The sequence below is a fragment of the Sphingomonas palmae genome (genome assembly GCF_900109565.1).
GTDB classification, from domain to species: Bacteria; Pseudomonadota; Alphaproteobacteria; order Sphingomonadales; family Sphingomonadaceae; genus Sphingomonas; species Sphingomonas palmae.
Genome location: NZ_FNZZ01000001.1, coordinates 170,342 through 226,224, shown reverse-complemented (window position 1 = coordinate 226,224; position 55,883 = coordinate 170,342). Strand labels below are relative to the sequence as shown.

Sequence of the window (55,883 nt, the reverse complement as noted above, 5' to 3'; positions counted from 1 at the left end):
GGCGGGGCGCAAGCGCGTGATGGACACGTTCGTGACGATCACCTGACCGCGCCGGGTGCTGCCGATCCGGCCTTTATTTTGCGGTCGAGCAGCCCTTCCCGGCTTATCGGCGTTGTCGCATGTGGAGGTGCCGCATGTCCGAGACTGCCGAGAAAACCGACCCGAAATTGTGGGAAAAGGTGAAGGACGAGATCACCGCCGGCGCGAAGGGCGGCAAGAAGGGGCAATGGTCCGCGCGCAAGGCGCAGATGGCGGTACAGGAATACAAGAAGCGCGGTGGCGGTTACGTCGGCGAGCAGGACGAGCACAACTCGCTGCACGAGTGGACCGAGGAAGACTGGGGCACCAAGTCAGGCAAGGAAAGCGGCGAGACGGGCGAGCGCTACCTGCCCAAGAAAGCGCGCGAGAAGCTGAGCGACGAGGAATATAAGCGCACAACCGCGAAGAAGCGCGCGGACACGAAGAAGGGCAAGCAATTTTCCGCCCAGCCCAAGGACGTCGCCGACAAGACCCGCTCGGCGCGCGACCACCGCACCAAGGACGACCTCTACGCCGAGGCGAAGACGCGCGACATTCCCGGGCGATCGAAGATGAACAAGGACGAGCTGCTCAAGGCGCTCGCCTGAGGCGAACCGCGCCGCTCGCCCACAATGCCCACCAGATGATGAGCGGCTGCAGCGCCAATCGTGGCGCGTGGTACCAGATCGGTAGGCCGGTGCCGTGTGACAAGTCGTTGACCGCGTGCTGGACGTTGGCGGGCCAGACGCACAGCGCATAGGCGGCGAGTGCCCAGCCGGCCGGCCTGCGCCATTGTGGAAAGATCAGCGCAAGCGCCCCCACTAATTCGCAGATGCCGGTCGCCAGCACGACGAGGCGCGGCTGCGGCACCCAGGCGGGAACGATCCGCACCATCGCCTGCGTGAAATAGAGATGCCCGATGCCCGCCAGCGCGTAGAAGGCGATGAGCAGCCAGCGCCCGACCCGCTGCGCGCACGTGTCGATCACTGCTCGATCGCGAGCAGGGTCACTCCGTCGTATTTGGCATCCTTTGGCTCGAACAGGTCGCTGGCGGTGAAGCGTCGCGGCGTCACGCGCAAGCCGGTCAGGCCGCTCAGCTTGAACGCACCGATCTTCGGCTCGCGCGGCGGCTGTCCGTCGCGGTCGAGCGTCAGCGCGTCGAGGTAGATCTCACCGTGCTTGGTGTACACGATGTGCGGGGCGAGCGTCACCGTACCCCGATTGTAGCTTGCCGCGATCGCCTGCTGCTTCACAATGGCTTCGAACACGAGCGGCATCGTGTCCGGAACGGCCGCGGCGGGGCGATCCTCACTGATGGTCAACGTCATTCACCTATCTTAGCCGCACTCGCTGCGGTGCAGCAAGAACGTGCGACGAAACGACCGGTTTCCTGTCGCTCGCCGCACGCTTCACTCACTTGGCGCCGGGCGCGCCCATCAGCTTCTGCGCGAAATAGGTCATCTGCAACGCGTTTAGCCGCGCCCCCTGTTCGATGTCGGCGTCACCAGAGTGACCGCCCGCGGTATCCTCGTAGAACAGGTACGGCAGGCCGTATTCCTTGAGCCGAGCGGCGAACTTGCGCGCGTGCTGCGGCCCGACACGGTCGTCCTTGGTCGTCGTCCAGATATACGGCTCGGGATAGTTCACCCCGCGCTTGATGTTCTGATACGGCGAGATCGTCTCGAGGAAGGCGCGCTCCTCGGGCACGCTGACCGAGCCATATTCGTCGACCCACGATGCGCCAGCGGCGATCTGCTCGTACCGGATCATGTCGAGCAACGGGACTTGGATCGTCACCGCCTTCCACATATCGGGATGCTGGTTGAACTCGACTCCCATCAGTAATCCGCCGTTCGAACCGCCGTAGATGCCGAGCTTCGCCGGGCTGGTCAGCTTTCGTGTGAAAAGGTCGCGGGCGACGGCAGCGAAATCGTCGTAGATGATCTGCCGCTTGGTCTTGCGTCCGGCATCGTGCCACGCGGGACCGAACTCGCCGCCGCCGCGGATGTTGGCGAGCACGTAGGCGCCGCCGCGTTCCAGCCACAGCTTGCCGGTCAGCGCGGCGTAGCTGGGCGTCATCGACGACTGGAACCCGCCGTACGCGGTCATCAGCGTTGGCGTGCTGCCGTCGAGAGGGGCGTTTCTGGCGTGCACGACGAAGTACGGGATTTTCGTCCCGTCGCTCGATACCGCCTCGAACTGCTCCGACACCAGCCCCGCGGCATCGAAGCGCGCGGGGAGTGCCTTCACCTGCTGCGGCGCAGCCGTGCCGCCGGCCGAGACCGACCACAAGGTCGTCGGCGCGAGGAAGCTCGTCACGGTCAGATAGGCGTCGTCGCTGTGATCGGTCGCGCTCGCCACGCCGATCGAGGCGTTATCGGGCAGCGAGAGCTGGCGCTGCGTCCACCCGCCCGCGCCGTGCGTGAAGACGACCGCGCGGCCACGCACATTGTCGTACACGCTGGCGATCACGTGATTGCGCGTCGTCGTCACGCGGTCGACCGACTGGCGCGCGGTCGGAGCGAAGACCAGCGTTGGCGTGAAGCGGCCTTTCACCACCTCCGACAGCGGTGCGGAGGCGATCGCGCCGGCCGGGATGGCGCCCCAGGGATCGCTCGTCTCGAAAATGACCTGCCCGTCGACCATCCCGCTGGGGAAGGTGCGCGCGGGCACGTCGAGCTTCACCAGCTTGCCGTCGTGCTCGACCAGCGTTTCGCCACCGAAGAAGGTCGGGCGCCGCTGCACCATCACGACGCGGTTGCCCGCGCCATCCTCCATCACCATGCCATAGGTGCCGAGCTGGTCCTCCGGCTTGCCGCGGTACACTTCTTCGGCCTGCGACAGCGGCTGGCCGCGGCGCACCCGCTTGACGACGAAGGGATAGCCCGAGCCGGTCATCGTGCCCGCGCCCGAGTCGCGCGATACGAGCAATGTGTCAGCGTCGATCCAGTCGGCACCCTGCTTCGAGGTCGGCAGGTTGAAGCCATTCGCGACAAACGCACCGCTGTCGAGGTCGAACTCGCGATACGTCACCGCGTCCTCGCCACCTTCGGACAAAGCGACGAGGCAGCGCCGCTCGTCGGGTTCGAGGCAAGTCAGCCCCTTCCACACCCATTTCTTGTTCTCGGCACGGCTGAGCGCGTCGAGGTCGAGCGCCACCGTCCACGCGGGGGCCTCGGCGGCATAGCCCTGCTTGCTGGTCCAGCGCAGCACGCCCTGCGGGTGCTCGGCATCACGCCAGAAATTGTAGATGCGACCGTGCAGTTGCATCGGCATCGCGATACGATCCTTCGCCGACGCGATCGCCAGCGCCTCGGCGTAGAATTGCTTGTAGCGGGGATCGTTCTGCAGCCGCGGCAGCGTGCGGGCGTTCTCCGCCGCGACCCAGGCGAGCGGCTTCGCGCCGTCCTTGTCCTCGAGCCACAGATAGGGGTCCGCAGCACTGGCGGAGGTCGCGGTCTTGTTATTCATCGGCTTGTTGTGGGTGCCCGCTTGGGCGCCTGCAACCAGGGCGAGCGCAATCAGGATCATCAGTTGCTCCGTACAGCTTGGCACCCTTGTGACGCTGCGGCATGGGCAACACAATGGATAGTGAACGCGACGCTTCGCCGAACGCCGATGGATTGCCGACGCCGCGGCGGTTCGCCGCCATCGCCGCGCTGTGTTTCGGGACCGCGCTGGTCATCATCGACGGCGGTGTCGCCAACGTCGCGCTGCCGACGATCGCGCGCGATCTGCGGGTGAGTTCGAGTTCGGTGGTGTCGATCGTCACCGTGTATCAGCTGATGCTGGTCATGCTGATGCTGCCGTTCGCCGGTCTGGGAGAGCGGATCGGCTTGAAGCGGATGTACCAGGTCGGGCAGCTGATTTTCACCGTCGCGACGCTGCTGTGCTTCTTTGCCGAGAGCCTGCCGTTCCTGCTCGTCGTGCGCGCCGCGCAGGCGATCGGTGCGGCAGGCGCGCTGGCGGTCGCGAGCGCGCTGATCCGGCAGACCTATCCTGCGAAGCAGCTCGGGCGCGGGCTCGGCATCAATTCGGTGATCGTCTCCAGCTCGGCGGCGGCGGCGCCGACTATCGGCGGCCTCGTCCTGGCGGTCGCGCCGTGGCCGTGGGTGTTCGCGAGCGCCATTCCGTTCGCGATCGGCTCGCTGGTGCTCGGGCGTGCGCTGCCTAACCCGCCGGCGCGGGACAGTCGTTTCGACCTCGCCGGCGCGGTGATGTGCGCGGCAATGTTCGGGCTGGTGATCGGCGGGCTCGAAAGCGCGGTGCACGGCGACAGTCCGGTGGTGTCGAGCGCGATCGTGCTGCTGGGGGTCGCGGTCGGCGTCTATTTCGTGCGCCGCGAGCGCGGTACCGACAATCCGATCCTGCCGATCGACCTGCTCGGCCGGCCGGTGATCGCGCTGTCGGCAGTGGGCGCGTTCACCGCGTTTACTGCGTCGATGACATTGCTTTTGTCGACACCGTTCCGCTTGACGCACGGCTACGGCTTCTCGGCCGCGGAGGTGGGCGCCGCGATCGCGCCGTGGCCGCTCACCAACATGATCGTCGCGCCGCTGGCGGGATGGCTGTCGGACCGGGTGCCGGCAGGGCTGCTGGGCGGGATCGGCATGGCGATCTCGATCACCGCGCTGGCGCTGATTGCTTATATGCCCGCCGATCCGAGCTATTTCGACATTGCGTGGCGGATGGCGCTGTGCGGGTCGGGGTTCGGTACCTTTCTGCCACCCAATGCGCGGTTGATCATCGGCTCCGCCCCGCGCGAGCGCGCGGCCGCGGCGGGCGGGCTGGTCAGCACGGTGCGGCTGGTCGGACAGACGACGGGTGCGACGCTGGTGGCGGCGCTGCTCGCCTTCGGTGTCGGTGCGAGCAGCACGCCCCCGCTGGTCGCAGCCGGACTGGCGCTGGTCGCGGGGCTATGCAGCCTGGCGAGGCTGCGGCCGTCGATCCGCAACCCGCAGCGTGCCGAGACGCAGGACGTGCAGCCCGCCTCTCCGGTACGCTGAGGTCAGCCGCCGCGGCTGGCGGCGAAGGCGAGCCAGAGCCAGCCCGCGATCAGCAGCGCGCCGCCGAGCGGCGTGATCGCTCCCAGCCAGCGCGGTGCTCCCAGCGCCATCAGGTACAAGGTACCGGCGAAGATCGCGGCACCGCTTACGAACAGCCAGGCGGACCCGCGCGCATCGAACCGCAGCGCCACCAGCGCGGCGAGCGCGTGGATCAGCTGATACTGCCCGCCGGTCTTCAGCCATTCCGCGGCGGCACCGCTCGCGCCGTGCGCGCCGAACGCCCCGGCACCGACGGCAAGCGCCCCCGACAGCGCGGCAAGCAACATCAGCAGGTTCACGTCGTCACCCCCGTCCCCGGATTGATCGGCGGCGCGTCACGCGAGGCTTCGGTGATGATCACGTCGCGCGCCGCGCGGATGTCGCCCGCCTCGATCTGCAACCGCAATCGCTCGCGATCGCGCGAGCGATACAGGTCCTCGGCCCGGTCGATCTCCTCGTTCGAGATGTGCAGCCCCTGCATCGCGAGGCGCGCCATCTTGACCGCGGATTCGAGCACCTCGCGCACCACGTAGCGCGTCCGGCCCTTCTTGAGCTTAATGAGTGCGCGGCGATCGAAGGCGCGGACGTAGACGCCGGCGTTCGGGAACGCCTCGTGCACGCTGTCCAGCCAGTCGGGGTCGATCTGATCGCCGTCGATGCAGAACATGATCAGCTCGGCTTCCGCCGCCCCGGCCTGTCGCAGCAGGTCGAGCCTGGTGCCGTCGCCGAAATAGACTTTGGCGCCGAACTCCGCCGCGACGTCGATCATCTCGATGTCGCTGTCGATCAACGTGACGGGGACACCGCTCGCCATCAGCATCTGCGCGACCGTCTGTCCGAAGCGGCCATAGCCGACCACCAAAGCGTTGGCGCCATCGGCGGTCGGTCCGTCGCGCTCTCCTGCGGGATCGAGCGGCGCCTCGCGGAACGCGCGCGTCGCCATCATCAGGAAGGGCGTGGTCGCCATCGACAGCGTGATGACCGCGCCGAACAGGCTCGCTGCCTCCGGCGCGATCAGCAGGCCATTCCTCGCCTGTCCGAGCAGCACGAACCCGAACTCGCCGCCCTGGCTGAGCAGCAGGCCGAGACCCAGCGCCGGTCGCCACGGCATGCGAAACGCGCGACCGATCAGGAAGATGACGGCCGCCTTGGTCACGATCAGCGCCGCCGCCATGCCCGCGACGAACAACGGGCGCTCCGCGATGGCCGACAGATCGAGCATCATGCCGACCGCGAGGAAGAACAGACCCAGCAGGATCGAGCGGAACGGCTCGACATCCGCCTCCAACTCGTGACGGTAGGGGCTGTCGGCCAGCATCACGCCCGCGACGAACGCGCCGAGCGCGGTCGACAGCCCGAGCAGCTCCATCAGTGCGGCCGAGGCGATGACGGTGAACAGCGCGGCGAAGATGAACATCTCGCGCTCACCCAGATTGCCGATCCAGCGGAACAACGGCCCGAGTACGAAGCGCCCCGCCGCAATCAGCCCCGCGATCGCGAGCACGGTGTAGAGCGCGAGCAGCCAGCCGGACGGTCCCCCGGCCTGCGCCGGATTGCGGCTCATCGCGGCGATGATCGTGATCATCGGAATGATCGACAGGTCCTGGAACAACAGGATCGAGAAGGCGCGCTCCCCGAACGGCGTCCGCAGCCGGCCCGCCGATTGCAGCATTGGCAGCACCTGCGCGGTCGACGACAAGGCGAGCGGCATGCCGAGCGCGAGCGCGGCGGGGACGGAGAAATGCGCGACGAGCGCGAGGATGGCGGTGATCGCCGCACCGCAGGCGAGCACCTGCAGCGTGCCGAGCGCGAAGATGTCCTCTTTCAACCGCCACAATTTGGCCGGGCTGAGTTCCAGCCCCACGATGAACAGCAGCATGGTGATGCCGAGTTCCGCGAACCCGAGCTTCCCCTCCGCATCGCCGACCAGCCCCAGGACGTGCGGCCCGACGACGGCGCCCGCGACGAGGTAGCCCAGCGTCGCACCGAGCCCCAGCCGCCGAAACAGCAGCACGAAGCCGAGCGCGAAACCGAGCAAGATGAACCCGTCGCGCAGCAGCGAGCCGTCAGCGGCATGCTCCATCAGCGCGGCGCCCTGGCCGCGGCGACGTCCGCTGCCTCCGCAGCGGCCTCGAAGGCGAGGCGGATCGAGGGGTGGCGGGCAGTCAGCTTCAGGCCCGGCGTGAAGATGTCGATCCCCGGCCAACCGGGCATCTCGCCCGTCCCCGCCAGCCACGCGGTCAATTCGTCGCGCGCTATGGCGAGCTCGGCCGGAGTCCGCCCGATCGCGTGCTGCGCCAGCAGCGTCGACGATGCCTGACCGAGCAGACACGCGCGCACCAGCGTGCCGAGCTTCGTGACGCGCCCCGCTTCGTCGAGTTCGACGTCGACGGTCACACGGCTGCCGCAAATCGGCGAACGCTTCTCCGCCGAGGGTGCACCTTCGGGCAAGCGATCGGGATAGGGATTGCCGAGCGCGAGCGCGGAGATCTCGGGCGTGTAGAGGTCGAGGCTCATGGGCGAACGATCACGAGGCGGCGGTTCCGTTGTCTTGCGGGATTGGATACCAGCGCGGCGAGAACAGCGGCTTGCCGCGCCGGCGCCGGTCGACCACGTCGGCGATCGAGGCGCTGGTCGCGCTGAGCAACGGGTAGGTCCGCGCCTGCACGATCCAGCCGGGCCGCCGCGCTGGCCCGCCACCCATCAGGTCGAGCACCAGGACGATCAACAGGAACGCTAGGCTGGCGAAGATCAGCCCCTTGAGCGCGCCGAACCCGAACCCGAGCGCGCGGTCGATCGGCCCCAGCACCGAGGTCCGCGTCCGCGCACTCACCGCGTTCACGACGATGCGGCTGAGCAGATAGGTGCCGCCGGTTAGGATCGCGAAGGCGAGCACGGTCGCGCCCGACGGCGTACCAATCGTCGGTGCCAGCGCGCGCGACAGCGGCAGGTGGAAGATCTTGAGCGCGAACACCATCGCGACCCAGGCAAACAGCGCGAGCACTTCCGCGACGAAGCCGCGCTTCGCCCCCAGCATCGCGGTCGACGCGACGAGCAACAGTACGACGATGTCGAGGGCGTGCAGGTTCATCCCGCGCTAGATACGGGCTACACCTTCGGGCGACTAGCCCCGGCCGAGCATGTGATCGACGAAGCGACCGAGATTGCGAAAGCTGGCGAGCTGGATCGACGCGGCCTCCGCGACGCCCGAGGGCACCATCGCGCGAGTGAAGCCGAGCTTGCCCGCCTCCTTCAACCGCAGCGGCGCGTGCGCGACGGGGCGTATCTCACCCGAGAGTGCAATCTCGCCGAAGGCGATGCCGTCGGATGCGACCGGCCGTTCGCTGAGCGCCGAGATCAGCGCAGCGGCGACCGCCAGATCGGCGGCGGGGTCCTGCACCCGGTAGCCGCCGGCGACGTTCAGATAAACCTCGCAGGTCGAGAAGCTGAGGCCACAGCGCGCCTCCAGCACCGCGAGGATCATCGCGAGCCGGCCTGAGTCCCAACCGACCACCGCACGCCGGGGCGTCGCGCCGCTCGCCAGTCGCACCACCAGCGCCTGTATCTCGACCAGCACGGGGCGCGTCCCTTCCAGCGCGGGAAAGACGATTGAGCCGGTGACGCTCTCATCGCGCTGCGTGAGGAACAGGCTTGACGGATTGGCGACCTCGACCAACCCCTCGCCCGCCATCGCGAAGACGCCGATCTCGTCCGTACCGCCGAAGCGGTTCTTGATCGCGCGCAGGATGCGGTACTGGTGGCTGCGCTCGCCCTCGAAGCTGAGCACGGTGTCGACCATGTGCTCGAGCACGCGCGGCCCCGCGATCGATCCGTCCTTGGTCACGTGCCCGACCAGCACCACCGCCGTTCCACGCTCCTTCGCGAAGCGGATCAGCTCCTGCGCAGTCGCGCGCACCTGGCTGACGGTGCCCGGCGCCCCCTCGATCAGGTCGGAGTGCATCGTCTGGATCGAGTCGATCACCAAGAGCGCGGGCGGATCGCCCTGCAACGTCGTCAGAATGTCGCGCGTCGAGGTCGCGGCGGCGAGTTGCACCGGCGCGTCGCCTAGCCCCAGTCGCTGCGCGCGCAACCGCACCTGATCCGCCGCCTCCTCGCCCGAGACATAAGCGACGCTTCTGCCGCTGCGCGCGAGCCGCGCCGCCGCCTGCAGCAGGAGCGTCGACTTGCCGACGCCGGGATCGCCGCCGATCAGTGTCGCCGACCCCGCAACCAACCCGCCGCCAAGCGCGCGGTCGAGTTCGGCGATGCCGAAGGTCATCCGTTCGGGCAGTGCAATCTCGGCATCGAGCTTGACGAGCGTCAGAGAACGACCGCCCGATTGCAGATTGTGCTTGGCCTGGAACGGCGTGACGACCGCTGCGGCTTCCTCGACCAGCGTGTTCCACTCGCTGCAATCGGCACACTGCCCCTGCCAGCGGTGCGACACCGAACCGCAGGACTGACACACGTAGCGACGTTGAGCTTTGGCCATGTCCCGCCCTAGCACAGGCGGAACGGGAGGGGAACAAAGACCCGTTTAGCTCCCGACGGTCAGTCCTTCGACGGGATCGCAAGGCCGCGCTGCACCGCAGGGCGTGCCAGCCCGCGTTCGAGCCATGCCGCGACGTTGCTGAACTCAGCGAAGCCGACCAGATCGCCGGCCTTGTAGAAGTCACGGAGCGCGCGCACCCATCCGAGCATCGCGATGTCGGCGATCGAATAGTCGCCGACGAACCACTCCTTGCCCGCGAGCGCGTGGTCCATCACGCCGAGCAAGCGTCGGCTCTCATCGACGTAACGGTCGCGCGGACGCTTGTCTTCCCAGTCCTTGCCCGCGAACTTGTGGAAGAAGCCGAGTTGCCCGAGCATCGGGCCGACACCGCCCATCTGGAACATGACCCAGGAGATCGCCTGCCAGCGCTGCGCCGGATCGCTCGGCAGGAATTTGCCCGTCTTTTCGGCGAGGTAGAGCAGGATCGCGCCGCTCTCGAACAGGCCGATCGCGTCGTTGCCGGGGCCGGCGGGGTCGATCAGCGCGGGGATCTTGCCGTTCGGGTTGAGCGAGACGAACGCATCCGATTTCTGGTCGTTCTGGGCGAAGTCGATCAGATGCGCCTCGTACGGCAATCCGGTCTCTTCCAGCATGATCGACGCCTTCACGCCGTTGGGTGTGTTGAGCGAGTAGAGCTGGATGCGATCGGGATGCGATGCGGGCCAGCGCCGCGTGATCGGGAAGTCTGCGAGGGTCGTCATGCCATGCAAACGGCGGGATCGGGCGAGCCGTTCCGTTCATTTCGCGTTCGGAACCCGATCGTTACGGTCACGTTTCCCAATCAACATCAACCGCGAAAGAGCACATATGAAGCGCTACGAGATTCTCGCCGCCGTCGCGGCGGCCGCCCTGACCCCGACCATTGCCGCGGCGCAGACCGCGCCGGCAACGGCGCCGGCCACCGGTGCGCAGGCGACCGCAACCGTCACCACTGGGGCCACCGTGTACGACACGAGCGGCGGCGTGGTCGGTACGGTCGCCAGCACGGACGGCACCAACGCAGTGATCGACACCGGCACCAACAAGGCGGCGATCCCGCTCACCTCGCTCGGCAAGGGCGCGAAGGGTCCGGTGCTGGCGATGACCAAGGCGCAGCTCGACGCCGCGGCGGGTGCGCAGCAGCAGCAGGCGAGCGCCGCGTTCCGGGCGCAGCTCGTCACGGGCGCAAGCGTCTATGGCACCGGCGGCACCAAGCTCGGCACGATCAAGGCGGTGGACGCCACGAACGTGACGCTCACCACCGACAAGGGCGATGCCAAGCTGCCGATCACGGGCTTCGGTCCTGGACCGCAGGGCGTGACGATCGGCATGACCGCGGCGCAGCTGTCGGCCGCGATGGGGGCTGCTGCACCGGCGGCAGATGCGACGCCGTCGACCACGACCGACGCCGCGACCGGGACTGACGCCGCTACTGCGGATACTGCGGCGGAAGCCAACGCCGCTACGGCGACGCCTTCTGCCACCGCCAAGATGACGACCAAGTCGGCCAAGTCGAACAAGCCGCGCAGGTAAGCGCGTTTGACCCCACCCGCATCAGCGCGGGTGGGGTTACCTTTGCAACGTCACGCGCCTGCCAGCGCGCTCCGGACCGCCGCGATCGCCTCGTTCGCCTTGCCGGCCTCCGGCCCCCCACCCTGCGCCATGTCGGGGCGCCCGCCGCCGCCCTGGCCGCCGAGCGCCTGAACGCCGAGCTTCACCAGATCGACCGCGCTGAACCGAGCGATGAGATCGGGTGTCACCCCGACCGCGATCGTCGCCTTGCCATCGTTCACCGCGACGATCGCGACCACGCCCGAGCCGAGCTGTTGTCGTGCGTCGTCGACCGCGCCGCGGAGCCCCTTGGCCTCGAAGCCCTCGAGCACCTGCGCCATGAACGAAACGTCCCCTACCATCTCGGGACCGGCGGCGTCCTTCGCGCCCCCGCCGAGCGCCAGCGCCTTCTTCGCCTCGGCGAGTTCACGCTCCAGCCGCCGCCGCTCGTCGAGCAGCGCCGCGACGCGCGCGGGTACCTCGTCGGGCGTGGTGCGCAGCGTTGCCGCCGCCTCGCGCAGCTTCTCGTCGCGCGCACTCAGATACTGGCGCGCGGCCTCGCCCGTCAGTGCCTCGACCCGGCGGACGCCCGACGACACCGCACTCTCTCCGATCACCTTGAACACGCCGATGTCGCCGAGCGCCGCGGCGTGCGTGCCACCGCAGAGTTCGATCGAGTAGGTTTGGCCGTCGTCGCCGGTGCCCATCGACACGACGCGGACCTCGTCGCCGTACTTTTCGCCAAACAGCGCCATCGCCCCCATCGAGATCGCCTCGTCGGGGGTCATCAGCCGGGTCTCGACCGTGCCGTTGCGGCGGATCTGCGCGTTCACCGCCGCCTCGACATCGGCGAGCTCGGCGGGTGCCATCGCACTTGAGTGCGACACGTCGAACCGAAGCCGGTCGGGTGCGACGAGGCTGCCCTTCTGCGCGACATGGGTGCCGAGCCGCTCGCGCAACGCCTCATGCAACAGGTGCGTCGCCGAGTGATTGGCGCGGATTGCACCGCGGCGCGCGACGTCGATCGCGAGCCGCACGGTATCGCCGACCTTTAACTCGCCGGCGTCGACCCACGCGTGATGCACGAACAGCTTGCCCAGCTGCTTCGACGTGTCGGTGACCGTCGCGGCCAGCCCGCTCTCGCTCGACAGCGTGCCGGCGTCACCGACCTGCCCGCCGCTCTCGCCGTAGAAGGGCGTCTGGTTGACGATCATGTCGACCTGCTCACCGGGCGCGGCGCGGTCGACGCGCTGCCCGTCCTTCACGAGCGCGAGGACGACACCCTCGCCGCTTTCGCTGGTGTAGCCGGTGAACTCGGTTGCGCCGACCTCCTCGACTAGGTCGAACCAGAGTTCGTCCGATGCCTTCGCTCCCGAACCCTTCCACGCGGCACGCGCGGCGCGCTTCTGCTCCGCCATCGCGCTATCGAAGCCGGCACGATCGACCTGCAGCCCCTGCGCGCGCAGCGCGTCTTCGGTCAGGTCGTATGGGAAGCCGAAGGTGTCGTAGAGCTTGAACGCGGTCTCGCCCGCCAGCGTGTCGCCCTCGCCCATGCCGGCGGTCGCCTCGTCGAGCAACCGGAGCCCCTTGTCGAGTGTCTGGCGGAAGCGCGTCTCCTCCTGTCGCAACGTGGCCTCGATCAGCGGTTGCGCACGGACGAGCTCGGGGTAAGCCGCACCCATCTCGGCGACGAGCGCGGGGACCAAACGATGCATCAGCGGCTCCTTCGAACCCAGCAGGTGCGCGTGGCGCATCGCACGGCGCATGATCCGGCGCAGCACGTAGCCACGGCCTTCGTTGGCGGGCAGCACGCCATCGGCGACGAGGAAGCCCGAGCAGCGCAGGTGATCGGCGATGACGCGGTGGCTCGCCTGATTGTCGCCGGTCGTCGCGGTGTGCGTCAGCGCACCCGAGGCCGCGATCAGCGCCTTGAACGTGTCGGTGTCGTAATTGTCGCTGACCCCCTGCATGACGGCGGCGATCCGCTCCAGCCCCATGCCGGTGTCGATCGACGGGCGCGGCAGGTCGCCGACGATCTGATCGGCCTCCTGCACGAATTGCATGAAGACGAGGTTCCAGATCTCGACAAAGCGGTCGCCGTCCTCGTCGGGGCTGCCCGGCGGGCCACCGGCGATATGCTCGCCGTGATCGTAGAAGATTTCGGAGCATGGCCCGCACGGACCGTCCGAGCCCATCGCCCAGAAATTGTCCTTGGTCGCGATGCGGATGATCCGGTAGTCGGGGAGCCCCGCGATCTTCTTCCACAGCTCGAACGCCTGATCGTCGGTGTGGTAGACGGTTGCGGTCAGCTTGTCCGCGGGCAGGCCCCACTCCTTGGTCAACAGCGTCCAGGCGTGGGTGATCGCCTGTTCCTTGAAATAATCGCCGAACGAGAAATTGCCCAGCATCTCAAAGAACGTGTGGTGCCGCGCGGTGTAGCCGACGTTGTCGAGGTCGTTGTGCTTGCCCCCTGCCCGCACGCATTTCTGCGGGGAGGTGGCGATCGAGTAAGGCCGCGTCTCAAGCCCGGTGAACACGTTCTTGAACGGCACCATGCCCGCGTTGACGAACATCAGCGTCGGGTCGTTCTGCGGGACCAGCGGGGCCGACGGCACGATCTGGTGGCCGTTGGCGCCGAAGTAATCGAGGAAGCTGCGGCGAAGGTCGTTGGTCGAGGTCATGGCCTGCGACTTAATGGGGAGAGAGCGCGCTGCCTAGCGCTTCGTCGCAGCCGCGACGCGATGGCCCGAGAGCCTCATCGAACCGCGTTGCTGACCGCAGTACGCCCCATTGCCGCGGCCAGCGAGGCATGCCGCTTCGCCACCGCCTCGCCGTAGAGCGCGGAAACGGAGCGATCGAGGTCGAGCCGCAGCGTGCCCGCGTCGAGCACGAGGCGGGAGCGACGCAGCGGCTCGGCCACCCCGGCGCTCAGGCGCTGACCCAGGCGGATCGCGTGACCCCAGACCGCGGCGCGGCGAAGTGCGGCCTCGGGTGCGAGCCGCAACAACGCTTCGGGCGGGGTAATAGCGCCGCCGAGCGCGGTCCAGAGTGCCTGCGCCATCATCGCGCGGCCGCGGCCATCGATACCGACCCAATTGCCGTGAAGCGCGATCTCGAGTCCGCGTTCGGCGCGAAACTCAGGGTTGGCGCGCCACCCCACGTCGGCCAGCTGGCACGCGGCGTTGCGCAGCCGCGCCTCCGCGGGCTTGTCGTCACCAAACAGCGGCGCGATCCAGCGGTCGAGCAGGTCGCCGTGCTCTGGAAAGCGGCCGGCAAGCCGCGCTTCGTCGCGTGCCGCCGCGATCAGCGGGTCCTCGGCTCGTTCGGCGGGGCCAAGTTCCTGGAACAGCAATCCTTCGCGCAGGCCGAAGGCCGATACGATCGTGCCGCTCGATTTCAGATGCTTGAGCAGCACCGACAGCAGCGCGGCAGCGTCGCCGAGCGTCGGAATGCGACCGCCCGACAGGCCCGGCACCTCCTTTAGCTGCGGCTTGCCAAGGTGCGACAAGGTGCGGCTGAGGCTGGCGATCGTATCGGCCGACATCGCATATTGATGAATGATCGGCAGCGGATAGCGCGCGCGATGCATGGCAAGCCGTGCGAGCCCACGCCACGAACCCCCGACGAGGTACAAAGGCAGGTTCTTGCCCGCGCCGATCCAGCCCGCGTCACGAAGCATCGTCTCGACCGTCCGCTCCAGCCGCCCGCGCTGCCGCAACGGCGCCAGCCGCAGCACGCCGAGCGGGAAGGATGCGCGCTCTGCCAGCTCGCCCTTGCGAACGCGGACCAGTTCCAGGCTGCCCCCGCCGAGATCGCCGACGATGCCGTTCGCGTGCGGGATGCCCGACATGACGCCGTAACCGGCGGCGGCGGCCTCTTCCTCGCCCGACAGCACCTCGACCGACAGGCCTGCGGCTTCTGCCAGCCCGATCAGGGCGGCTCCGTTCTTCGCGTCACGCACCGCCGCGGTCGCGACGGTACGGACACGCGACACCTCCATTGCCGCTGCGAGCGCGGCAAAGCGGTGGAGCGCCGTTTCCGCTGCGGCCATCGCCTCGGCATCGATCGACCCCGTGGCGGCGAGACTGCGCCCAAGCCCGGCGAGCACCTTTTCGTTGAACAATGTCGTCGGCAGTCGCGCCGGCCCCTGATAGACGACGAGCCGGATCGAGTTCGATCCGATGTCGATGATCGCGGTACGCGGCGGCTCGACACCGCGCTCGATTCTTGCAGCGATCACGAACGACGCCGCAGCTTGAGCGTCGGTACCTCGCCGCCTTCCTCCAGCGCCGCACCGCGGCCGGAGAGCGACGGGTTGGTCATGAAATAGCGGTGAAGGTTGAACGGGCGATCGCCCTGGTCGATGCGCGAGTAACTGCCGTCCGCGTTCAGCTCCCAGCTCTGCTCGTTGTCGATCAAATTGGCGACCATGACCTGATCGAGCACCTGGTCGTGCACCGTCTCATTCTCGATCGGCAGCAGATATTCGACGCGGCGGTCGAAGTTGCGCGGCATCCAGTCGGCCGAGGATATGTACACCCGCGCGCCGTCGTTGGGCAGCGCGTCGCCGTTGCCGAACGCGGCGATACGGCTGTGCTCGAGGAAACGACCGACAATCGAGTAGACACGGATATTGTCCGACATGCCCGCGACGCCTGGGCGCAGGCAGCAGATGCCGCGAATGATCAGGTCGATCTCGACGCCCGCGCCGCTCGCCTCGTACAGTTTCTCAATGATCGCAGGGTCGACCAGGCTGTTCATCTTCGCCCAGATCGCTCCGACGCGCCCCTGCCGTGCATGCTCGATCTCGCGGTCTATGTCGGCGATCAAGCGGTTGCGGAGCGAACGCGGACTGAGCACCACCGCCTCCATCCCCTCGGGCTCGACGTAGCCGGTGATGTAGTTGAACATGCGGGCGGCATCGCGGCCCAGTCGCGGGTCGGCGGTGAAGAAGCTCAGGTCGGTGTAGATGCGTGCGGTGACCGGGTGATAATTACCCGTACCGAAATGGCAGTAGGTGCGGAATTGCGCGCCCTCGCGACGCACCACCATCGCGACCTTGGCGTGGGTCTTCCAATCGATAAAGCCGTAGACGACCTGCACGCCCGCGCGTTCCAGCGCGCTGGCCCATTGCAGGTTCTGCTCCTCGTCGAAGCGCGCCTTCAACTCGACCACCGCCGTCACCGACTTGCCCGCCTCGGCCGCGGCGATCAGCGCGTTGATGACCGCCGACTGCTTGCCCGCGCGGTAAAGCGTTTGCTTGATCGCGACGACATCCGGGTCGTTCGCCGCCTGTTTCAGGAAGGCGAGGACGACGTCGAACGTTTCGTAGGGGTGGTGGACGATGATGTCCTTGGCGCGGATGGCGGCGAAACAGTCGCCCCCGAACTCACGAATGCGTTCGGGAAAGCGCGGGGTGAAGGGCGTGAACTTCAGGTCCGGCCTGTCTTCCTCGGCCAAGAGCGCCAGGTCGCCGATGCCGAGAAACGCGCCGCTCTCGGTCACCAGCGTGTCCGATCCGCCCAATTCCTCGCGCAGCACCGAGGCGAGCGTCTCGCTCATGCCGGTTTCCAGCTCCAGCCGGATCACGCGTCCGCGCCGCCGCCGCTTGATCGCGTTGGCGAAGTAGCGGACGAGATCCTCCGCCTCCTCCTCGATCTCGATGTCGCTGTCACGCAGGACGCGGAACTCGGCCGCGCCGAGCACGTCGTAGCCGGGGAACATCAGGTTGCTGAACCGCTTGAGCAGCGATTCGACGGCGATGTAGCGCGCGCCCTCGCCCGGCAGCCGCACGAAGCGCGGCATGGCGTTGGGCAGCATGACAAGCTCGCGAATCGGCTCCTTGTCTGATCGGCGGACGAGGTCGAACATGACCGCCATGCCCTTGTTCGGCAGGAACGGGAACGGATGCGCGGGGTCGAGCGCCTGCGGGGTGATAACGGGGAAGAGCTGCTCCCGGAAGTGCGTCTCAAGCCAGGCCTGCTCCTCCAGGCCCAGCGCAGTGTCGATCGCGTGGCTGCCGATCACGCGGATACCGGTCTCCGCGAGCGCGTAGCGGATGTCGCGCCAGACCGACTGCTGGCTGACCATCAGCGCGTCGGCTTCAACGGTGATCGCGGCGAGTTGCTGTCCTGGGGTCAGCCCGTCGGCCGAGCGTGCCTCGACCTCCTGCGACTGCTGCCCCTTCAAGCCGGCCACGCGCACCATGAAGAATTCGTCGAGATTGTCGCCGGAAATGGCGAGGAAGCGCAGCCGTTCGAGCAAGGGGTGCGCGGTGTTGCACGCTTCATCGAGCACGCGGCGATTGAAGGCCAGCCACGACAGTTCACGGTTAAAGTAGCGCCCGGGCGTGGCCTTCTCGAAGGGATCGTCGTCGCGCGCGTGCTGGACGTGGGCAGGCCGGGTCATGCGGTATCTGGATCCTCTGCGGCGCCGAACAGCGCGGTCATGAGATCTCGCGCCAGCGGAATGGTGACACGCCGACGCTCCGACCGCGCGGCTTGTTCCAGCCCATCGAGCATCTGCGCGACAGCTTGATGACGCCGCGGCAGTCGCGGTAGCAGCCACTCGATCAGGTCGTCGCGCGCATCCAGGCGCCGGCGCGCGAAGCCGCGTTCGAGCAGCGCGCGGGTCAGCGCCGCGTCGGGTGATTCGATCGCGGCCACCGGGCTTGCCGCCAATCGCGTGCGCAGGTCGGGCAACGTTACGGCCCACGCGGGCAGCGCGGCAGGGGCGACGAGCAGCAGCGGCGTGCGCGTCGCCTGCGCATCGTTCCAGGCGTGGAATAGCACGCGCTCGTCGACCTGCTCGGCATCGTCGATCACGCGACCGCCCGACTGCGCCGCGAATACCTGCGCGAGCAGGCTACGACCAGACCCCGCAGGGCCGGCCAGCAACGCGGTGCTGACCGGCCAGTCCTGCCAATGCTGCAGGACCTGCACCGCGTGACGGTTGGAGTCGGTCACCAGGAACTCGACGTCCTGCACCTCGTCGGGCCAGGCGAGCGGCAGCGGGTATTGCACGGCTGCCAGCCTGCCAGCGCCGCCGTTATCGCTCGCGCGCATTACCCGGCGAGTGCGTTGTCGGGCTGCAGATCGGGCGGAAGGAGCTGCGGCGCGCGGCGGATGCGCAGCGTCGTGCCGCCGCCGAAGACTTGCCAGCCGCGCGCCTCCAGCCCCGCGCGCAGGTTCGCCGGATCGCCCGCGAACGCGACCGTCATCAAGGAAACGCCGCCGAGCGCCAGGCTGCTGGTCGTCGCGCTGCGAACACCGGCGACGCCGCGCAACGAATTTTCCGTGCTGGTCACCGCTGCCGCGTCGGGCGTCTCGACCTGCACGATCACGGTTGTGACCGCCTGCGCGGCCGCCGCAGCGTCCGCGTCGAGCGATGTGTCGGTGATGACGGGCGCGTCCACGTCCGCGACGGGCGCGACGTAATTCAGGCCGGGATCGGCTCGGAGATAACCGCCGCGCGCGGCCGACTGATAGATGTCGTCCATCCGCTTGACCCCGGCATCGAGTAACGCCGGCAGCGCCGACGCATTCTCCGCCCGCAGCGCGAAGCGTGAGAGCAAGCGGTTGTCGGGGCCATGTCGCGCCTCGAACTCGCCGATCACCGGACCGCCCGGCCACTGCCGCCGGAGCCGCACGACCGGGATCAGCACGTCGCTGCCGCCGTAGAGGTCGAGCACCTTTCGCCACCAGCCGCGCGCCGGGCGCTCGGTCTGCCCGACGTTGAGCAGCAGCGGATCGGCGCCGTTCCCGGGCGGGCGGATATAGTCGATTTCGCTCGTGCCGGTGCGGAACCGCGCCCACGCCTCCTGCCAGGCGGTGCGCTGCTCGAACACGCCGCCGACCCCGGCTGACCAGACGACCGGAACGACGACCAGCGGCTGCGAGCGCGCCATGAAGCTGCTGATGCCGAGTAGACCCGCGGTGCGCGTGCGGTCGAACAGGACACCCAGTTGCGCGATATAGCGATTGGGGCCGATCTGCTCGTTACCGACCACGATCGCGGTGACGAGCGAGTCGAGCGTGCCGTCGGGCACCAGCCCCCCGCCGCCGCCCAGCCGGCGCGACAATTGCACCCACGCCTTGCGTTGCGCCTCACGCCAGCCCGCCAGCCGCGCCGCCTGCGAATTCGGTCCGGACACGTCGACGCTGACGCTGCCGACCTCGTAGTCGTTCGAGCTGTCGACCGCCGCGACGCCGCGGTCCCCACCGTCGATCTGCGCCACAACCGCGCCCGCACCCAGCAGAGCGATGCCGGCGGTCGCGGCGATGGCGATGAACGGGCGACTGCGCATCGGCGCCTTTTGGCGAAGCGGGCGTGGAAATCCAAGCGCGTTGTGGCTAGGCGACTGGCGCATGACCGACGAACCCACTGCCGACAGCACCGCCGCACCCGCCGGCGGCTACACCTACGCCGACGCTGGCGTCTCGATCTCGGCCGGAAACGCGCTCGTCCGCGCGATCGCGCCGCTTGCCCGGTCGACGCGACGCAAGGGCGCGGACGCCGACCTGGGCGGCTTTGGCGGACTGTTCGACCTGAAGGCGGCGGGGTTCACCGATCCGCTGCTGGTCGCCGCAAACGACGGGGTGGGTACCAAGCTCAAGCTCGCGATCGAGCACGACCGGCACGAAGGCGTCGGCGTCGATCTGGTCGCGATGTGCGTCAACGACCTGATCGTGCAGGGGGCGGAGCCGCTGTTCTTCCTCGATTACTACGCCAGCGGCCGGTTGGACCAAGCGGTGGCCGAACGCGTCATCGCCTCGATCGCCGAAGGGTGTCGTCAGGCGGGCTGCGCGCTGATCGGCGGGGAGACCGCGGAAATGCCGGGCATGTACGCCGACGGCGACTATGACCTCGCCGGTTTCTGCGTCGGTGCGGTCGAGCGGGACCGACTGCTCGACGGGCGAAGCATCGTGGCGGGTGACGTGATCCTAGGCCTCGCTTCCTCAGGTGTGCATTCGAATGGTTTCTCGCTCGTGCGCCGGCTCGCCACCGACCGCGGCTGGAAGCTCGATCGTCCCGCGATGTTCGATCAGGATCGCCTGCTGATCGACGCGCTGATGGCGCCGACGCGCATCTATGTCGCGAGCCTGCTGCCGCTGCTGCGTGAAGGCCGCATCAAGGGGCTGGCACACATCACCGGCGGCGGGCTGCTGGAGAACATTCCGCGCGTGCTGCCGGAAGGCACGCACGCGGTGGTCGACGCCGATGCATGGCCGCAGCCGCGGCTGATGGCGTTCCTGCAGGCGCAGGGCGCGATCGAGCCGGAGGAGATGGCGCGCACGTTCAACTGCGGGATCGGCATGGCGGTCGTCGTGCACGCGGACCAAGCGGAGGCCGTGACGCAAGCGCTGGAAGCCGCGGGCGAGACGGTGTTCCGCATCGGCCGCATCGAGACGGGCGAGCGCGGCTGCACCGTGACCGGCAGCACCGAGACGTGGAGCGCGCGCGACGACTGGCGCGCGACGCATCACGCATGAGCGCACCCGCCAAGGTCGCCGTGCTGATCTCCGGTCGCGGATCGAACATGCAGGCGCTCGTCGAGCACGCGGACGATGCGTACGAGATCGTCGTGGTCGCGTCCGACCGCCCGAGCGCGCCCGGGCTAGCGTGGGCGATCCAGCACGGGCTGCCCACCTTCGCGCTGTCGCCGAAAGGCATCGGCAAGCCGGTGTTTGAGGCCGCGCTCGACGGCGCGCTTCGCGAGGCGGGGGCGGAATGGATCGCGCTGGCGGGCTATATGCGGCTGTTGTCGGACGAGTTCGTCGCCAAGTGGCACGGGCGGATCGTCAACATCCACCCCTCGCTGCTGCCGAAGTACAAGGGGCTGGACACGCACGCGCGCGCGATCGCGGCCGGCGATACGGTCGGGGGTTGCTCGGTTCACGTCGTGACCGAGGAACTCGACGCGGGTGAGGTGCTGGGTCAGCGTGAGGTCGCCATCGAGTCCGACGATACGGCCGAAACGCTTGCCGCGCGCGTGCTGGAGGCCGAACATCAGCTCTACCCTGCCGTGTTGAAGGAGTTTGTGCGCCGATGAGCGAGACGCCCAATACTGATCCGCTCGCGCGCGTGCGCGAGATTGCGCTGCTGCTGCCGGGGGCGGAGGAGCGCGAGAGCCACGGTCAGGCGACGTTCTTCGTCGGCGGCAAGCAGTTCGCCCAGCTTCGCGACGATCATCACGACGATGGATTAAGGGTCGTCTGCGTGCGGACGAGCGGTACGGACGAGCAGGCGATGCTGATCGAGGCGGCGCCCGACACCTATCGCAAGCCCGCCTATCTCGGCGCGTCGGGCTGGGTCAGCATCGACCTGTCGGGCAACGCCGACTGGACGCTCATCGAGGACCGCGTTGCGCGCAGCTGGGAGTTGAGCGCCCCGGCCGGTCTGCTGGAGGCCGGCGGGCGCTGAACAATCAAAGGTCGCGCGCGAACACCAGATCGTCGTGCCACGTCGCGCCGACGAGGAAGCGACGTTCGCCAATCACCGACAGACCCTGCTTGGTATAAAAGCGGTGCGCGCGGACGTTGCCGCCGTAGACGCCGAGCAGCAGTCGGTGGTGACCTGCGGCCCGTGCGTCGCTTACTGCCTGCGCCATCAACGCGGGGCCGAGCCCCTGCCCGTGCGTCGGCGCGAGCGCGTAGATGCGTTTGAGCTCCACGTCGCCCGCCCGCGGCTCGACCGGCAGATCGGGCGCGGTCAGCAGCGTGTAGCCGAGCGGCGCGGCGCCCTGTTTGGCCTCGGCGAGCGTGGCGACCGCGCCCTCGCCGATGTAGCGCGCGAACGCGTCGGCGCTGCTGTTACGCGCCACGTGTGCGACGATGTCGGCGCCGTCGAGCACGCCCGCGAATGCTTCGAGAAAGGTCGCGCCCGCGACGAGCGAGAGGAGCGCGGCGTCGTCCGCGCTCGCGCGTCGCAGGCGCCAGTTCATGTCAGCCGTCCGGCAATCAGCCGACGATTTCTTCCGGCTTGAAGAAATAGGCGATCTCAATCTCGGCATTCTCGTCCGAATCCGAACCATGCACGGTGTTCGCCTCGATCGACTCGGCCAGTTCCTTGCGGATCGTGCCAGGCTCGGCGTTCGCCGGGTTGGTCGCGCCCATGATGTCGCGATTGCGCTGCATCGCGTTCTCGCCCTCGAGCACCTGCACGACGACGGGACCTGAGATCATGAACTCGACCAGATCGTTGAAGAAGGGACGCTCCTTGTGCACCGCGTAAAAGCCTTCGGCCTGATCGCGGGTCATGTGGATGCGCTTCGACGCGACGACGCGGAGGCCAGCGTCCTCCAGCATCTTGGTGACCGCGCCGGTCAGGTTGCGACGCGTCGCGTCGGGCTTGATGATCGAGAAGGTACGGTTCGCGGCCATGACGGTCACGGGCTCCTGCAAAACAGAGGTGATGGGAAGTGCGCGTCCCCTAGTCGCGGCGTCCAGCGTGCGCAAGCAGCCACGTCGGGCTGGTGCGATCACGCGAGTGCGTCGGGCGTGCTAGGCCGCCTGTTCCCAGCGGCCGGTGTCGCTCTGCTTCCAGTAGCGTCGCTCGATGTCGTCGCGCGCCGCGAGCCCCTTCCACGCCGTCCGCGCGTCGGCGATGCGATCCTCGTCGAAGAAGTGGAACGCCCGGTCGAAGCCAAGAGCACCGTTGCGCCACTCCCCATCGGCAATCGCGACGTTGCGCGCTTCGTTGGTGGCGACCATGTCCGGCGCGATCAGCACTGGCTGCTGCCTGTCGTGATCGCCGCCCGCGAGACCATGCGGCAGGAAGCTGTCGGGCGCGTAGGACCACAAGGTCTTGTCGAGCGCGGCGCGGCGTGCCGGATCGCCCTCTACCACCAGCAACCGCCCGCCTTCGGCGAGGATGCGCTCCGCGATGCGGGGCAGCACGCGCTCGAGCGGACTGGTTGTCAGGTGATAGAAGTCGACCTTCACGTCGCGCGCCGCTTCCCGCCTCAGCCCTCGAGATTGTCGGCGACGAAGCGGTCGAGCACGCGCACGCCGTAGCCGGTCGCGCCCTTAGCCCAGGTCGCGCCGTCCTTTTCAGACCAGACCATGCCGGCAATGTCTAGGTGCGCCCATTTCACGCCCTCGTCGACGAAGCGCTTGATGAACTGCGCCGCGGTGATCGAACCGCCGCCGCGCGGGCCGACGTTCTTCATGTCGGCGATGGCAGAGTCGATCAGCTTGTCGTAGCCGTCCGCCAGCGGGAAACGCCACAACAGGTCGCCGCTCGCGCGGCCTGCCGACAGGATCTGCTCGGCGAGCGCGTCGTCGTTCGAGAACAGCCCGCCCATCTCGTTGCCGAGGCTGACGATCATCGCGCCGGTCAGCGTGGCGAGATCGATGATCGTCGCCGGCTTGTGCACGCTCTGCACCCAGGTGATGGCGTCGCACAGCACCAGACGACCTTCCGCGTCGGTGTTGATGACCTCCACCGTCTGCCCCGACATGGTGGTGACCACGTCACCGGGGCGTTGCGCATTGCCGTCGGGCATGTTTTCGACGAGGCCCATCACGCCGATGATGTTTGCGTTGGCCTTGCGCGCGGCGAGGCTCAGCATCGCGCCCGCCACCGCGCCGGCGCCGCCCATATCCCACTTCATGTCTTCCATGCCGGCGGCGGGTTTGATCGAGATGCCGCCGGTGTCGAACGTCACCCCCTTGCCGACCAGCGCGGTCAGCGGCGCGTCGGCTGAGCCGCCGTTCCACTTCAGCGCCAGGATGCGCGCCTCGCGCCGCGACCCCTGACTGACGCCGAGCAACGCGCCCATGCCGAGCTCCCGCATCTGCGGCTCGTCTAGCACGGTGACCTCGAGACCGAGCCCGTCGACCGTCGCCGTTACGCGCTCAACAAAGCTCTCGGGATACAGGATGTTCGGCGGCAGCGTGGCAAGCGTGCGGGCAAGCCCCAGACCACGCGTGACCGCATCGCGCTTCGCCCATGCCGCCTCGACATCGCTCGCGTCGCTGACGATGATCAGCTCTTCGAGTGTCGGCTTCTGCTTTGCCGGCAGCTTGGTGCGATATTCGTCGAAGCGCCAGCTGCGCTGTGCGGCGCCCGCGGCGAAACGCGCCGCGCAGGCGGCATCGGCACCCGACAGGTCGGCGACAACGGTCGCGACCCCGGCGGTCAGCAGCTTGGCCGTGAGCGCACCGCCAGCGCGCTCGAACGCCGCGTCGTCACCCGATCCCACACCCAGCAGCACGACACGCTGCGCGCCTGCGGGTCCGGGCAGGAACACGTCGGCACTCATCCCAGCCTCGCCTTCGAACCGCTGCCCTGACATGGCGCCCGCCACGAGCGACTTATGGTCGGCGCCGAGGCCCGCAGGCTCTGCTCCCTTGCGCACCAGCAGTGCCAGGACGGAAGCGTTGGCCGAACGGGTGGGAGCGAACGTGATCTTGATGGACAAAGCGTTTTCCTCTTTCTCTGGCGCGTCTGATAGGCCGGCGGATACGCGCTGGCAAAGCGTTGCAGCAACGCGCGGGCGATGCGATAGGACGCAGAAGCAGCGCCGTGCTCTTCCGGCCGCTCGCAAGCGACAAGTTGACGGGAGCAAGGTGACGCGTTCTGATTTCCTCGCCGGGTGCGTGCTGCCGATGGCTGCGCTGTGCGCCGTGCCGCTATGCGCCGGGTCCGCGGCCGCGCAGTCGCTGGCGGATCGCCCCGCGACGCCCGACCCTGCGCTGAGCATCCCCGCCGACACGCCGCAGGTAGCCCCGGCGGCGGCGGGAGACGACCAGGTCCAGTTCAGCTCGTCCTCGCTCGAATACGATTACGAGGCCGACATCGTCACAGCGCTAGGCGACGTGCGCATGACCCGCAGCGGCGAGAAACTGCGCGCGGAGAAGGTGGTGTGGAATCGTAAGACGGGACGCGTCGTTGCGACCGGCAACGTGGCGGTCACCAACCCGCAGGGTGACGTTGCGTACGGCGATTCGATCGACCTGACCGACTCGCTCAAGGACGGGGTGATCGACAATCTGCTGGTCGTGCTGGAGCGTGGCGGGCGGCTCGCCGCGGTCGACGGGCGGCGCGACGAGAACGGCACCTACTTCCTCAACCGCGCGGCCTATTCGCCGTGCCCGGTCACCGACGCGAACGGTTGCCCCAAGGAGCCGACGTGGAAGATCACCGCGGTTCGCGTCACCTATCGTCCCGATAACGACCGCGTTTATTTCGAGGGCGCGCGCTTCAACCTGTTCGGGCTCGCCAGCCCCAGACTGCCGCGTTTCTCGACCAGCACCGCCGAATCGAACAGCACGGGGTTGCTGACGCCCGGCATCGGCATCGACCGGCTGAACGGCGGCGAACTGACGCTGCCGTTCAACATCGCGATCGGGCAGAACCGCTCGCTGGTGGTCACGCCGCATATCTTCACGCAGGTCTTGCCCCTGCTGGAGACGCACTACAGCGAAGTGAACACGCTGGGCGCGTTCTCGATCGCCGCCTACGCCACATCGAGCCGGCGCAGCGAGGATCTGTCGACCGGTTTCACCACCGCGACCGAGCGCGCGTTCCGCGGCTACCTCGACGGCACGATGCGTTTCCAGTTCACGCCCGAGTGGAGCCTGTCGGGGTCGCTGCGGCTGTCGACCGACCGCACCTTCACGCGCCGCTACGACATTTCGGACGACGATCGGTTGCGCTCGACCTTCGCGCTCGAACATATCGACGCGAACAGCTATTTCGCGGTCACCGGTTGGGCGACGCAGACGTTGCGCGTCGGCGACCGCCAATCGCTGCAACCCGTCGCGTTGCCCGAGATCGACTATCGCCGGCGCGTACAGGATGTCGCGGGCGGCGTGCTCTCGCTCCAGGCGAATACGCTCGCGATCGGACGCAAGGCCGGGCAGGACACGCAGCGCGCCTTTGCCAGCGCCGAGTGGGACCTGCGCCGCCTGACAAAATGGGGACAGGAAGTGACGCTGACCGCGTTCGCGCGCGGTGACGCCTATAACACCAGCGATGCCGCCGCGACGCTGGTCCCGAGCTACCGCGGGCTCGACGGATTTCAGACGCGCGCGATCGGTGCGGCGGCGATAGACGTCAAGTGGCCGTTCATCGGCGAGCTGTTCGGCGGCACGCAGCGCTGGACGCCGCGGGTGCAGGTCGTCGCCTCGCCCCATGTCGCCAATCTGCGCGTACCGAACGAGGATTCGCGCGCGGTCGACCTGGAGGACTCGAACCTCTTCGCGCTCAACCGCTTTCCCGGCTACGATCGCTGGGAAGATTCGTCGCGCATCACCTACGGCGGCGAATGGGCATTTGACCGCACCGGGCTGTCGATCGACACGACGATTGGCCAGAGCTACCGGCTCGACTCCCGCCCCACCATCCTGCCGAGCGGCACCGGATTGTCGGACAGCTTCTCCGACATCGTCGGGCGAACCAACGTCCGGCTGCGCGATTTTATCACCTTCACGCACCGCTACCGGCTCGACAAGGACAGCTTCGCGGTGCGCCGCAACGAAGTCGACGCAACGGTCGGATCATACACCACCTACGCGACGGTCGGTTACCTCAGGCTCAATCGCAACATCGACCCGGTCGTCGGCTTGCAGGACCGCGAAGAAGTCCGCTTTGCCGGTCGCGCCGCGTTCGCGCGCTTCTGGTCGGTGTTCGGCTCAGCGGTGATCGACCTGACCGATCGGGCCGAGGACGTGCTGTCATCCAGCAGCGGGTTCGATCCGATCCGCCATCGTCTCGGCGTCGCGTTTGAGGACGATTGCCTCGAGCTCGGGCTGACCTGGCGGCGCGATTACCGCACCACCGGCGACATCCGCGCAGGCAACAGCTACCTGTTGACGCTGGCGTTCAAGGGGCTCGGGCGCTAAGCCGGGGTTCAGCAAGGCCGGGGCATGGCTGCGGTAAGGCCGCACGCGGCTGTCATGGGAATTTGAGACGCTTGATGACGAAGACGAGGGGCGCAGTGCTGACGCGCCGGGCGATGGCATCGTTGCTGGGACTGGCGATTGCGGGCGGCGCGGTCGCGCAGACGGTCGATGATCAAACGCTGCCCGATAACACCGGGCTCAACATCCCGGCCAATCTGCAGATCTTCGGCAAGCTCGATCCGAACATCCGCAAGGCGACTGCCATCGTCAACGAGACGGTCATCACCGGTACCGACGTGGACCAGCGCGTCGCGCTGATCGCCGCGGCGAACAATGCCAAGCTGACCGACGAGGATCGCGAGCGCCTGCGCTTGCAGGTGCTGCGTCAGCTGATCGACGAGACGCTGCAGATCCAGCAGGCGAAGACCGCCGACATCGTGGTGTCGAAGGAAGAGATCGATCAGGCGATCGGTCGCGTCGCCAAGCAGTTCAACAAGTCGCCGGCCGATTTCGCCGCCTGGCTGCGCGAACAGGGCTCCTCCGACCGCTCGATGCGGCGCCAGATCGAGGGCGAGCTCGCCTGGAACCGCTATTTGCGCAAGCGCGTGGAACCGTTCGTCAACGTCGGCGACGAGGAAGTGAAGGCGATCATCGATCGTCTGCAGGCCGCGAAGGGTACCGAAGAATACCACCTCGCCGAAATTTATCTGCCGGCCAACAGCGATCAGCAGGCGCAGGTCGAGGGACAGGCGCGGCAGATCATCGGTGAAATCCAGAAGGCGCAGGCGCCGTTCAGCTATTTCGCGCGCAACTACTCGGCCGCGACCACGCGGTCAGTCGGCGGCGATCTCGGCTGGGTGCGCGCCGCGCAGCTGCCCGAGGCGCTGTCGGCCGCGAGCCAGCAGATGCAGGTCGGTCAGGTCGCAGGCCCGATCCCGATCCCCGGCGGCTTCTCGATCATCTACCTGGTCGACAAGCGGCAGGTGCTGACCGCCGATCCACGCGACGCGCGGCTCAGCCTGAAGCAGATGACGATCAAGTTTCCTGCGAACACGACGCAGGCGCAAGCGACCGCGCGGACCGCGCAGTTCGCGACTGAGATTCGCAAGCTGCAAGGCTGCGGCTCGGTCGAGAAGGTCGGCCAGACGCTGAACGCCGAGGTCGTGCAGAACGACACCGTGCGCATCCGTGACCTGCCCGGGCCGTTGCAGGACATCATGCTCAAGCTGCAGGTCGGACAGGCGTCGCCGCCGTTCGGCTCGCCCAGCGAGGGCGTGCGCACGCTGGTGCTGTGCGGGCGCGACGATCCGGTTTCGGGCCAGCTGCCGGGTGCCGAGCAGATCCAGAACCAGCTCGAGCAGCAGCGGGTCAACCTGCGCGCGCAGCAGGCACTCCGCGACCTGCGCCGCGACGCGGTGATCGATTATCGCTGACGCGGCCGTGACGCCGCTCGTCGTCGCAATGGGCGATCCGGCCGGTGTCGGGCCGGAGACGATCGCCAAGGCTTGGGAAGCGCGCGGCACGCACGCGTTGCCGCCGTTCGTCGTCGTGGGCGACGCGCGCGCGATCGAGGCGGTGTGGCAGGGCCCGATCGCGCGGATCGACGACCTGCGCGACGCGAGACGCACGTTTGACGAGGCGCTGCCGGTGCTAAGCCTGCACGACGCGGGCGTGGTCGTGCCGGGTCAACCGAGTGCCGACGGCGCGCGGGCGGCGTTCCACGCGCTCGAAACCGCGACGGGACTGGCGCAATCAGGCGCGGCGCGCGCGCTTGTCACCGCGCCGGTCGGCAAGGCGCAGCTGTACCATGTCGGCTTTACCCATCCTGGGCAGACCGAGTTCGTCGCCGAGCGCTGCGGCGTTGCGCGCGAGAATGCAGTGATGATGCTCGCCGGCCCGGAATTGCGCGTCGTGCCGATCACCACGCACGTTCCCTTGGCTGCCGTTCCCGGGCTGCTCAGTTTCGAGCTGATCCTGGCGAAGGTGCGCGTGACCGCACGCGGCCTTGCCAAGAACTTCGGCATCGCGCGACCGCGGCTAGCCTTCGCCGGGCTCAACCCGCATGCCGGTGAGAGTGGCGCCTTGGGGCGTGAGGAGATCGAGGTGATCGAGCCCGCGATCGCGCAATTGCGCCACGAGGGCATCGACATCGACGGACCACTCGCCGCCGATACGATGTTCCACCCGCGTGCGCGCGTGCGTTACGATGCCGCGATCTGCTGCTACCACGACCAGGCGCTGGTGCCGCTCAAGACGCTGCATTTCGACGAGGGCGTCAACATCACGCTCGGACTGCCGATCGTCCGCACGTCGCCCGATCATGGTACCGCCTTCGGGATCGCGGGACAGAACAAGGCGCACCCGGGCGCGATGATCGCCGCGATCGCGGTGGCCGATGCTGCGGCGAGCAACCGTCAACGCTACGCCGCGGCGTGCAAGTGACCACGCCTGCGGTCGATCTGCCGCCGCTGCGCGAGGTGATCGCCCGCTTCGGATTAAATGCGTCCAAGGCACTCGGTCAGAACTTCCTGTTCGATGCGCAACTGCTCGGGCGGATCGCGCGCATTCCGGGTGACCTTGACGATCAGGAGGTACTGGAGGTCGGACCCGGACCCGGCGGGCTGACGCGTGCGCTGCTCGCAACCGGCGCACGGGTGACCGCGATCGAGCGCGACCGGCGCTGCATCCCTGCGCTGGCCGAACTGGAGACGGCATTTCCCGGCAAACTGCGCCTCATCGAGGGCGACGCGACCGAGGTCGACGCGCGGTCGCTGTTCGATGGCAAGCCGCACATCGTGTCCAACTTGCCCTACAACGTCGGTACCCCCTTGCTCGTCGGGTGGCTGTCGGCCGAGTGGGCGCCGTGGTGGCAGTCGCTGACGCTGATGTTCCAGCGCGAGGTCGCCGACCGGATCGTGGCGCCGGTGGCGAGCGACGCTTACGGCCGGCTAGCGGTGCTATCGCAGTGGCGGTCGGCGGCGAAGCTGGCGATGCCGGTGCATCGCTCCGCCTTTACGCCGCCGCCCAAGGTGATGTCGGCGGTCGTCCACATTACCCCGAGCGAGGAACCGGCCGGCGTCCGCCTCGACATGCTGGAACGCGTCACCGCGGCGGCGTTCGGGCAGCGGCGCAAGATGCTGCGGCAGAGCCTTCGCGGCGTCGCCGGCGCACTTGATGCGCTGGAGGCCGAAGGTATCGATCCGACGCGGCGGGCGGAAACCGTGTCGGTGGCCGAGTTCGTCGCAATCGCGCGACGGCTGAGCTAGGCGGTCAGTCCTTCGCGGTCGTTGTGTTGACGCCGACGGGCGCGCTCACCTGAGCGGTGGTGATCGGCGGACCCTTGGCGATGCGGGCGGCGAGTGCGGTCGCCTGCGGGCACTGACCCTTGCAGAGCGTGCGGACGCGCGCGAGATTCTGCTTGGCGCGCTCGACCGCGCCCTTCGCGACCATCGCCTCACCCTGCCCGCTGAGCGCGTCGACGTCGTTGGGCTCCAACATCAGCGCCTCGCGGTAGAGGCGGATCGCCTTGCCGGGCAGGCCGCGCGCCTCGGACACCTGCGCCAGCACGACGAACGCCTGACGGTTGCGCGGATCGACCGCGAGCGCGGTTTCGAGCAGGTCGGTCGCGCCGTCGAGATTGCCCGCGGCGCGTGCGCTCTCCCCCTGCTTCATCAGCGCGGTGCTGCGCGGGTCGATCTGATCGTCGGGACGCTGGCCATAGAGCGAGGTCGAGATGGAGGCCGCTGCCAGCCCGAGCGCGACGGCGACGGAAGTAAAACGCATGATCGGCTCCAGCTTCGGCACTGTTTCAACGAATTAGCACGGTGCCCGGAGGCGCGCGACAAAAAAGCCGTCGGTGTCGTCGTGCGCGGGCGTGAGCCGGAACCCGCGACCATGCGCTCGCCCGAACGGCAATGACAATGCCTCTGCCTGCCAGCCGGGATGCGCCGAGAGGAAGGCGTCCACCTGATCGCGTCCTTCCGCGTCGAGCAGCGAACAGACGATGTAGACGAGCGCGCCGCCCGGTTTGACCAGCGGAACCCCGAGCGCGAGCACGTGGCGCTGGGTCGCGACGAAGCGATCGATGCGTGCAGGCGTGAGCCGCCAGCGCGCCTCGGGATTGCGCCGCCACGTGCCGGTGCCCGAGCAGGGTGCGTCGATCAGCACGGTGTCCGCCTGCCCTGCGATCGAAGCGAGCGCATCGACCTCGCGTCCGGCGTCGAGCAGCAGCGGCTTGATGATCGTCGCGCCAGCCGCCGCCGCGCGCGGTTCGAGCCGCCGCAGCCGTGCGCGGTCGACATCGGATGCGACGATGCGACCTTGGTTCTCCATCGCAGCGGCGAGCGCGAGGCTCTTTCCGCCTGCCCCGGCGCATAGATCGATCACGGTCTGGCCGGCGCGCGCGTCGACGGCGAGCGTTACTGACTGGCTGCCAGCATCCTGTACCTCGACTCGTCCAGCAAACGGTGCGAGATCGGTGCCCGCGGTGAGCCGAAGCGCATCGGCGAGACCGGTGATCGGGGCGGCACCGGGCAACTCGGATGCGACCTCATTGGTTGTGGCGCGCAAGCGGTTAACGCGCACGTCGAGCGGCGCGCGGCCGGTCAACGCTACCTGCTCGGCATCGTCGAGCCCGGATGCGGAGAGACGTTCGCGAAGCCAGGCCGGAGCGATCCCCGGTGCGGCGGTCGGCTCACCAGCGTCGATCGGAGTCGGCGCGTGGGTCGAGCCGTCGAACGTGGCCGCGATCACCGGGTCGGTCTTGGCGAGTGCGACCATCGCGGCACGACCGGAGGCCGGGCGTTCGCCGAGCAGGCGGACCGCGGCGTAGACGAGTTCGCGCACCGCGCGGCGGTCCTTCGACCCGGCGTAGCGGCGCTGTGCGAAGTAACGCGTGATCAGCGTGTCGGCGGCAGCGCCGCCCTCAGCCGCCGCGACGATGATGGCGTCGAGCAGGTCGATTGCGGCCTGGGTCCGGGCGGCGGGAGTCATCGGGCAGCAACGGTCATCGGAAAGTCACTAAAGTCACAGCCCTACACATGTGCGCGCGGGCGTGCGCGCGAGGGGACAGGATAATCACGCCCGCCGCGGTGACAGAGTTTAGCTGCGTAGGACAGCCGCTGCCTTACCGTGTCGGGTAATTGGGTGCCTCGCGCGTGATCGTCACGTCGTGGACGTGGCTTTCTTTCAACCCGGCACCCGTGATGCGGACGAAGTTGGCACGCTGTTGCAGGTCGGGAATCGTGGCCGAGCCGGTATAGCCCATTGCCGCCTTGATGCCGCCGACGAGCTGGTGGATCACGTCGCGCGCCGGGCCCTTGTACGGCACCTGCCCCTCGATCCCCTCGGGAACGAGCTTGAGCTGATCGCGCACCTCACCCTGGAAATAGCGATCGGCCGAGCCGCGGCCCATCGCGCCGACGCTTCCCATGCCACGATAGGATTTGTACGCACGCCCTTGATAAAGGAAGGTTTCTCCCGGCGCCTCCTCGGTGCCGGCGAGCAGCGAGCCGACCATGCAGGTCGCCGCACCCGCCGCCAGCGCCTTGGCGAGATCGCCCGAAGTTCGCAGGCCGCCGTCGGCGATGACGGGCACGCCCAGCTTCTCGCCCGCTTCCGCGCAGTCCATCACCGCGGTCAGCTGCGGCACGCCGACGCCCGCGACGACGCGCGTGGTGCAGATCGAGCCGGGACCGATGCCGACCTTGATCCCGTCCGCGCCCGCCTCGATCAGCGCGCGCGTCGCCTCTGCGGTGGCGACGTTGCCGGCGATTACCTGAACCGAGTTGGACAGCTTCTTCACCCGTTCGACCGCGCGCGCGACGTCGCGGTTGTGGCCGTGCGCGGTGTCGATGACGACGAGGTCGCACTCGGCGTCGACCAGTGCCTCGGTCCGCGCAAAGCCCTTGTCACCGACCGTCGTCGCCGCCGCCACGCGCAGGCGACCCGCGGCATCCTTGGTCGCGTCCGGGTAGGTGACCGCTTTCTCGATGTCCTTGACCGTGATGAGGCCGACGCAGCGATAGGCGTCGTCGACGACCAGCAGCTTCTCGATCCGGCGCTGGTGGAGCAGGCGGCGCGCCTCCTCCTGACCTACCCCGGCCGATACGGTGGCGAGATTGTCGCGCGTCATCAGCTCGGCGACGGGCTGCTTAGGGTTCTCGGCGAAGCGCACGTCGCGGTTGGTCAGGATGCCGACGAGCTTTCCGTCGGACTCGACGACCGGAATGCCGCTGATCCGATTAGCGGCCATCAGTGCCTGCGCGTCGGCGAGCGTCGCCTGCGGCGTGATGGTGATCGGGTTGACGACCATCCCGCTCTCGAACCTTTTGACCGCGCGCACCGCGGCGACCTGTTCCTCGACCGTCAGGTTGCGGTGGAGCACGCCCATGCCGCCCAGCTGCGCCATGACGATCGCCATGTCGGCCTCGGTCACCGTGTCCATTGCCGACGACAGCACGGGAATGTTGAGCGAGATGTCGCGCGTCACGCGCGTGCGGGTATCGGCGTCGGTCGGCAGCACCTCGGATGCGCCCGGTACGAGCAGCACGTCGTCGAAGGTAAGTCCGAGGCGAATGTCCATGTGAGCGCCGAATCCCGTCGAGTGGAGGAGTGGCGGGCCATGTAACCGCGTTCGCCCGGTTTCGCTAGGTCCGCGCTGGGCATGGCGCTATGATCGGGCGACACACGGTTGGGGGTTGGAAATGCTGACGACGATTGCCGCGCTGTTGCTCGTGCTCGTGCTGTTCTACCTGATGAGCAGCATCAAGATCGTGCGCCAGGGTTACCAGTACACGATCGAGCATTTCGGCCGCTACACCACCACCGCCTCGCCCGGGTTCAACTTCTATCCCGCCTTCTTCTACCGGGTCGGCCGCAAGGTGAACATGATGGAACAGGTGATCGACATTCCGGGTCAGGAGATCATCACCAAGGACAATGCGATCGTCTCGACCGACGGCGTCGTGTTCTTTCAGGTGCTCGACGCGCCCAAGGCGGCGTACGAGGTGTCCGACCTGTACGTCGCGCTGCTGCAGCTGACCACCACCAACCTGCGTACCGTCATGGGTTCGATGGACTTGGACGAGACGCTGTCGAAGCGCGACGAGATCAATGCGCGGCTGCTGTCCGTCGTCGATCATGCGACGGTGCCCTGGGGCGTCAAGATTACCCGCGTCGAGATCAAGGATATCCGGCCGCCCGCCGACATCGTTTCCGCGATGGGACGCCAGATGAAGGCCGAGCGTGAGAAGCGCGCCAACATCCTGGAGGCCGAAGGTAGCCGCGCGTCGGAGATCCTGCGCGCCGAGGGGCAGAAGCAGGCGCGCATTTTGGAAGCCGAGGGACGGCGCGAGTCGGCGTACCGCGATGCGGAAGCGCGCGAACGTGCGGCCGAGGCGGAGGCGCGCGCGACACAGGTCGTGTCGGAAGCGATCGAGAGCGGCGGCACGCAGTCGCTCAACTATTTCATCGCGCAGAAATACGTCGAGGCGGTCGGCAAGTTTGCGACCAGCCCCAATGCCAAGACGATCCTGTTCCCGGTCGAGGCGACGCAGCTGATCGGTACGCTGGGCGGCATCGGCGAGCTGGCGCGCGACGCCCTCTCGCCGCAGAACCCGACGGGCGCGAAGAAGGACAAGCCGGCGCGTGACGCGACCGCCAGCGTGCCCCGGATCGGTGGGGGCGCGGCTGATCAGGAATGAACATCGGTGATTTCGGTGGCGCGGGCGCGTGGCTGATCGCGGCGCTGCTGCTCGGCATCGCCGAACTGGCGATCCCCGGCGTGTTCCTCGTCTTCGTCGCGGTGGCGGCGGCGATCGTCGGAGTGGCGCTGCTGGCGCTCCCCGACCTGCCGATTGCCGCGCAGATCGGTGCCTTCGCGGCGTGGAGCGTGGTCACCGTGCTGATCGGGCGACGCTGGTACCGCGACTATCCGGTTGAGGGTGACGCCGCGCGGTTGAACGATCCGGCCGCGCGACTGGTCGGCGCCGTGGTGACGGTCGAGCGCGCGATCGAGCATGGGTCCGGTCGCGTGACGCTGGGCGACGGCACGTGGCCGGCGCGCGGGCCGGAGCTGGCGGTGGGAACTCGGGCGCGGGTGGTCGCGGTCGACGCGGGCGTGCTGGTGGTGGAGCCGCTCGACGAGTGACCGGCACTCGAATGCGGCTTGATCGCCCGTCTAGTCGGCTGCCTCGATCCGCGCGAGCAGTGCACCCTCGGTCACCTGCCCGCCTGCCTCGGCATTGAGTTCGGCGACGATACCGTCGAACGGTGCGACGAGGCTGTGTTCCATCTTCATCGCCTCTAACGTCAGCAGCTTCTGCCCCTTCGTCACGCTCGCGCCGGCATCAACCTCGACCGCGATGACGCGGCCGGGCATCGGCGACAGGATCGCGCCGTCGCCCGCACCGCCCGCCGCCGCGCCGCTCGCGCGGAAGGGGGCGAGCGCCCAGGTCTGGCCACCCTCGCTGATGAGGACGCTGGTGGTGACAGCTTCCTCGGCATCCTCCGCATCGGTGAAGTCGATGTCGATCGCCTGACCGTCGAGAAGGAAGCGCGCGGCGCGGCGCGGGGCCGCGTTCAGGCGGAAGCCGGCGAGCGGCGCGGGGCCGGCGAGCTCCGCCGCGGCGGCGGTGAGGGCCTCCTCACTCGGGTAGGCGGGCGGCATCAAGCCAGCGCCCTCGCGCGCGATCAGCCCGGTGTCGACGCGCCCGGCAGCGAAATCGGGGTGGTCGAGCGCCTCGACCAGAAAGCCCGCGTTTGAGCGGACCGGCCACACAACCGCCTCGTCGAGTGCGTCGGCGAGTTGCTCGCGCGCGTCCTCGCGCGTCTCGCCATGCGCGATCAACTTGGCGATCATCGGATCGTAGAAGGGCGAGATGACGCTGCCCTGCTCGACACCGGTATCGACGCGTACGTCTTCGCCGAGGTCGAACGCCTCCAGCGTACCGATCGAGGGCAGAAAGCCTTTCGCCGGGTCCTCGGCGTAGAGCCGCGCCTCGATCGCGTGGCCGGTAATCGTCAGGTCCGCTTGCGTGCATGGCAGCGGCTCGCCGCTCGCGACGCGGAGCTGCCACTCGACCAGATCCTGCCCGGTGATCGCCTCGGTCACCGGATGCTCGACCTGCAGCCGCGTGTTCATTTCCATGAACCAGATGCGGTCGGCGCGAAGGCCTTCGGACGCGTCGGCGATGAACTCGATCGTGCCGGCGCCGACGTAATCGACCGCCTGCGCCGCCTTGACCGCCGCGGCACAGACGGCCGCGCGGGTGGCGTCGTCCATGCCGGGGGCGGGCGCTTCCTCGATCACCTTTTGGTGGCGGCGCTGGAGCGAGCAGTCGCGCTCGAACAGGTGGACGACCTGGCCGTGGCGGTCGCCGAATACCTGCACCTCGATGTGGCGGGGGCTTTGGATGTACTTTTCGATCAGCACGCGAACGTCGCCGAACGAGGACGCGGCCTCGCGCTGGCACGATTGCAGCGCGTCGGCGAAGGCGGCGGCGTCGTCCACCTGCCGCATCCCCTTGCCGCCGCCGCCCGCGACCGCCTTGATGAGCACGGGATAGCCGATCGCGTCCGCCTCGGCGCGCAGCCGCTCGGGCGACTGGTCGGCGCCGAGGTAGCCGGGGGTGACGGGCACGCCAGCCGCGATCATCCGCTCCTTGGCGGCGTCCTTCAGTCCCATCGCGCGAATGCTGTGGGGGTTCGGGCCGACCCAGACCAGCCCGGCGTCGAGCACGCTCTGCGCGAAATCGGCATTCTCGCTTAGGAAGCCATAGCCCGGGTGGATCGCCTCGGCCCCGCTCTCATGCGCGGCGTCGATGATGCGGTCGCCGACGAGGTAGCTCTCGCGCGCGGGCGACGGGCCGATGTGCACCGCCTCGTCCGCCATCCGCACGTGGAGCGCATCGGCGTCGGCGTCGGAATAGACCGCGACCGTGCGGATGCCGAGCGCACGCGCGGTGCGGATGATGCGGCAGGCGATCTCGCCGCGATTGGCGATAAGGAGCGATTGGATCATCTGGGTCACATCCGGAACACGCCGAAGCGGGGGGCCTGCTCGACGGGCGCGTTGAGGCAGGCGGTTAGTGCGAGGCCGAGCACGTCGCGGGTCTGCGCGGGGTCGATCACGCCGTCGTCCCACAGCCGCGCGGTAGCGTAATAGGGGTTGCCCTCGTCCTCGTACTTCTGCCGGACGGGCGCCTTGAACGCCTCCGCCTGTTCGGGCGTCCAGCTGTCGGCGTCGCGGTGGACGGTCGCGAGCACGCTTGCCGCCTGCTCGCCACCCATCACGCTGATGCGGCTGTTGGGCCAGCTGAACAGGAAACGGGGCGAGTAGGCGCGACCGCACATGCCGTAGTTCCCAGCACCGAAGCTGCCGCCGATCAGGATCGTGATCTTGGGCACGCTGGCGGTCGCGACCGCGGTGACGAGCTTCGCGCCGTGCTTGGCGATGCCTTCCGCCTCGTAGCGGCCGCCGACCATGAAGCCGGAAATGTTCTGGAGGAAGAGCAGCGGCACGCGGCGCTGGCAGGCGAGCTCGATGAAGTGCGCGCCCTTCTGCGCCGACTCGCTGAACAAGACGCCGTTGTTGGCGAGGATCGCGACCGGCATTCCGTGCACGTGCGCGAAGCCGCAGACGAGGCTGGTGCCGTAGAGCGCCTTGAACTCGTGAAACTCGCTGCCGTCAACCAGCCGCGCGATCACCTCGTGCACGTCATAGGGTGCGCGCACGTCCTGCGGCACGATGCCGTACAGGTCGTCGGCGGGGAACATCGGCTCGCGCGCGTCGGCGAGGTTGATCGTCGGTGCGGGCGGTGGGGGCAGCGTCGACACGATGTCGCGCACGATCGTGAGCGCGTGATCGTCGTTCTCGGCCACGTGATCGACGACGCCCGAGCGGCGACCGTGCGTTTCCGCACCACCCAGTTCCTCTGCCGAGATCACCTCACCCGTCGCCGCCTTCACGAGCGGCGGCCCGGCGAGGAAGATCGTGCCCTGGTTTCGCACGATTACGGTTTCGTCGCTCATCGCGGGCACGTAGGCACCGCCCGCGGTGCAGCTGCCCATCACGCAGGCGATTTGCGGGATCTGCAACGCCGACATGTTCGCCTGGTTGAAGAAGATGCGGCCGAAATGCTCGCGATCGGGGAACACCTCGGCCTGATGCGGCAGGTTAGCGCCGCCCGAGTCGACCAGATAGATGCAGGGCAGCCTATTCTCCTGCGCGATCTCCTGCGCGCGAAGGTGCTTCTTGACGGTCAGCGGATAGTAAGTGCCGCCCTTCACGGTGGCGTCGTTGCACACGATCATGACCTGCCGGCCCGACACGGTGCCGATGCCGCAGATCAGCCCGGCGCCCGGCACCTGATCATCGTAGAGGCCGTTCGCGGCGAGTTGTCCGATCTCGAGGAACGCGGTGCCGGGATCGAGCAAGCGCTCGACGCGGTCGCGGGGCAGCAGCTTGCCACGCGACGTGTGGCGATCGCGCGCGCGCTGGTCTCCGCCGAGCGCCGCATCGGCGACGCGGTCGCGCAGTTCTTCGGCGAGCGCACGGTTGTGCGCCTGATTAGCCTGGAACGTCGCGTCGTCCGACGACAGCTTGGTGTCGAGCCGAGAAGCGCTCATTGCGCGACCGGCGGGTTGTGGCCGATCAGCTCGCGACCGATCAGCATGCGGCGGATCTCGTTGGTGCCAGCGCCGATGTCGAGCAGCTTGGCATCGCGCAGGAAACGCTCGACCGGCCAGTCCTTGGTATAGCCCGCACCACCCAACGCCTGCACCGCCTCTCCCGCGACCTTGAACGCGCTCTCGCTGGCGAGCAGGATCGCGCCTGCCGCGTCGAAGCGCGTCGTTTTGCCCGCATCGCACGCCTGCGCGACCGCGTACACATAGGCGCGCGCGGAATTGAGCGCGACGTACATGTCGGCGATCTTGGCCTGCATCAGCTGGAACGCGCCGATCGGCTGGCCGAACTGCTGCCGCTCGCGCACGTACGGCAGCACGACGTCAAGGCACGCCTGCATGACGCCGAGCTGGATGCCCGCGAGCACGGTGCGCTCGTAATCGAGCCCGCTCATCAGCACGCCAACGCCGCCGTTTACGGGACCCATCACGTTCTCGTCAGGCACCTCGCAGTCGGTGAATACCAGTTCGGCGGTAGGCGAGCCGCGCATTCCCATCTTGTCGATTTTCTGCCCGATCGCGAAACCGGCCATGTCCTTCTCGATCAGGAAGGTGGTGATGCCGCGCGACCCCTCACCCGTTTTGGCGTAGACGACGAGCGTGTCGGCGTAGGGCGCGTTGGTGATCCAGAATTTGGTGCCGTTCAGCACGTAGCCGCCCTGCACCTTCTCCGCGCGAAGCTTCATCGACACGACGTCGGAGCCGGCATTCGCCTCCGACATCGCGAGGCTGCCGACATGCTCGCCGCTGATCAGCTTGGGCAGGTATTTCGCCTTCTGCTCTGCGCTCGCCCAGCGACGGATCTGGTTGACGCACAAATTCGAGTGCGCACCGTAGCTCAGACCGATCGAGGCGGACGCGCGCGCGACCTCTTCCTGCGCGACGACATGCTCGAGATAGCCGAGCCCGAGTCCACCGTCCTCTTCCGCAACGGTGATGCCGTGCAGGCCGAGCTCGCCCATCGCGGGCCACAGCTCGTCGCGCGGAAACCAGTCGTCGGCGTCGATCTTCGCGGCCAGAGGCGCGATCTTGTCGGTCGCGAACCGCCGCGTGGTGTCGCGGATCATCTCGGCATTGTCGCCGAGCGCGAAGTCCATTTCTGCCACAGGCCTCTCCTTTGCGCGCGGTGTACCAGCCGACGGCGCCTCGCGCAAAATTGAAGTTTCGGGCAGCACATCATAGAGACCGTCTATGATCGACCGCTATCACCTGCGCTACTTTCTGGCGGTAATCGACCGTGGCAATTTCTCGCGCGCCGCGGAGGCCTGCAACGTATCACAGCCGACTTTGTCGGTCGGGATCGCCAAGCTGGAGAAGACGCTGGGAAAGTCGCTGTTCCGGCGCAGCAATCGCCGGGTCGAGGTGACGCAGGCGGGAACGCTGCTGGCCGAGCAGGCGCGGCGGATTGAGGCGGGGTTCCTCGCCGCCGAACGCGCGGTCGGCGACACGGCGACGGCGGAGACGATCCGGTTGGGCGTGCTCGGCTCGATTGCGCCTGGCTGGATCGAGCGGCTGCTCGGCGCGCACCGGCAGGCGGGCGGCGAGCGGCTGGAGGTGTACGAAGGTCGCGAGCGGGAGTTGGCCGACCGACTGGTGAGCGGTCGCATCGATCTCGCGCTGACGATCGTGCGCGCGGGCAGCGGCCCGCACGACGTGATCGCCGAGGAAGGCTATGCGATGGCGCTTCCCACCTTCCATCCGCTCGCCGAGCGCGCGAGCGTCGCGGCGGAGGAGCTGGCGAGCGAGGCGATGATCGTACGCCGGCATTGCGAGGCCCTCGCGGATACCAGCCGCCATTTCACCGCGCGCGGGGTGCGGCCGTTCTTCGCCGCGCGCACCGCGAACGACGAGCGCGCGCTGCGTTACGTGCGCGAAGGGTTGGGCGTGACGCTGGTGCCGGAGAGTTTCGCCCGCGATGGCGTGGCTTGTCCACGGCTCGACGGGTTCGATCTGACGCGCGCATTGGGTCTGGTCTACGCGCCGCATCGCGATGCCGCGGCGCTGCGCGGGAGCGCGCTGGTTCGCGCCGTTGAGGCGCTGGGTCAGACGCCCGGCTGAGTGCGCCCGACGGTTGCGTGGTGACGCAGCACCGCCATGAACTGCTCCTGGAGTGCGGTCGGGTACCAGTCGCGCCGCGTGATCGCGCCGATCGTGCGCATCGTGTCGGGAACGCACGACTGGATCGTCACGAGCGAACCCGACTCGATCTCGGCGCTGACCTGATCGGGGGATAGAAGCGTCAGGAAGTCGCTGCGGACCAGGACGCCGCGGATCAGCGCGACCGAGCCGCACTGGATCGGCGCGTCGGGGCGCGGCTTGTCGGCTTGGTCGAACATCTGCTGCCAGCGGTCGAGCAGCCCGGAGGCGCGGCGCGCGACGATCCAGGGGTAGGCGGCGAGATCCTCGAACCCGGCCTCTCCGGTCGCCAGCGGATGTTCGGCGCGGCCGATGATCGTCAGGCGATCGGTGAACAACGGCTCTTGGAGCAGCTCGCGCCCGGGATGATCGCGCAGCGCGCCGATCAGCATGTCGATCCGGCCCGAGCGCAGTAGCTCGACCAGTTCGAGATACGATCCCTCGACCACGTCGACCCGCGCCGCCGGGTGGTCGCGCAGCAGATCGGCGAGCGTCGCCGGTAGCAGCAGCGAGCGCGACAGCGCCATCGCGCCGATCGCGAGCCGTCCGCCCTTCCCGCTCGATTCCTCCAGCGCGGTGGTCAGTTCGGCGTGCGCAAGGTTAAACCCTTGCGCCAGCGTCGTGCCCGCGCGCGTCAGCCCGACGCCGCGCCCGCGCCGCTCGACCAAGGCAGTGCCGCTTAACTGCTCCAGGTCGCGCACCGCACGGTGGAGCGCGGGCACCGAGACGCCGGCGCTCTCCGCCGCGCGCATGAAGCTGCCCGCTTCGGCGAGATTGATGAGGCCGCGGACGTGCGCGGTGGTCAGGTAATTGTGCGGGTCGCCCTTCTGCGGCGTTGCGCTCGATCGGCGGAACGCGCGCGAGATGCGGGTGAGTGCGTGATCGACGCGGCGGACGATGCGCCGTCCCGCCGCGGTCGGCGACACGCCCGACGCGGTGCGATCGAACAGGGCGACGCCGAATGTCGCCTCGAGCTTGGCGAGCGCCTGACTGAGCGCGGGCTGCGACACGCCCGATGCCCTCGCGGCGTGGCTGAGACTACCGGCCTCGGCGATGGCGACCAGCAGGCGCAGGTGACGCAGGTTGAGGTCGTGCGCGGCTGTCATCGCTGTCCTTTAACGCAGACTTATACCATTCCGCTATTCAGATTTGAACACCGTCGCACTCCGGCTTTAACGTTGCACAATATTGCCCATGTATGGGCGGAGAGGATCAAACCATGCTGATGCAACCCGCCGTCGCGACGACGAGCACCTCCGGCACCCCGCCGACCAGCCACCGCGCGCTGATCGACTGGGTTGAGCAGGTCGCCGCGCACACGCAGCCCGACGCGATCCAATGGTGCGACGGATCGCAGGCCGAATGGGACGCGCTCTCTGAGCAGCTGGTGCAGGCCAGTACGCTGGTGCGGCTCAACCCTGAACTACGCCCCGACAGCTTCTACGCGCGCTCCGACCCACGCGATGTCGCGCGTGTCGAGAGCCGGACCTTCATCTGTTCGGACGCGGAGGCGGACGCCGGTCCGACCAACAACTGGGTCGAGCCGGGCGAAATGCGCGGCAAGCTCGACGGATTGTTTGCCGGCTCGATGCGGGGTCGCACCATGTACGTCGTGCCCTACTGCATGGGGCCGATCGGATCGGACAAGAGCGCGATCGGCGTGGAGCTGACCGACAGCGCCTATGTCGTCCTTTCAATGCGCATTATGACCCGTATGGGCACGCCCGCGCTGGAGATGCTGGGCGACGACGGCTTCTTCGTACGCTGCGTTCACACCGTGGGCATGCCGCTGGCCGAGGGGCAGGATGATGTCGCCTGGCCGTGCAACGAGGAGAAGTGGATCGTTCACTTCCCCGAGACGCGTGAAATCTGGTCCTACGGTTCGGGCTATGGCGGGAACGCGCTGCTCGGTAAGAAGTGCTTCGCGCTCCGGATCGCCAGCGTCATGGCACGCGATGAGGGTTGGCTGGCCGAGCACATGCTGATCCTCAAGCTGACCAACCCGGCGGGCAAGGCGCACTATGTCGCCGCCGCCTTCCCCAGCGCGTGCGGCAAGACCAATCTCGCGATGCTCGAGCCGACGGTGCCGGGGTGGCGCGCCGAGACGGTCGGCGACGATATCGCCTGGATGCGCTTCGGCAAGGACGGGCGGCTCTACGCGATCAACCCCGAAGCCGGTTTCTTCGGCGTCGCGCCGGGAACGGGTCCGGCGACCAACAAGAACGCGATCGACACGCTGTCGGGCACGTGCATCTTCACCAACACCGCGCTGACGGCCGACGGTGACGTGTGGTGGGAGGGGCTTTCCGAGACGCCGCCCGAGGGGCTGACCGACTGGACCGGCGAGCCGTACGATCCCGCGAGCGGCAAGCCCGCCGCGCACCCCAATGCGCGCTTCACCGCTCCCGCCGCGCAATGCCCGTCGATTGCGGACGAGTGGCAGTCGCCCGAAGGCGTCCCGATCAGCGCGTTCCTGTTCGGCGGTCGCCGCGCTAGCGCGGTGCCCCTGGCGGTCGAGGCCTTCGACTGGGAGCACGGCGTCTATATGGCCGCGAACATCGCGTCGGAGGGCACTGCTGCGGCCGAGGGCAAGGTCGGGGCGCTGCGCCGCGATCCCTTCGCGATGCTGCCGTTCTGCGGCTACAACATGGGAGACTATTTCAGCCACTGGGTGAAGATCGGCGCCAAGGCCCAGTCGGACGCAGCGGTGCTGCCGCGCATCTTCATGGTCAACTGGTTCCGCAAGGACGAGAACGGCAAGTTCGTCTGGCCGGGCTTCGGTGAGAATTCGCGCGTGCTGAAGTGGATCGTCGACCGGATCGAGGGCGAGGCGGACGCAGTCGAGACCCCGATCGGCTATCTGCCGACCGCCGAGGCGCTCGATGTCGACGCGCTCGGCTTGTCCACTGGCGCGGTCGGGACGTTGCTGTCGGTCGACGCGGCCACGTGGACCGAGGAAGCGGCGCGCAATCGCACCTTCCTGGAAGAGTTCGGCGCGCCGATCCCGCCCGCGCTGATGCGGCAGCAGCAGGCGCTCGAGAAGCGGTTGGCGAGCGCCTGACGCTCTGCGAGGCCGCCTTCTCGTTCGACTGATGTGGCGTTTGTGCGGAACTTCCCTGCACAGACGCCACACGCTCTATATCGAACGGCCGGTGCGTGCCGGCTGTCTGCCCGCCGGGCGCGTCAGACCGGCCGATCGATCGACACCGGCGGCTCGCTGAACCACTTCGGCCCCGTCGCCGTCATGTGGAAACAATCCTCCAGCCGCACGCCGAACTTGCCCGGCAGGTAGAGGCCAGGCTCGTCCGAGAAGCACATGCCCCGAGCGAGCGGTGTCGCCTCCCCGCGGACGAGGTTGACCGGCTCGTGCCCCTCCGTGCCGATACCGTGCCCGGTGCGGTGCGACAATCCGGGCAAACGGTAGCCGGGACCGTAGCCGATCGACTCGTAGTAGCGTCGCACGGCATTGTCGACGCTGCCCGCGGGCGCGCCGAGCTTTGCCGCGGCGAAGGCCACTCGCTGCCCGCGTGCGACCTGATCCCAGACGCGGCGAACCTCGGCGCTCGGGCTTCCGATGACGAAGGTGCGCGACACGTCGGATTGGTAGCCTTGCACCGTACAGCCGCAGTCCATCAGCACCACGTCACCCGCCGCGATGCGGCGGGGTGCGGTGCCGCCGTGCGGAAGCGCCGCATCGGGGCCGACCAAGGCCATCGAGAATTCCGGGTCTCCGCCCAGCTGTCGCGTCGCCGCACTCATCAGCGCGCCCACGTCGCGGCCGGTCATGCCAGGCTCGACGCGCGGGTGAAGCCAGCGATAGGCGGCGACCGTGACGTCGGTGGCCGCCTGCATCAGCGCGATCTCGGCAGCCGACTTGACCATGCGGCACCCGCGCACGACCGGATCGGCGCTGACCAGCCGAATACCCGGCAGGGCCGCACGCAGGTTGTCGGTGGCGAAGAAGCGCACGTTTGCCTCGACGCCGATCGGGCGCGCAGTGAGCCGCCGGTCGCGCAGGAAGCCGGCGACGACCTTGAGCGGGTCCTCGTCCTCGTTCCACGTGCGCACCTCGGCGGGCAACGCCAGGCTGAGGCGGACCGACGGTTCCTCGAAGAAGGGGGTGACGATGCACGGCTCGCCCTCGACCGGCAGGATCGCGCAGGTGAGCCGTTCGGACAGGTGCCAGCGCACGCCGGTGAAGTAGATCATCGACTCGCCCGGCTCGATCAGCACCGCCGCCGTGCCGTTCGCGCGCATCAGCGCCTGCGCGCGCGACAACCGTCGCGCACGCTCCGCCGCGTCGATCGGGCGCGTGTTGCCGGTCATATCGCGCAGCCCTGCGAGGTCAGGCTCGGCCGCGCGCAGCACCGAGGACGCAAGTGGCATGATCGCTGCGGCGGCGAGGACGTTGCGGCGCGTGAAGGAGGTCGGCATAGGCGGCGAACGATAGGGTGCTTGACGCAAGCGCCGCAATCCCCTTCCCTTTTCACGCACGTGCGGGAGCAATGATTTGGCCAAGCGGCTGACCTTGTACATCATGATTGGGCTGGTCGCGGGGCTGATCGTCGGGCTGGGGCTGAACACCTGGCTGGACGATGGCACCCCGACATCGGCGGCGCGGCTGACCGAGCTCGCGGGCTATTTCTCGATCCTGACCTCGCTGTTCCTGCGGCTGATCAAGATGATCATCGCCCCGCTCGTCTTCGCGACCTTGGTGTCGGGAATCGCGCAGATGGGCGATACCAAGGCGCTGGGCCGGATCGGTGGGCGCGCGCTCGGCTGGTTCATCTGCGCGAGCCTCGTCTCGCTCGGGCTCGGGCTGATCCTCGTCAACCTGTTCCAGCCCGGCGTGAACATCAACCTGACGCTGCCCGCTGCGACCGCCGCGTCGGGGGTCGAGACGGCCGGGTTCAACCTCAAGGACTTCATCACCCACATCGTCCCCGCCTCGATGGTCGACGCGATGGCGAAGAACGAGATCCTGCAGATCGTCGTGATGTCGGTGTTCGTCGGCGTCGGCATCACCGCTGTCGGCGAGAAGGCCGCGCCGCTGGTGCGCGGCATCGACGCGCTGGTCCACGTCATGCTGCAGGTGACCGATTACGTCATGCGGCTGGCACCGATCGCGGTCTTCGCGGCGGTGGCGGGCACGCTGACCGAGCGTGGTCCGTCTGTCATCGGGCAGCTCGCCTATTTTATGGGCAGCTTCTACCTGACGCTGCTGACGCTTTGGGCGGTGCTGCTCGGTGTCGGCACGCTCTTTATCGGGCGGCGCATTTTCGACCTGATCCGGCACGTGCGCGAGCCGCTGCTGGTCGCCTTCTCGACCGCGTCGTCGGAGGCGGCCTATCCGCGGATGCTGGAGGCGCTCGATCGCTTCGGCGTACCGCCGCGCATCGCCAGTTTCGTGCTGCCGCTCGGTTACTCGTTCAACCTCGACGGGTCGATGATCTACATGGGGTTCGCGTCGCTGTTCGTCGCGCAGGCGTACGGGATCGACCTGTCGATCGGGCAGCAGATCACGATGCTGCTCGTCCTGATGGTGACCAGCAAGGGGATCGCGGGCGTGCCGCGCGCCAGTCTGGTGGTGATCGCCGCAACCATGCCGATGTTCGACATTCCCGAGGCGGGTCTGCTGCTGATCCTCGCGGTCGACCACTTCCTCGACATGGGGCGTACCGCCACCAACGTCATCGGCAATGCGGTGGCGAGCGCGGTGGTCGCGAAATGGGAGGGCGGCTTCGACCCGCCCGAGCCAGTCGCAATCGAGGCGCCGCGCGCGCCGAGTGGGCACGGTCCGGCCGATCCGGTCACCTCGTTTCGCGACATCTAATTGCCCGACATCTAATTGCGGGGCGGCTGGCGGCGGTAGCTTAGCGCCTCGGCGACGTGGATGCGGCCGATCGTTTCCGCACCGGCTAGGTCGGCGATCGTGCGCGCGACGCGAAGGACTCGCGTGTAGCTGCGCGCGCTGAGCCGTAGCTGCGCCGATGCCTGCGCGAGCAGCTGGCGACCGGCTTCATCGGGCGTTGCGAAGCGATCGAGCGCGTCACCGTCGAGCTCGGCGTTGGTGCGCGTTCCGGTTCCCGCCAGTCGGCTGAGCTGGATCTCTCGTGCGGTCGCCACGCGCGCGGCGATCTCTGCGGAGCCCTCGCGTGGTGGCGGGAGCGACAGGTCGGCAGCGCTGACCGCCTGAACCTCGACGTGCAGGTCGATGCGGTCGAGCAGCGGGCCGGACACCTTGGCCTGGTAATCCGCCGCGCATTTCGGTGCGCGCGCGCAGGCGAGGCTCGCGTCGCCCAGATGCCCGCAACGGCACGGGTTCATCGCCGCGATCAGCTGCACGCGCGCCGGATAGGTGACATGCGCGTTGGCGCGCGCGACGCTGACGGTGCCGGTCTCCAGCGGTTGCCGCAGCGAGTCGAGCACCGCGCGCTGAAACTCGGGCAGCTCGTCGAGGAACAGGACGCCCATGTGCGCGAGGCTGACCTCGCCAGGCTTGACGCGCAGGCCTCCGCCGGTCAGCGCCGCCATCGAGGCGGAGTGATGCGGTTGGCGGAACGGGCGCACGCGGGTGAGCTGGCCGCCCGTCAGCGTGCCCGCGACCGACTGCACCATGCTGACCTCCAGCGCCTCAGCCGCGTCGAGCGGCGGCAGGATGCCGGGCAGGCAGGCGGCCATCAGCGACTTGCCCGCACCCGGCGGTCCGACCATCAGCAGATTGTGTGCGCCCGCCGCGGCGATCTCCAGCGCGCGCTTGGCGGTTTCCTGCCCCTTCACCTGCCGCAGGTCGGGGCCGGTCCGCGCGTCAATCACCTCGCCGGGTCGCGGGCTGGAGAGCAGCTGTTCGCCTTTCAGATGGTTGAGCAGGCCGAGCAGGTCGGGCGCGGCAACCACCTCCACCCCGGCGCTCCACGCCGCCTCTGGCCCTTGCGCGGCGGGGCAGATCAGGCCTCTGCCGATCTCGGCCGCGTGGATCGCGGCGAGCAGGACGCCGGGTGACGGGGCCAGGCGACCATCGAGGCCAAGCTCACCGACGATGACGTAATCGGCCAGCGCCTCCGCATCGACCACCCCCATCGCGGCGAGCAACCCGAGCGCGATCGGCAGATCGAAGTGCGAGCCTTCCTTGGGCAGATCGGCGGGCGACAGATTGACCGCGATCCGCTTCGGCGGCAGCGCCAGTCCCATGCTGGCGATCGCACCGCGCACGCGCTCGCGGCTTTCCCCCACCGCCTTGTCGGCGAGTCCGACGAGATTGAACGCAGGGAGTCCGGCGATCAACTGCACCTGCACCTCGACCGCGCGCGCCTCCAGCCCCAGATACGCCACGGTGGATACGATCGCGACCATGTGCCTGCCCCCTGGGCGCCGTCATAGCGCGGTTGCAGGCGGTGCGAAGCCGACAAGACTTACCGTAACGTTGACTTCGCCGGCAGCCTTCCGTAAGCGGCGCAGCGTTGGGGCTGCCCGTGTGGTGGCCCCTTGATATTTGTATTCGGGACATGAACGATGAAGCGGACCTTTCAGCCGAGCAACCTGGTGCGTGCACGCCGTCACGGCTTCCGCGCGCGGATGGCGACGGTCGGTGGCCGTGCGGTGATCCGGGCGCGTCGCGCGCGCGGCCGCAAGAAGCTGTCGGCGTAAGCGATAGAAGCACCCCGCGCGTGACGCCGGGGCGCATGACGAAGCGGCCGGAGTATCTGGCCGCGAACGCCGGGCGTCGGGCTCCGACGCCCGGCTTCGTTTTGTTGGTAAAGGATCGCCGCGACGGTGATCCGGCGATGCGGATCGGCATAACCGTGACCAAGAAGGTCGGCAATGCGGTGGTCCGCAACCGGATCAAGCGGCGGTTCCGCGCGCTTGCCCGCGACGTGCTGCCCGAGGCCGGGCGCGCCGGCGCCGACCACGTGCTGATCGGTCGCGACGACGCGCTGGTGCGCGACTATGCCGCGCTCAGGCACGATCTGGTCCGTGCACTGGAGCGCGCGGCGAAGGCGCCGGAGGGCGACACTCGCCCGCGGCCGCGCAAGCGGAAATGATTGCGCGCGTGCTGATCCTGATCGCGCGCGCGTGGCAATTGGGACCGAGCGTGGTCTTGCCGCCGACGTGCCGGTATCAGCCGTCGTGTTCGGCCTATGCAATAGAGGCGCTGCGCCGCTATGGGGCGGTAAAGGGCGGATGGCTGTCGATCAAGCGGATCGGACGATGCCATCCTTGGGGCGGACACGGACCCGATCCGGTTCCGTGAAGACGAGTTGGGGCGCCAGGTGAACAACGACAACAAGAACTTCATCGTGTTCGCGGTGATCGCGGCGCTGATCCTGTTCGGCTGGCCGCTGGCGCAGAGCCGGTTCTTCCCGACTGCCAACCCGCCCGTCACCAAGATCGTCGACGGCAAGTCGAAGCCGCTGCCGCAACCCGGTGCCGACCCGACCGCCGACTCGCCCGCCGCGATGCGCGATCGCCGCGCCGTGCTGGCCGAGAGCCCGCGCGTGCGCATCCAGACGCCGCGGCTGCAGGGCTCGATCAACCTGCGCGGCGCGCGGATCGATGATCTGGTGCTGACCGACTACAAGGAAACGGTTGCCAAGAATTCGGCGCCGATCCGCCTGCTGTCGCCCGCAGGCGCGCCCGAGGCCTATTTCGCGCAGTTCGGCTGGCGCGACGGCGGGTTGAAGCCGCCGGCGCCCGACGCGGTATGGACCGCGTCGTCGAACGTTCTCTCGCCCGGCCGTCCCGTGACGCTGACCGCGACGAACGCGAGCGGCCAGCGCTTCCGCATCGATCTGTCGATCGACAACGACTACCTGTTCACCATCCGTCAGACCGTCGCCAACGCCGGGCAGACTGCAGTGCCGGTGGCGAGCTACGCGCTGGTCAACCGCGCCGGCGTGTCGAAGGACCCGGACAGCTGGACGATCCACACCGGTCCGATGGCGGTGTACGACAATGCCGCGCACTATGGCCCCAACTTCAAGGACGTCGACGAAGGTCCGCAGCGCTTCGACTCGAAGGGCGGCTGGCTCGGCTTCACCGACAAATACTGGCTGACAGCGCTGATCCCCGATCAGGCGCGCAGCTTCGACGGGCAGTTCCGCGCTGGGGCGAACAAGACCTATCAGGGTGACTTCACCGGCGCGGCGCAACTGCTCCAACCCGGGCAGCAGACCAGCCAGACCACCCGCTTCTTCGCCGGCGCGAAGGAGGTCAAGCTGCTCGACCAGTACACCGACAACGGCACCGCGACGAAGCTCGACTATGCGCTCGACTGGGGCTGGTTCCGCATCGTCGAGAAGCCGATCTTCTACTACCTCGACTTCCTGTTCCACCTGGTCGGCAACTTCGGCCTCGCCATCATCCTTCTGACGCTGACGATCCGCCTGCTCGTCTTCCCGATCGCGCAGAAGCAGTTCAAGAGCATGGCGGCGACCCGCGCGATTCAGCCGAAGATGAAGGCGATCCAGGAGCGCTACAAGGACGACAAGCAGCGCCAGCAGCAGGAGATCATGGCGCTGTACAAGTCGGAAGGGGTCAACCCACTGGCCGGCTGCCTGCCGACGCTGATCCAGATCCCGATCTTCTACGCGCTGTACAAGGTGCTGCTGCTGACGATCGAAATGCGTCACCAGGGGTTCGTGCTGTGGATCAAGGATCTGTCCGCGCCCGATCCGCTGACGCCGGTCAATCTGTTCGGGCTGCTGGCGTTCACGCCCCCGCACGTCATCGCGATCGGCGTGGTACCGATCCTGCTCGGCATCTCCATGTTCTTCCAGTTCCGCCTCAACCCGGCACCGATGGACGACGCGCAGAAGCAGGTGTTCGCGATCATGCCGTGGGTGCTGATGTTCGTGATGGCGCCGTTCGCGGTAGGCTTGCAGGTCTACTGGATCACGACCAACTGCATATCGATCATGCAGCAGAAGTGGCTCTACAGCCGCCATCCGCAGCTCAAGCAGGCGGCCGCGAAGTGAGTGACGATCCCTCGAAGATCGGGGGCGATGCGTTCGACGAGGAGCAGATCGAGGCGGCGCGCAAGTTGTTCGCCGGCCGGGTCGAGTTCCTGAAATCGGCTCCAGCGCTCAGCTTCCTGCCCGATCCGGTGGTGCCTGAGGTTGCGTTCGCGGGACGATCGAACGTCGGCAAGTCGTCGCTGCTGAACGCGCTGACGGGTCGCAAGTCGCTCGCGCGCACCTCGGTGACGCCGGGGCGGACGCAGGAGTTGAACTTCTTTGATGTCGGAGAGCCCCTGCGCTTCCGGCTGGTCGATATGCCCGGCTACGGCTTCGCCAAGGCGCCGAAGGACATGGTCAAGAAGTGGCGCTTCCTAGTCAACGACTTCCTGCGCGGACGGCAGGCGTTGAAGCGCGCGCTGGTGCTGATCGACAGCCGCCACGGCATCAAGGACGTCGACCGCGAAATCCTTGAAATGCTCGACCGTGCCGCGGTCAGCTACCGCCTCGTCCTGACCAAGGCCGACAAGGTCAAGGCCACCGACCTCGCCGATGTGACCTCGGCAACGGCGGCGGAGGCGCGCAAGCATGCCGCGGCGCACCCCGACATCATCCAGACGTCGAGCGAGGGTGGCCTCGGTATCGCCGAGCTGCGCGCCGCGGTGCTGGAGGCGGTCAACAGCTGACGCAGCGGCGCAAGCGGGTGCTTGTCGTTCCCTGCCCCCGCCCGTAACGCGTTCGCCCATGAAGCTCATCATCGGCAACAAAGCCTATTCGTCGTGGTCGCTGCGCGGTTGGCTCGCGTGCAAGCAATCGGGGCTGCCATTCGAGGAAGTCGTGGTTCCACTCTACGACGAGGAATGGGACAAGCGGCGCGAGGGTGACGAATTCGCACCATCGTCGGGCAAGGTGCCGATCCTGTGGGACGGCGATGCGGTCGTTTGGGACAGCCTCGCCATCGTCGAGTATCTTTCCGACAAGGTCGGGCGCGCGCGATTCTGGCCCGAGGATGAGGCCGCGCGCGCGATGGCGCGGTCGATGGCGGCGGAGATGCACTCCAGCTTCGCGGCGCTGCGCCGCAAGCACAGCATGAACATTCGCCAGATCTTCCCGTCGAAGCGGCCCGACGATGACGTGATCGCGGATCTGTCGCGGATCATGGAAATGTGGGCACAGGCGCGCGCGCGCTTCGGTAGCGGCGGCGACTTCCTGTTCGGCGAGTTCGGCGCCGCTGACATCATGTTCGCGCCCGTATGCACGCGGATCGTCACCTACTCGCTGCCTGCGCCGCGGTTCGCAGCGGCTTATATCTCGGCCGTCTTGTCGCATCCGTTCATGCAGGACTGGATCGCCGGCGCGCAGGCCGAGGACTGGGTGCTCGAACAGTTCGAGCAGCCCGCCGCGTGAGCCAGACCGACGTCGTCGCACTCACCCGCTTGCTGCTCGACGCGGAAAGCGTGACGCCCGCGCGTGGGGCGGTGTTCGATGCGCTGGAGGCGGCGCTGCTGCCGCTTGGGTTCGCAATCGATCGCTTCGTCGTCGGTGAGGCACCCGATGGACCAGTCGAGAACCTGCTTGCAACGCGTGGATCGGGCGCGCCGCACCTCGCCTTCGCCGGTCACGTCGACGTGGTCCCGGCGGGTGACGGCTGGACCAGCCCCGCCTTCGAGAGCGAGCAGCGCGATGGGTTGCTGTACGGGCGCGGCGCGGTCGACATGAAGGGGGCGATCGCGGCCTTCGTCGCTGCGCTGGCGTCGCAGCCGCACAAGGGGCAAGTCTCGCTCATTATTACCGGCGACGAGGAAGGTCCCGCGACCTACGGGACCGTGGCGCTGATCGAGCGGATGCGCGCGCGCGGGGTCGCGCCCGACCTGTGCGTCGTCGGCGAACCCACCTCGGCCAGGCAGCTGGGCGACACGATCAAGATCGGCCGACGCGGCTCGGTCAACATCTGGATCGAAGTGCCCGGCCGGCAGGGCCACGTCGCCTATCCCCATCTCGCCGACAATCCGATCCCGAAGCTGATCGCCGCGCTGGCCGAACTCGACGCGCTCGTGCTTGACCAGGGCGATGCCTGGTTCCAGCCTTCGAATTTGGAGGTGACCGACCTTACTGTCGGCAATCCGGCAACCAACGTGATCCCCGCAGCGGCCAAGGCACGGATCAGCATCCGCTTCAACGACCTGCATCGCGGCACCGACCTGGCTGATCGGCTCAGCGCGATAATTCACCGCCATGCGCCGGAGGCGAAGGTAACCGCGCGCGTGTCGGGCGAGGCGTTCCTGACCGAGCCGGGCGCGCTCTCCGCGATGCTGTCGGCCGCAATCCTGGAGGAGACGGGGCTGACCCCCGACCTGTCGACGACGGGCGGGACCTCGGACGCGCGCTTTCTTCGCGCGCTGTGTCCCGTGGTCGAGTTCGGGTTGCTCAACGCGACGATGCACCAGCGCGACGAGGCGGTCGCCGTCGAGGACCTTCATACGCTGTCCCGCATCTACGCCAATCTGCTGCGACGCGTCGCCACGCCGGTCGTATAGCGCAACCGCACACGCGCCCATCCGTTGTTCTTGCTCAACATAGGTTAGGCAAAACGATGCGGACAGACGAGCGCGGTGAGAGCACCAAGATTAAGGTGATACGCGGCGCAGTCGCCGGCTGCGTTGCGGGGGCGGTCGCTTCGTTCGCTATGGACAGGTTTCAGGCTGCCGTGTCCGCGCTCAGCGCCTCCGACGATGATGACGACGCGTCCGAACCCGCGACCGAGAAGGCTGCCGATGCGGTGGCAAAGTCGCTCATCGGGGACGAGCTTCCGCGGGCGACAAAGCCGCTCGCCGGACAGTCGATCCACTACGCGCTCGGTGTCGGTCTCGGTGCGATCTACGGGATCGCCGCCGAGTTTCGCCCGTCGTTGACCGCGGGCCAAGGCGCCGGCTTCGGCGTCGCGACCGCGACGCTGCTCGATGAAGCGGCAGTGCCGGCCGTGGGGCTTGGCACCGCGCCGTGGCATACCGATCTATCGACCAACCTCTATTCCTACGCGTCGCACCTGGTGTTCGGCGTGACGAGCGAGCTGGTGCGGCGACAGGTTGCGGGCACGCTTCGCGCGTGAACACGTTGTCGGCACGAGAGGTCACAAGGAGCGATCATGACCGAATATACCAAGACCGATGACGCCATCGCGCGGCTGACCCCCGAGCAGTTCTACGTGACGCAGCAGAGCGGCACTGAGCGGCCGGGCACGGGCGAATATCTGTACAACAAGAAGCCGGGTATCTACGTCGACATCGTTTCGGGCGAGCCGCTGTTCGCATCGGCCGACAAGTACGAGTCGCATTGCGGCTGGCCGAGCTTCACCAAGCCGATCGAGCCCGCGCGCGTCAACGAACTGTCCGACCGCACGCACGGCATGGTGCGCACCGAGGTACGCTCGGCTGGTGGTGACAGCCATCTGGGTCACGTGTTCGATGATGGCCCGCGCGACCGGGGTGGCCTGCGTTACTGCATCAACTCGGCCGCGCTGCGCTTCGTGCCCAAGGAGCAGATGGAGTCGGAAGGATACGGCGCCTATCTCGACCAGGTCGAGGACGCCTGATCCTCAGCGTCTGCGCCGCAAGATGACGTAAAGCGCACCCGCGCCGCCGTGCCGCGGGTGTGCGCCGCGCACTGCCGCGACCGCGTCGGCGTGGCGGGATAGCTGGAGCCAGTCGCCGATCGCCGCGCGGATCGCGCCGCGGGCGTGCGGACGCTCGCTCTCCTTGCGCGGCGGTCGTCCGGTCACGAGCAGGATCGTTCGTTCGCCGTGCCTGATCGCCTGGTCGAGCTGATGATCGAGCAGCGCATGCGCCGACGCGAGCGTGTGCCCGTGCAGGTCGATCGTGCGGTCGGGCGTGACCATGCCCGTGGTCAGCTTGCGGTCCCACGTGCGATCGAGCGTGTTCGCTGTCGACGACCGCGCTATCGGCGCTGCGACACGCGCGGAACTGGCGGCAGGCGCAACCACCGATGCACGCGCAGCCTTCGCCTTCGTCGGCGCGGATGGCGCGATCACCACGGGGGTTGGAACAGGTTTCTGCGGCCGCAGCGGACGCACAGTAGCGCGCACCTGCGCCCAGGCGTTCGCCTCTTCAGGGGCGAGGTGTCGTCCCACCGCTCGCTCCTCCGCTGCGCAGCCGATCCGCGGTGCCGACCGGCAGCAGCAGGAACGCGGTGCCGCGCGCGCTCATCCCGCCCGCGATCGCACGCGCCTCGCTGCCCGCTCCCCAGAAGGTGTCGAAGCGGTTCGCGCCCTTGATCGCGCCCCCGGTGTCCTGTGCGATCCAGATTCCGTTGGCGTCGACGCGGTCCATCGACAGCAGCACCGGCGCGCCGAGCGGGATGAACTTGGGATCGGCCGCCACTGTCGCGCCGCCGGTGACCGACAGGCCCAGCGCCCCGAGCGGCGGACCGTCGAGCACGCGAAAGAAGACGAAGCTCTTGTTCTCGCGCATGATCGCGCGGCCCTCATCGGGGTGGTCGTGCAGCCACTGTACCACGCCCTGCATCGACGCCTGATTGGGGCCGATCAGCCCACGCGCGCGCATCAACGCACCGATCCCGGTGTAATCACGCCCGTTCTGCGTGTCGTAACCAATCCGAAGCAGCGATCCGTCGGGCATGCGGACGTTGCCCGAACCCTGAACCTGGAGGAAAAAGAATTCCACGGGATCGACTGCGTAGCCGAGCACGCGCGCGCGGCCGTTGAGCGCGCCCTCCTCGATTGCGGTGCGATCGAAGTAAGGTACGAAGTTCGAGCCGTCGACGCGGCCCCGTATCTTCTTGCCCGCGAGATCGGTCGAAAAGGCGCCGAGATCGACGTCGATCAGGTCGTTTGGACGCGCGTAGATCGGCGCGTAACCGGCGCGCTCCTCGCGCGAGCCGCGTATCTCCGGGATGTAGTAGCCGGTCGCGTAGGCGCGCCCGTCACCGACCTGCACCGGCTCCAGATAACGGCGGAAGAAGTCGCTCGCCTGCCCCGGCGCGGTCGTCGCGGCGGCTGAACAGGCGGGTTGCCAATCGGCAGATGTCGTCAGCCCCGACTGGTCCGCACGGCGCAGCAGGCTGGGACAGGAAGTACGAA

Annotated in this window: 54 protein-coding genes (2 of these 54 running past the window's edge); 25 read left to right on the top strand and 29 right to left on the bottom strand. The window is 68.1% G+C overall.

The genetic code is table 11. The annotated features are described in order from the left end of the window. Both BMW51_RS01070 and BMW51_RS01065 read left to right on the top strand, forming a co-directional pair. Positions 1-46, top strand: the final stretch of a protein-coding gene (locus BMW51_RS01070; RefSeq protein ID WP_177171471.1) for an ATP-dependent helicase. 2,258 nt of this gene lie to the left of the window's left edge; the window shows 46 of its 2,304 coding nt (coding positions 2,259-2,304); its start codon lies beyond the left edge, outside the window; the stop codon is at positions 44-46. Positions 47-134: 88 nt separating this feature from the next. After that, a complete protein-coding gene (locus BMW51_RS01065) occupies positions 135-626 on the top strand; it encodes a hypothetical protein (RefSeq protein WP_093002506.1) in 492 nt (163 codons plus the stop codon). Here BMW51_RS01065 and BMW51_RS01060 read toward each other — a convergent pair. The 3 genes from BMW51_RS01060 to BMW51_RS01050 all read right to left on the bottom strand — a co-directional run bounded on the left by BMW51_RS01060 (position 610) and on the right by BMW51_RS01050 (position 3,549). Beyond that, positions 610-1,005 carry a DoxX family protein gene (locus tag BMW51_RS01060; protein ID WP_093002504.1) on the bottom strand — a complete coding sequence of 132 codons (396 nt, stop codon included), beginning with the start codon at positions 1,003-1,005 and terminating at the stop codon, positions 610-612. The two genes, BMW51_RS01065 and BMW51_RS01060, sit on opposite strands and share 17 nt — an antisense overlap. Beyond that, positions 1,002-1,346, bottom strand: coding sequence for a WYL domain-containing protein (locus BMW51_RS01055; RefSeq protein WP_093002502.1), 345 nt, complete (start codon positions 1,344-1,346; stop codon positions 1,002-1,004). The genes BMW51_RS01060 and BMW51_RS01055 overlap by 4 nt, the downstream gene beginning before the upstream one ends. Before the next feature lie 85 nt (positions 1,347-1,431). Beyond that, the gene (locus BMW51_RS01050) at positions 1,432-3,549 is read right to left on the bottom strand and encodes a prolyl oligopeptidase family serine peptidase (RefSeq protein WP_093002500.1); all 2,118 of its coding nucleotides are present in this window, start codon (positions 3,547-3,549) and stop codon (positions 1,432-1,434) included. A gap of 53 nt (positions 3,550-3,602) precedes the next feature. On the opposite strand from BMW51_RS01050, the gene BMW51_RS01045 reads away from it, so the two are divergent. Beyond that, on the top strand, positions 3,603-5,024 hold the full coding sequence (locus BMW51_RS01045) for an MFS transporter (RefSeq protein WP_093002498.1): 1,422 nt from the start codon (positions 3,603-3,605) through the stop codon (positions 5,022-5,024). Between the two features lie 2 nt (positions 5,025-5,026). On the opposite strand, the gene BMW51_RS01040 is transcribed toward BMW51_RS01045, so the two are convergent. From BMW51_RS01040 to BMW51_RS01015, 6 genes are read right to left on the bottom strand one after another with little or no spacing between them, the layout of a single operon-like run. Further along, on the bottom strand, positions 5,027-5,350 hold the full coding sequence (locus tag BMW51_RS01040) for a DUF423 domain-containing protein (protein WP_177171519.1): 324 nt from the start codon (positions 5,348-5,350) through the stop codon (positions 5,027-5,029). A gap of 8 nt (positions 5,351-5,358) precedes the next feature. Further along, positions 5,359-7,146, bottom strand: a complete 1,788-nt coding sequence (locus BMW51_RS01035) for a cation:proton antiporter domain-containing protein (protein WP_093002494.1) — start codon at positions 7,144-7,146, stop codon at positions 5,359-5,361. Further along, a complete protein-coding gene (locus BMW51_RS01030) occupies positions 7,146-7,580 on the bottom strand; it encodes an iron-sulfur cluster assembly scaffold protein (protein ID WP_093002492.1) in 435 nt (144 codons plus the stop codon). The genes BMW51_RS01035 and BMW51_RS01030 overlap by 1 nt, the downstream gene beginning before the upstream one ends. Positions 7,581-7,590: 10 nt before the next feature. Further along, positions 7,591-8,154, bottom strand: coding sequence for a CvpA family protein (locus tag BMW51_RS01025; protein WP_093002490.1), 564 nt, complete (start codon positions 8,152-8,154; stop codon positions 7,591-7,593). A gap of 33 nt (positions 8,155-8,187) precedes the next feature. After that, positions 8,188-9,555: a DNA repair protein RadA gene (radA, locus tag BMW51_RS01020; RefSeq protein ID WP_093002488.1), complete on the bottom strand. Its 1,368-nt coding sequence runs from the start codon at positions 9,553-9,555 to the stop codon at positions 8,188-8,190. Between the two features lie 59 nt (positions 9,556-9,614). Beyond that, on the bottom strand, positions 9,615-10,316 hold the full coding sequence (locus BMW51_RS01015) for a glutathione S-transferase N-terminal domain-containing protein (RefSeq protein WP_093002486.1): 702 nt from the start codon (positions 10,314-10,316) through the stop codon (positions 9,615-9,617). 106 nt (positions 10,317-10,422) lie between these two features. Here BMW51_RS01015 and BMW51_RS01010 point away from each other — a divergent pair, with 106 nt between their 5' ends. Then, a complete protein-coding gene (locus BMW51_RS01010) occupies positions 10,423-11,127 on the top strand; it encodes a hypothetical protein (protein ID WP_177171470.1) in 705 nt (234 codons plus the stop codon). Between the two features lie 50 nt (positions 11,128-11,177). Here BMW51_RS01010 and alaS read toward each other — a convergent pair whose 3' ends face one another. The 5 genes from alaS to BMW51_RS00985 form a co-directional block, all read right to left on the bottom strand. After that, positions 11,178-13,826 carry an alanine--tRNA ligase gene (alaS, locus tag BMW51_RS01005; RefSeq protein ID WP_093002484.1) on the bottom strand — a complete coding sequence of 883 codons (2,649 nt, stop codon included), beginning with the start codon at positions 13,824-13,826 and terminating at the stop codon, positions 11,178-11,180. Positions 13,827-13,900: 74 nt separating this feature from the next. Beyond that, positions 13,901-15,382, bottom strand: a complete 1,482-nt coding sequence (locus BMW51_RS01000; RefSeq protein WP_093003757.1) for a Ppx/GppA family phosphatase — start codon at positions 15,380-15,382, stop codon at positions 13,901-13,903. Then, the gene (locus BMW51_RS00995; protein ID WP_093002482.1) at positions 15,382-17,553 is read right to left on the bottom strand and encodes an RNA degradosome polyphosphate kinase; all 2,172 of its coding nucleotides are present in this window, start codon (positions 17,551-17,553) and stop codon (positions 15,382-15,384) included. Before BMW51_RS00995 ends, BMW51_RS01000 begins: the two co-directional genes overlap by 1 nt. Further along, on the bottom strand, positions 17,550-18,167 hold the full coding sequence (locus BMW51_RS00990) for an HdaA/DnaA family protein (protein ID WP_245708222.1): 618 nt from the start codon (positions 18,165-18,167) through the stop codon (positions 17,550-17,552). The genes BMW51_RS00995 and BMW51_RS00990 overlap by 4 nt, the downstream gene beginning before the upstream one ends. 41 nt (positions 18,168-18,208) lie before the next feature. After that, positions 18,209-19,450 (bottom strand): hypothetical protein, encoded by a 1,242-nt coding sequence (locus BMW51_RS00985; protein ID WP_093002478.1) that lies wholly within the window; start codon positions 19,448-19,450, stop codon positions 18,209-18,211. A gap of 61 nt (positions 19,451-19,511) precedes the next feature. Here BMW51_RS00985 and purM point away from each other — a divergent pair, with 61 nt between their 5' ends. From purM to BMW51_RS00970, 3 genes are read left to right on the top strand one after another with little or no spacing between them, the layout of a single operon-like run. Further along, positions 19,512-20,636 carry a phosphoribosylformylglycinamidine cyclo-ligase gene (gene purM / locus BMW51_RS00980; protein WP_093003754.1) on the top strand — a complete coding sequence of 375 codons (1,125 nt, stop codon included), beginning with the start codon at positions 19,512-19,514 and terminating at the stop codon, positions 20,634-20,636. Then, positions 20,633-21,196, top strand: a complete 564-nt coding sequence (gene purN / locus BMW51_RS00975; protein ID WP_093003756.1) for a phosphoribosylglycinamide formyltransferase — start codon at positions 20,633-20,635, stop codon at positions 21,194-21,196. Before purM ends, purN begins: the two co-directional genes overlap by 4 nt. Then, positions 21,193-21,567, top strand: a complete 375-nt coding sequence (locus BMW51_RS00970) for an MmcQ/YjbR family DNA-binding protein (RefSeq protein ID WP_093002475.1) — start codon at positions 21,193-21,195, stop codon at positions 21,565-21,567. Before purN ends, BMW51_RS00970 begins: the two co-directional genes overlap by 4 nt. A 4-nt stretch (positions 21,568-21,571) precedes the next feature. Here BMW51_RS00970 and BMW51_RS00965 read toward each other — a convergent pair whose 3' ends face one another. From BMW51_RS00965 to BMW51_RS00950, 4 genes are all read right to left on the bottom strand, one after another. Next, a complete protein-coding gene (locus tag BMW51_RS00965; protein WP_093002473.1) occupies positions 21,572-22,087 on the bottom strand; it encodes a GNAT family N-acetyltransferase in 516 nt (171 codons plus the stop codon). A 16-nt stretch (positions 22,088-22,103) separates the two neighbouring features. Continuing rightward, entirely contained in the window at positions 22,104-22,526 is a 423-nt protein-coding gene (gene ndk, locus BMW51_RS00960) for a nucleoside-diphosphate kinase (protein ID WP_093002471.1), read from the bottom strand. Positions 22,527-22,646: 120 nt separating this feature from the next. After that, positions 22,647-23,087, bottom strand: a complete 441-nt coding sequence (locus BMW51_RS00955; RefSeq protein WP_093002469.1) for a DNA polymerase III subunit chi — start codon at positions 23,085-23,087, stop codon at positions 22,647-22,649. A 20-nt stretch (positions 23,088-23,107) separates the two neighbouring features. Next, on the bottom strand, positions 23,108-24,562 hold the full coding sequence (locus BMW51_RS00950) for a leucyl aminopeptidase (RefSeq protein ID WP_425440962.1): 1,455 nt from the start codon (positions 24,560-24,562) through the stop codon (positions 23,108-23,110). 193 nt (positions 24,563-24,755) lie between these two features. Here BMW51_RS00950 and BMW51_RS00945 point away from each other — a divergent pair, with 193 nt between their 5' ends. The 4 genes from BMW51_RS00945 (at position 24,756) to rsmA (ending at position 30,259) form a co-directional block, all read left to right on the top strand. Further along, a complete protein-coding gene (locus BMW51_RS00945; RefSeq protein ID WP_177171518.1) occupies positions 24,756-26,993 on the top strand; it encodes an LPS-assembly protein LptD in 2,238 nt (745 codons plus the stop codon). Between the two features lie 74 nt (positions 26,994-27,067). Next, positions 27,068-28,426, top strand: a complete 1,359-nt coding sequence (locus BMW51_RS00940) for a peptidylprolyl isomerase (RefSeq protein WP_093002463.1) — start codon at positions 27,068-27,070, stop codon at positions 28,424-28,426. A 28-nt stretch (positions 28,427-28,454) separates the two neighbouring features. Further along, the gene (gene pdxA, locus BMW51_RS00935; protein WP_093003752.1) at positions 28,455-29,435 is read left to right on the top strand and encodes a 4-hydroxythreonine-4-phosphate dehydrogenase PdxA; all 981 of its coding nucleotides are present in this window, start codon (positions 28,455-28,457) and stop codon (positions 29,433-29,435) included. Next, positions 29,432-30,259 carry a 16S rRNA (adenine(1518)-N(6)/adenine(1519)-N(6))-dimethyltransferase RsmA gene (rsmA, locus tag BMW51_RS00930; RefSeq protein WP_177171469.1) on the top strand — a complete coding sequence of 276 codons (828 nt, stop codon included), beginning with the start codon at positions 29,432-29,434 and terminating at the stop codon, positions 30,257-30,259. The genes pdxA and rsmA overlap by 4 nt, the downstream gene beginning before the upstream one ends. 4 nt (positions 30,260-30,263) lie before the next feature. Here the strand turns inward: rsmA and BMW51_RS00925 are convergent, their stop codons facing one another. From BMW51_RS00925 to guaB, 3 genes are all read right to left on the bottom strand, one after another. Next, complete coding sequence (locus tag BMW51_RS00925; RefSeq protein WP_093003748.1) at positions 30,264-30,776, bottom strand: tetratricopeptide repeat protein; 513 nt, start codon at positions 30,774-30,776, stop codon at positions 30,264-30,266. A gap of 33 nt (positions 30,777-30,809) precedes the next feature. After that, entirely contained in the window at positions 30,810-31,985 is a 1,176-nt protein-coding gene (locus tag BMW51_RS00920; RefSeq protein ID WP_093002461.1) for an RsmB/NOP family class I SAM-dependent RNA methyltransferase, read from the bottom strand. A 133-nt stretch (positions 31,986-32,118) separates the two neighbouring features. Beyond that, on the bottom strand, positions 32,119-33,576 hold the full coding sequence (gene guaB, locus BMW51_RS00915) for an IMP dehydrogenase (RefSeq protein WP_093002459.1): 1,458 nt from the start codon (positions 33,574-33,576) through the stop codon (positions 32,119-32,121). A gap of 121 nt (positions 33,577-33,697) precedes the next feature. On the opposite strand from guaB, the gene BMW51_RS00910 reads away from it, so the two are divergent. Together BMW51_RS00910 and BMW51_RS00905 are read left to right on the top strand one after the other, a co-directional pair. After that, positions 33,698-34,696 carry an SPFH domain-containing protein gene (locus BMW51_RS00910; protein WP_093002457.1) on the top strand — a complete coding sequence of 333 codons (999 nt, stop codon included), beginning with the start codon at positions 33,698-33,700 and terminating at the stop codon, positions 34,694-34,696. Continuing rightward, a complete protein-coding gene (locus BMW51_RS00905; RefSeq protein ID WP_093002455.1) occupies positions 34,693-35,142 on the top strand; it encodes an NfeD family protein in 450 nt (149 codons plus the stop codon). The genes BMW51_RS00910 and BMW51_RS00905 overlap by 4 nt, the downstream gene beginning before the upstream one ends. Positions 35,143-35,172: 30 nt before the next feature. Here the strand turns inward: BMW51_RS00905 and BMW51_RS00900 are convergent, their stop codons facing one another. Genes BMW51_RS00900 through BMW51_RS00890 form a run of 3 tightly spaced genes read right to left on the bottom strand, consistent with a single transcriptional unit; the run spans position 35,173 to position 39,775 of the window. Further along, positions 35,173-37,014 (bottom strand): acetyl/propionyl/methylcrotonyl-CoA carboxylase subunit alpha, encoded by a 1,842-nt coding sequence (locus tag BMW51_RS00900; RefSeq protein WP_093003746.1) that lies wholly within the window; start codon positions 37,012-37,014, stop codon positions 35,173-35,175. Positions 37,015-37,019: 5 nt separating this feature from the next. After that, complete coding sequence (locus BMW51_RS00895) at positions 37,020-38,621, bottom strand: carboxyl transferase domain-containing protein (RefSeq protein WP_093002453.1); 1,602 nt, start codon at positions 38,619-38,621, stop codon at positions 37,020-37,022. Then, positions 38,618-39,775 (bottom strand): isovaleryl-CoA dehydrogenase, encoded by a 1,158-nt coding sequence (locus BMW51_RS00890; RefSeq protein ID WP_177171517.1) that lies wholly within the window; start codon positions 39,773-39,775, stop codon positions 38,618-38,620. Before BMW51_RS00890 ends, BMW51_RS00895 begins: the two co-directional genes overlap by 4 nt. 94 nt (positions 39,776-39,869) lie before the next feature. Between BMW51_RS00890 and BMW51_RS00885 the strand changes: the two genes are divergently transcribed. Beyond that, positions 39,870-40,736 (top strand): LysR family transcriptional regulator, encoded by an 867-nt coding sequence (locus tag BMW51_RS00885; RefSeq protein WP_093002449.1) that lies wholly within the window; start codon positions 39,870-39,872, stop codon positions 40,734-40,736. Here the strand turns inward: BMW51_RS00885 and BMW51_RS00880 are convergent. Next, on the bottom strand, positions 40,721-41,920 hold the full coding sequence (locus tag BMW51_RS00880; protein ID WP_093002447.1) for a LysR family transcriptional regulator: 1,200 nt from the start codon (positions 41,918-41,920) through the stop codon (positions 40,721-40,723). The genes BMW51_RS00885 and BMW51_RS00880 overlap by 16 nt on opposite strands. A 113-nt stretch (positions 41,921-42,033) precedes the next feature. On the opposite strand from BMW51_RS00880, the gene BMW51_RS00875 reads away from it, so the two are divergent. Continuing rightward, the gene (locus tag BMW51_RS00875; protein WP_093003744.1) at positions 42,034-43,875 is read left to right on the top strand and encodes a phosphoenolpyruvate carboxykinase (GTP); all 1,842 of its coding nucleotides are present in this window, start codon (positions 42,034-42,036) and stop codon (positions 43,873-43,875) included. Positions 43,876-43,997: 122 nt separating this feature from the next. Here BMW51_RS00875 and BMW51_RS00870 read toward each other — a convergent pair whose 3' ends face one another. Continuing rightward, positions 43,998-45,248, bottom strand: a complete 1,251-nt coding sequence (locus tag BMW51_RS00870; RefSeq protein ID WP_093002445.1) for a M24 family metallopeptidase — start codon at positions 45,246-45,248, stop codon at positions 43,998-44,000. 76 nt (positions 45,249-45,324) lie between these two features. On the opposite strand from BMW51_RS00870, the gene BMW51_RS00865 reads away from it, so the two are divergent. Next, positions 45,325-46,647, top strand: a complete 1,323-nt coding sequence (locus tag BMW51_RS00865; RefSeq protein ID WP_093002443.1) for a dicarboxylate/amino acid:cation symporter — start codon at positions 45,325-45,327, stop codon at positions 46,645-46,647. A gap of 11 nt (positions 46,648-46,658) precedes the next feature. Here the strand turns inward: BMW51_RS00865 and BMW51_RS00860 are convergent, their stop codons facing one another. Then, entirely contained in the window at positions 46,659-48,167 is a 1,509-nt protein-coding gene (locus BMW51_RS00860; RefSeq protein ID WP_093002441.1) for a YifB family Mg chelatase-like AAA ATPase, read from the bottom strand. A 159-nt stretch (positions 48,168-48,326) separates the two neighbouring features. Here BMW51_RS00860 and rpmH point away from each other — a divergent pair, with 159 nt between their 5' ends. From rpmH to msrB, 9 genes are all read left to right on the top strand, one after another. Then, on the top strand, positions 48,327-48,461 hold the full coding sequence (rpmH, locus tag BMW51_RS00855; protein WP_028056723.1) for a 50S ribosomal protein L34: 135 nt from the start codon (positions 48,327-48,329) through the stop codon (positions 48,459-48,461). A 35-nt stretch (positions 48,462-48,496) separates the two neighbouring features. Continuing rightward, positions 48,497-48,856, top strand: coding sequence for a ribonuclease P protein component (gene rnpA, locus BMW51_RS00850; RefSeq protein ID WP_093002438.1), 360 nt, complete (start codon positions 48,497-48,499; stop codon positions 48,854-48,856). Beyond that, positions 48,853-49,065 (top strand): membrane protein insertion efficiency factor YidD, encoded by a 213-nt coding sequence (gene yidD, locus BMW51_RS00845; RefSeq protein WP_093002436.1) that lies wholly within the window; start codon positions 48,853-48,855, stop codon positions 49,063-49,065. Before rnpA ends, yidD begins: the two co-directional genes overlap by 4 nt. Positions 49,066-49,084: 19 nt before the next feature. Next, positions 49,085-50,788 carry a membrane protein insertase YidC gene (yidC, locus tag BMW51_RS00840; RefSeq protein WP_093002434.1) on the top strand — a complete coding sequence of 568 codons (1,704 nt, stop codon included), beginning with the start codon at positions 49,085-49,087 and terminating at the stop codon, positions 50,786-50,788. Next, positions 50,785-51,453: a ribosome biogenesis GTP-binding protein YihA/YsxC gene (gene yihA, locus BMW51_RS00835; RefSeq protein WP_177171468.1), complete on the top strand. Its 669-nt coding sequence runs from the start codon at positions 50,785-50,787 to the stop codon at positions 51,451-51,453. Before yidC ends, yihA begins: the two co-directional genes overlap by 4 nt. A 58-nt stretch (positions 51,454-51,511) precedes the next feature. Beyond that, positions 51,512-52,174: a glutathione S-transferase family protein gene (locus BMW51_RS00830; protein WP_093002432.1), complete on the top strand. Its 663-nt coding sequence runs from the start codon at positions 51,512-51,514 to the stop codon at positions 52,172-52,174. Further along, positions 52,171-53,304, top strand: coding sequence for a succinyl-diaminopimelate desuccinylase (gene dapE, locus BMW51_RS00825; RefSeq protein WP_093002430.1), 1,134 nt, complete (start codon positions 52,171-52,173; stop codon positions 53,302-53,304). Before BMW51_RS00830 ends, dapE begins: the two co-directional genes overlap by 4 nt. A 170-nt stretch (positions 53,305-53,474) precedes the next feature. Beyond that, positions 53,475-53,876 (top strand): DUF1440 domain-containing protein, encoded by a 402-nt coding sequence (locus tag BMW51_RS00820; RefSeq protein WP_245708221.1) that lies wholly within the window; start codon positions 53,475-53,477, stop codon positions 53,874-53,876. 36 nt (positions 53,877-53,912) lie between these two features. Further along, positions 53,913-54,359, top strand: coding sequence for a peptide-methionine (R)-S-oxide reductase MsrB (gene msrB / locus BMW51_RS00815; protein WP_093002426.1), 447 nt, complete (start codon positions 53,913-53,915; stop codon positions 54,357-54,359). Between the two features lie 3 nt (positions 54,360-54,362). On the opposite strand, the gene BMW51_RS00810 is transcribed toward msrB, so the two are convergent. Together BMW51_RS00810 and mltA are read right to left on the bottom strand one after the other, a co-directional pair. Continuing rightward, complete coding sequence (locus BMW51_RS00810; RefSeq protein WP_093002424.1) at positions 54,363-54,914, bottom strand: Smr/MutS family protein; 552 nt, start codon at positions 54,912-54,914, stop codon at positions 54,363-54,365. Next, positions 54,892-55,883, bottom strand: the 3' portion of a protein-coding gene (gene mltA / locus BMW51_RS00805; protein ID WP_245708220.1) for a murein transglycosylase A. Its footprint extends 316 nt past the window's final position; the window shows 992 of its 1,308 coding nt (coding positions 317-1,308); its start codon lies beyond the right edge, outside the window — the gene reads right to left on this strand; it ends in the stop codon at positions 54,892-54,894. Before mltA ends, BMW51_RS00810 begins: the two co-directional genes overlap by 23 nt.

What these genes read in the sequence shown, in the direction of transcription:
- ndk (WP_093002471.1), bottom strand. Translation starts at nt 22,526, where the DNA reads ATGGCCGCGAACCGTACCTTCTCGATCATCAAGCCCGACGCGACGCGT.
- BMW51_RS00995 (WP_093002482.1), bottom strand. Translation starts at nt 17,553, where the DNA reads ATGACCCGGCCTGCCCACGTCCAGCACGCGCGCGACGACGATCCCTTC.
- BMW51_RS00945 (WP_177171518.1), top strand. Translation starts at nt 24,756, where the DNA reads ATGGCTGCGCTGTGCGCCGTGCCGCTATGCGCCGGGTCCGCGGCCGCG.
- msrB (WP_093002426.1), top strand. Translation starts at nt 53,913, where the DNA reads ATGACCGAATATACCAAGACCGATGACGCCATCGCGCGGCTGACCCCC.
- BMW51_RS00965 (WP_093002473.1), bottom strand. Translation starts at nt 22,087, where the DNA reads ATGAACTGGCGCCTGCGACGCGCGAGCGCGGACGACGCCGCGCTCCTC.
- BMW51_RS00985 (WP_093002478.1), bottom strand. Translation starts at nt 19,450, where the DNA reads ATGCGCAGTCGCCCGTTCATCGCCATCGCCGCGACCGCCGGCATCGCT.
- BMW51_RS01010 (WP_177171470.1), top strand. Translation starts at nt 10,423, where the DNA reads ATGAAGCGCTACGAGATTCTCGCCGCCGTCGCGGCGGCCGCCCTGACC.
- BMW51_RS01030 (WP_093002492.1), bottom strand. Translation starts at nt 7,580, where the DNA reads ATGAGCCTCGACCTCTACACGCCCGAGATCTCCGCGCTCGCGCTCGGC.
- BMW51_RS01050 (WP_093002500.1), bottom strand. Translation starts at nt 3,549, where the DNA reads ATGATCCTGATTGCGCTCGCCCTGGTTGCAGGCGCCCAAGCGGGCACC.
- BMW51_RS00920 (WP_093002461.1), bottom strand. Translation starts at nt 31,985, where the DNA reads ATGACTCCCGCCGCCCGGACCCAGGCCGCAATCGACCTGCTCGACGCC.
- BMW51_RS00885 (WP_093002449.1), top strand. Translation starts at nt 39,870, where the DNA reads ATGATCGACCGCTATCACCTGCGCTACTTTCTGGCGGTAATCGACCGT.
- BMW51_RS00875 (WP_093003744.1), top strand. Translation starts at nt 42,034, where the DNA reads ATGCTGATGCAACCCGCCGTCGCGACGACGAGCACCTCCGGCACCCCG.
- BMW51_RS01015 (WP_093002486.1), bottom strand. Translation starts at nt 10,316, where the DNA reads ATGACGACCCTCGCAGACTTCCCGATCACGCGGCGCTGGCCCGCATCG.
- BMW51_RS00895 (WP_093002453.1), bottom strand. Translation starts at nt 38,621, where the DNA reads ATGAGCGCTTCTCGGCTCGACACCAAGCTGTCGTCGGACGACGCGACG.
- alaS (WP_093002484.1), bottom strand. Translation starts at nt 13,826, where the DNA reads ATGACCTCGACCAACGACCTTCGCCGCAGCTTCCTCGATTACTTCGGC.
- BMW51_RS01035 (WP_093002494.1), bottom strand. Translation starts at nt 7,146, where the DNA reads ATGGAGCATGCCGCTGACGGCTCGCTGCTGCGCGACGGGTTCATCTTG.
- BMW51_RS01025 (WP_093002490.1), bottom strand. Translation starts at nt 8,154, where the DNA reads ATGAACCTGCACGCCCTCGACATCGTCGTACTGTTGCTCGTCGCGTCG.
- BMW51_RS00910 (WP_093002457.1), top strand. Translation starts at nt 33,698, where the DNA reads ATGCTGACGACGATTGCCGCGCTGTTGCTCGTGCTCGTGCTGTTCTAC.
- rnpA (WP_093002438.1), top strand. Translation starts at nt 48,497, where the DNA reads ATGACGAAGCGGCCGGAGTATCTGGCCGCGAACGCCGGGCGTCGGGCT.
- BMW51_RS00870 (WP_093002445.1), bottom strand. Translation starts at nt 45,248, where the DNA reads ATGCCGACCTCCTTCACGCGCCGCAACGTCCTCGCCGCCGCAGCGATC.
- yidD (WP_093002436.1), top strand. Translation starts at nt 48,853, where the DNA reads ATGATTGCGCGCGTGCTGATCCTGATCGCGCGCGCGTGGCAATTGGGA.
- BMW51_RS00940 (WP_093002463.1), top strand. Translation starts at nt 27,068, where the DNA reads ATGACGAAGACGAGGGGCGCAGTGCTGACGCGCCGGGCGATGGCATCG.
- purM (WP_093003754.1), top strand. Translation starts at nt 19,512, where the DNA reads ATGACCGACGAACCCACTGCCGACAGCACCGCCGCACCCGCCGGCGGC.
- BMW51_RS00970 (WP_093002475.1), top strand. Translation starts at nt 21,193, where the DNA reads ATGAGCGAGACGCCCAATACTGATCCGCTCGCGCGCGTGCGCGAGATT.
- BMW51_RS01065 (WP_093002506.1), top strand. Translation starts at nt 135, where the DNA reads ATGTCCGAGACTGCCGAGAAAACCGACCCGAAATTGTGGGAAAAGGTG.
- BMW51_RS00830 (WP_093002432.1), top strand. Translation starts at nt 51,512, where the DNA reads ATGAAGCTCATCATCGGCAACAAAGCCTATTCGTCGTGGTCGCTGCGC.
- BMW51_RS01045 (WP_093002498.1), top strand. Translation starts at nt 3,603, where the DNA reads ATGGATAGTGAACGCGACGCTTCGCCGAACGCCGATGGATTGCCGACG.
- BMW51_RS00900 (WP_093003746.1), bottom strand. Translation starts at nt 37,014, where the DNA reads ATGATCCAATCGCTCCTTATCGCCAATCGCGGCGAGATCGCCTGCCGC.
- BMW51_RS00880 (WP_093002447.1), bottom strand. Translation starts at nt 41,920, where the DNA reads ATGACAGCCGCGCACGACCTCAACCTGCGTCACCTGCGCCTGCTGGTC.
- BMW51_RS00905 (WP_093002455.1), top strand. Translation starts at nt 34,693, where the DNA reads ATGAACATCGGTGATTTCGGTGGCGCGGGCGCGTGGCTGATCGCGGCG.
- BMW51_RS01055 (WP_093002502.1), bottom strand. Translation starts at nt 1,346, where the DNA reads ATGACGTTGACCATCAGTGAGGATCGCCCCGCCGCGGCCGTTCCGGAC.
- BMW51_RS00890 (WP_177171517.1), bottom strand. Translation starts at nt 39,775, where the DNA reads ATGGACTTCGCGCTCGGCGACAATGCCGAGATGATCCGCGACACCACG.
- BMW51_RS00925 (WP_093003748.1), bottom strand. Translation starts at nt 30,776, where the DNA reads ATGCGTTTTACTTCCGTCGCCGTCGCGCTCGGGCTGGCAGCGGCCTCC.
- BMW51_RS00860 (WP_093002441.1), bottom strand. Translation starts at nt 48,167, where the DNA reads ATGGTCGCGATCGTATCCACCGTGGCGTATCTGGGGCTGGAGGCGCGC.
- purN (WP_093003756.1), top strand. Translation starts at nt 20,633, where the DNA reads ATGAGCGCACCCGCCAAGGTCGCCGTGCTGATCTCCGGTCGCGGATCG.
- BMW51_RS01040 (WP_177171519.1), bottom strand. Translation starts at nt 5,350, where the DNA reads ATGTTGCTTGCCGCGCTGTCGGGGGCGCTTGCCGTCGGTGCCGGGGCG.
- pdxA (WP_093003752.1), top strand. Translation starts at nt 28,455, where the DNA reads ATGGGCGATCCGGCCGGTGTCGGGCCGGAGACGATCGCCAAGGCTTGG.
- guaB (WP_093002459.1), bottom strand. Translation starts at nt 33,576, where the DNA reads ATGGACATTCGCCTCGGACTTACCTTCGACGACGTGCTGCTCGTACCG.
- radA (WP_093002488.1), bottom strand. Translation starts at nt 9,555, where the DNA reads ATGGCCAAAGCTCAACGTCGCTACGTGTGTCAGTCCTGCGGTTCGGTG.
- rpmH (WP_028056723.1), top strand. Translation starts at nt 48,327, where the DNA reads ATGAAGCGGACCTTTCAGCCGAGCAACCTGGTGCGTGCACGCCGTCAC.